This is a genomic window from Enterococcus sp. MSG3290, assembly GCF_050555565.1.
Taxonomy (GTDB): domain Bacteria; phylum Bacillota; class Bacilli; order Lactobacillales; family Enterococcaceae; genus Enterococcus_B; species Enterococcus_B faecium.
The window spans coordinates 2,432,501-2,490,171 of record NZ_CP187862.1 but is presented as its reverse complement, the minus strand read 5'-3'; the positions used below and the strand labels follow the sequence as shown (position 1 = coordinate 2,490,171).

45 protein-coding genes and 1 rRNA gene (2 of these 46 running past the window's edge) are annotated in these 57,671 nt (G+C 38.2%); 32 read left to right on the top strand and 14 right to left on the bottom strand.

Going from position 1 to position 57,671, the window contains the following annotated elements:
* Positions 1-375, top strand: the 3' portion of a protein-coding gene (locus tag IGL31_RS12040; RefSeq protein WP_002321621.1) for an FUSC family protein. Its footprint begins 738 nt before the window's first position; 375 of the gene's 1,113 nt are visible here — the last part of the coding sequence; its start codon lies beyond the left edge, outside the window; the stop codon is at positions 373-375.
* A gap of 77 nt (positions 376-452) precedes the next feature.
* Here IGL31_RS12040 and IGL31_RS12035 read toward each other — a convergent pair whose 3' ends face one another.
* On the bottom strand, positions 453-746 hold the full coding sequence (locus IGL31_RS12035; protein WP_002285944.1) for an antibiotic biosynthesis monooxygenase family protein: 294 nt from the start codon (positions 744-746) through the stop codon (positions 453-455).
* A 167-nt stretch (positions 747-913) separates the two neighbouring features.
* On the opposite strand from IGL31_RS12035, the gene IGL31_RS12030 reads away from it, so the two are divergent.
* The 5 genes from IGL31_RS12030 to celB are packed head-to-tail and all read left to right on the top strand — an operon-like array spanning position 914 to position 5,457.
* Positions 914-1,228 (top strand): PTS cellobiose transporter subunit IIB, encoded by a 315-nt coding sequence (locus tag IGL31_RS12030; RefSeq protein WP_002297720.1) that lies wholly within the window; start codon positions 914-916, stop codon positions 1,226-1,228.
* A gap of 20 nt (positions 1,229-1,248) precedes the next feature.
* On the top strand, positions 1,249-3,228 hold the full coding sequence (locus IGL31_RS12025) for a BglG family transcription antiterminator (protein ID WP_086300240.1): 1,980 nt from the start codon (positions 1,249-1,251) through the stop codon (positions 3,226-3,228).
* A gap of 12 nt (positions 3,229-3,240) precedes the next feature.
* On the top strand, positions 3,241-3,567 hold the full coding sequence (locus IGL31_RS12020; RefSeq protein ID WP_002285954.1) for a PTS cellobiose transporter subunit IIA: 327 nt from the start codon (positions 3,241-3,243) through the stop codon (positions 3,565-3,567).
* Between the two features lie 19 nt (positions 3,568-3,586).
* Positions 3,587-4,105, top strand: coding sequence for a hypothetical protein (locus tag IGL31_RS12015; RefSeq protein WP_002325611.1), 519 nt, complete (start codon positions 3,587-3,589; stop codon positions 4,103-4,105).
* Positions 4,105-5,457: a PTS cellobiose transporter subunit IIC gene (celB, locus tag IGL31_RS12010; RefSeq protein WP_002285961.1), complete on the top strand. Its 1,353-nt coding sequence runs from the start codon at positions 4,105-4,107 to the stop codon at positions 5,455-5,457. Before IGL31_RS12015 ends, celB begins: the two co-directional genes overlap by 1 nt.
* Before the next feature lie 83 nt (positions 5,458-5,540).
* Here celB and IGL31_RS12005 read toward each other — a convergent pair whose 3' ends face one another.
* Positions 5,541-7,046, bottom strand: coding sequence for a UDP-N-acetylmuramoyl-L-alanyl-D-glutamate--L-lysine ligase (locus IGL31_RS12005; protein ID WP_002294486.1), 1,506 nt, complete (start codon positions 7,044-7,046; stop codon positions 5,541-5,543).
* Between the two features lie 91 nt (positions 7,047-7,137).
* A complete protein-coding gene (locus IGL31_RS12000; protein WP_010727314.1) occupies positions 7,138-7,728 on the bottom strand; it encodes a YitT family protein in 591 nt (196 codons plus the stop codon).
* A 178-nt stretch (positions 7,729-7,906) separates the two neighbouring features.
* Between IGL31_RS12000 and IGL31_RS11995 the strand changes: the two genes are divergently transcribed.
* From IGL31_RS11995 to IGL31_RS11960, 8 genes are all read left to right on the top strand, one after another.
* Positions 7,907-9,553, top strand: a complete 1,647-nt coding sequence (locus tag IGL31_RS11995) for a putative polysaccharide biosynthesis protein (RefSeq protein WP_002332371.1) — start codon at positions 7,907-7,909, stop codon at positions 9,551-9,553.
* 48 nt (positions 9,554-9,601) lie between these two features.
* The gene (locus tag IGL31_RS11990; RefSeq protein WP_002285969.1) at positions 9,602-10,321 is read left to right on the top strand and encodes a pseudouridine synthase; all 720 of its coding nucleotides are present in this window, start codon (positions 9,602-9,604) and stop codon (positions 10,319-10,321) included.
* A 478-nt stretch (positions 10,322-10,799) separates the two neighbouring features.
* The gene (locus tag IGL31_RS11985; RefSeq protein WP_002285971.1) at positions 10,800-11,747 is read left to right on the top strand and encodes an ABC transporter permease; all 948 of its coding nucleotides are present in this window, start codon (positions 10,800-10,802) and stop codon (positions 11,745-11,747) included.
* Positions 11,748-11,758: 11 nt separating this feature from the next.
* Positions 11,759-12,679, top strand: coding sequence for a carbohydrate ABC transporter permease (locus IGL31_RS11980; RefSeq protein ID WP_002285972.1), 921 nt, complete (start codon positions 11,759-11,761; stop codon positions 12,677-12,679).
* Positions 12,680-12,719: 40 nt separating this feature from the next.
* Positions 12,720-14,177 carry an ABC transporter substrate-binding protein gene (locus tag IGL31_RS11975; protein ID WP_002285974.1) on the top strand — a complete coding sequence of 486 codons (1,458 nt, stop codon included), beginning with the start codon at positions 12,720-12,722 and terminating at the stop codon, positions 14,175-14,177.
* Between the two features lie 344 nt (positions 14,178-14,521).
* Positions 14,522-15,136 carry a DUF624 domain-containing protein gene (locus IGL31_RS11970; protein WP_002297732.1) on the top strand — a complete coding sequence of 205 codons (615 nt, stop codon included), beginning with the start codon at positions 14,522-14,524 and terminating at the stop codon, positions 15,134-15,136.
* A complete protein-coding gene (locus IGL31_RS11965; protein ID WP_086300241.1) occupies positions 15,129-16,853 on the top strand; it encodes a sensor histidine kinase in 1,725 nt (574 codons plus the stop codon). The genes IGL31_RS11970 and IGL31_RS11965 overlap by 8 nt, the downstream gene beginning before the upstream one ends.
* The gene (locus IGL31_RS11960; RefSeq protein WP_002304851.1) at positions 16,850-18,301 is read left to right on the top strand and encodes a response regulator transcription factor; all 1,452 of its coding nucleotides are present in this window, start codon (positions 16,850-16,852) and stop codon (positions 18,299-18,301) included. Before IGL31_RS11965 ends, IGL31_RS11960 begins: the two co-directional genes overlap by 4 nt.
* A 350-nt stretch (positions 18,302-18,651) precedes the next feature.
* Here IGL31_RS11960 and IGL31_RS11955 read toward each other — a convergent pair whose 3' ends face one another.
* The gene (locus IGL31_RS11955; RefSeq protein WP_086300242.1) at positions 18,652-20,805 is read right to left on the bottom strand and encodes a GH92 family glycosyl hydrolase; all 2,154 of its coding nucleotides are present in this window, start codon (positions 20,803-20,805) and stop codon (positions 18,652-18,654) included.
* Position 20,806: 1 nt separating this feature from the next.
* Positions 20,807-21,853: a GntR family transcriptional regulator gene (locus tag IGL31_RS11950; protein WP_002297736.1), complete on the bottom strand. Its 1,047-nt coding sequence runs from the start codon at positions 21,851-21,853 to the stop codon at positions 20,807-20,809.
* A gap of 149 nt (positions 21,854-22,002) precedes the next feature.
* On the opposite strand from IGL31_RS11950, the gene IGL31_RS11945 reads away from it, so the two are divergent.
* From IGL31_RS11945 to IGL31_RS11935, 3 genes are read left to right on the top strand one after another with little or no spacing between them, the layout of a single operon-like run.
* Positions 22,003-23,292 (top strand): glycoside hydrolase family 125 protein, encoded by a 1,290-nt coding sequence (locus IGL31_RS11945; RefSeq protein WP_002294491.1) that lies wholly within the window; start codon positions 22,003-22,005, stop codon positions 23,290-23,292.
* Positions 23,293-23,304: 12 nt separating this feature from the next.
* Complete coding sequence (locus IGL31_RS11940; protein WP_081156848.1) at positions 23,305-26,007, top strand: alpha-mannosidase; 2,703 nt, start codon at positions 23,305-23,307, stop codon at positions 26,005-26,007.
* The gene (locus IGL31_RS11935; protein ID WP_002285988.1) at positions 25,992-26,849 is read left to right on the top strand and encodes an ROK family protein; all 858 of its coding nucleotides are present in this window, start codon (positions 25,992-25,994) and stop codon (positions 26,847-26,849) included. The genes IGL31_RS11940 and IGL31_RS11935 overlap by 16 nt, the downstream gene beginning before the upstream one ends.
* Before the next feature lie 70 nt (positions 26,850-26,919).
* On the opposite strand, the gene IGL31_RS11930 is transcribed toward IGL31_RS11935, so the two are convergent.
* A complete protein-coding gene (locus tag IGL31_RS11930) occupies positions 26,920-27,777 on the bottom strand; it encodes an RluA family pseudouridine synthase (RefSeq protein WP_002285989.1) in 858 nt (285 codons plus the stop codon).
* A gap of 210 nt (positions 27,778-27,987) precedes the next feature.
* Between IGL31_RS11930 and IGL31_RS11925 the strand changes: the two genes are divergently transcribed.
* Together IGL31_RS11925 and IGL31_RS11920 are read left to right on the top strand one after the other, a co-directional pair.
* Complete coding sequence (locus IGL31_RS11925; protein WP_002294492.1) at positions 27,988-30,159, top strand: PBP1A family penicillin-binding protein; 2,172 nt, start codon at positions 27,988-27,990, stop codon at positions 30,157-30,159.
* A 67-nt stretch (positions 30,160-30,226) separates the two neighbouring features.
* Entirely contained in the window at positions 30,227-30,568 is a 342-nt protein-coding gene (locus tag IGL31_RS11920; protein ID WP_002285994.1) for a YlbF family regulator, read from the top strand.
* Between the two features lie 275 nt (positions 30,569-30,843).
* Here IGL31_RS11920 and IGL31_RS11915 read toward each other — a convergent pair whose 3' ends face one another.
* The 7 genes from IGL31_RS11915 to IGL31_RS11885 form a co-directional block, all read right to left on the bottom strand.
* The gene (locus IGL31_RS11915) at positions 30,844-32,598 is read right to left on the bottom strand and encodes an ABC transporter ATP-binding protein (protein ID WP_002285995.1); all 1,755 of its coding nucleotides are present in this window, start codon (positions 32,596-32,598) and stop codon (positions 30,844-30,846) included.
* A 10-nt stretch (positions 32,599-32,608) separates the two neighbouring features.
* On the bottom strand, positions 32,609-33,445 hold the full coding sequence (locus IGL31_RS11910) for a sugar phosphate isomerase/epimerase family protein (protein ID WP_086300243.1): 837 nt from the start codon (positions 33,443-33,445) through the stop codon (positions 32,609-32,611).
* Position 33,446: 1 nt separating this feature from the next.
* Positions 33,447-34,130 (bottom strand): rhamnogalacturonan acetylesterase, encoded by a 684-nt coding sequence (locus IGL31_RS11905; RefSeq protein ID WP_086300244.1) that lies wholly within the window; start codon positions 34,128-34,130, stop codon positions 33,447-33,449.
* Between the two features lie 158 nt (positions 34,131-34,288).
* Positions 34,289-35,683: a glucuronate isomerase gene (gene uxaC, locus IGL31_RS11900; protein ID WP_002286000.1), complete on the bottom strand. Its 1,395-nt coding sequence runs from the start codon at positions 35,681-35,683 to the stop codon at positions 34,289-34,291.
* A 38-nt stretch (positions 35,684-35,721) separates the two neighbouring features.
* Positions 35,722-37,221, bottom strand: coding sequence for a UxaA family hydrolase (locus IGL31_RS11895; RefSeq protein WP_002286002.1), 1,500 nt, complete (start codon positions 37,219-37,221; stop codon positions 35,722-35,724).
* Complete coding sequence (locus IGL31_RS11890; protein ID WP_002286004.1) at positions 37,214-38,635, bottom strand: tagaturonate reductase; 1,422 nt, start codon at positions 38,633-38,635, stop codon at positions 37,214-37,216. The genes IGL31_RS11895 and IGL31_RS11890 overlap by 8 nt, the downstream gene beginning before the upstream one ends.
* A 59-nt stretch (positions 38,636-38,694) precedes the next feature.
* Entirely contained in the window at positions 38,695-39,687 is a 993-nt protein-coding gene (locus IGL31_RS11885; protein ID WP_086300245.1) for a LacI family DNA-binding transcriptional regulator, read from the bottom strand.
* A 231-nt stretch (positions 39,688-39,918) separates the two neighbouring features.
* On the opposite strand from IGL31_RS11885, the gene IGL31_RS11880 reads away from it, so the two are divergent.
* The gene (locus tag IGL31_RS11880) at positions 39,919-42,117 is read left to right on the top strand and encodes a helix-turn-helix domain-containing protein (RefSeq protein WP_002286007.1); all 2,199 of its coding nucleotides are present in this window, start codon (positions 39,919-39,921) and stop codon (positions 42,115-42,117) included.
* Positions 42,118-42,698: 581 nt separating this feature from the next.
* On the opposite strand, the gene IGL31_RS11875 is transcribed toward IGL31_RS11880, so the two are convergent.
* Entirely contained in the window at positions 42,699-43,571 is an 873-nt protein-coding gene (locus IGL31_RS11875; RefSeq protein ID WP_002297754.1) for a carbohydrate ABC transporter permease, read from the bottom strand.
* 298 nt (positions 43,572-43,869) lie between these two features.
* Between IGL31_RS11875 and IGL31_RS11870 the strand changes: the two genes are divergently transcribed.
* The 12 genes from IGL31_RS11870 to IGL31_RS11815 form a co-directional block, all read left to right on the top strand.
* Positions 43,870-44,844, top strand: a complete 975-nt coding sequence (locus tag IGL31_RS11870; RefSeq protein WP_002286009.1) for an ABC transporter permease — start codon at positions 43,870-43,872, stop codon at positions 44,842-44,844.
* A gap of 21 nt (positions 44,845-44,865) precedes the next feature.
* Complete coding sequence (locus tag IGL31_RS11865) at positions 44,866-45,558, top strand: YesL family protein (RefSeq protein WP_002286012.1); 693 nt, start codon at positions 44,866-44,868, stop codon at positions 45,556-45,558.
* Positions 45,524-47,029, top strand: a complete 1,506-nt coding sequence (locus IGL31_RS11860; RefSeq protein ID WP_002297757.1) for an extracellular solute-binding protein — start codon at positions 45,524-45,526, stop codon at positions 47,027-47,029. Before IGL31_RS11865 ends, IGL31_RS11860 begins: the two co-directional genes overlap by 35 nt.
* Before the next feature lie 74 nt (positions 47,030-47,103).
* Positions 47,104-48,207 (top strand): glycoside hydrolase family 88/105 protein, encoded by a 1,104-nt coding sequence (locus IGL31_RS11855; RefSeq protein WP_002286016.1) that lies wholly within the window; start codon positions 47,104-47,106, stop codon positions 48,205-48,207.
* A 2-nt stretch (positions 48,208-48,209) separates the two neighbouring features.
* On the top strand, positions 48,210-49,547 hold the full coding sequence (locus IGL31_RS11850; protein ID WP_002286021.1) for a glycoside hydrolase family 28 protein: 1,338 nt from the start codon (positions 48,210-48,212) through the stop codon (positions 49,545-49,547).
* Complete coding sequence (locus IGL31_RS11845) at positions 49,534-50,412, top strand: dienelactone hydrolase family protein (RefSeq protein WP_016627941.1); 879 nt, start codon at positions 49,534-49,536, stop codon at positions 50,410-50,412. The genes IGL31_RS11850 and IGL31_RS11845 overlap by 14 nt, the downstream gene beginning before the upstream one ends.
* The gene (locus tag IGL31_RS11840) at positions 50,409-51,332 is read left to right on the top strand and encodes a pectinesterase family protein (protein ID WP_002286024.1); all 924 of its coding nucleotides are present in this window, start codon (positions 50,409-50,411) and stop codon (positions 51,330-51,332) included. The genes IGL31_RS11845 and IGL31_RS11840 overlap by 4 nt, the downstream gene beginning before the upstream one ends.
* The gene (locus IGL31_RS11835) at positions 51,329-51,739 is read left to right on the top strand and encodes a DUF4064 domain-containing protein (RefSeq protein ID WP_002307990.1); all 411 of its coding nucleotides are present in this window, start codon (positions 51,329-51,331) and stop codon (positions 51,737-51,739) included. Before IGL31_RS11840 ends, IGL31_RS11835 begins: the two co-directional genes overlap by 4 nt.
* 3 nt (positions 51,740-51,742) lie before the next feature.
* Positions 51,743-53,311, top strand: a complete 1,569-nt coding sequence (locus tag IGL31_RS11830) for a glycoside hydrolase family 43 protein (protein WP_086300246.1) — start codon at positions 51,743-51,745, stop codon at positions 53,309-53,311.
* A gap of 239 nt (positions 53,312-53,550) precedes the next feature.
* A complete protein-coding gene (locus IGL31_RS11825; protein WP_002297765.1) occupies positions 53,551-54,969 on the top strand; it encodes an MFS transporter in 1,419 nt (472 codons plus the stop codon).
* 11 nt (positions 54,970-54,980) lie between these two features.
* Entirely contained in the window at positions 54,981-56,291 is a 1,311-nt protein-coding gene (locus IGL31_RS11820; protein ID WP_002294496.1) for a glycoside hydrolase family 28 protein, read from the top strand.
* Between the two features lie 521 nt (positions 56,292-56,812).
* A 16S ribosomal RNA gene (locus IGL31_RS11815) occupies positions 56,813-57,671 on the top strand; it runs 701 nt beyond the window's last position.

Genomic DNA, 57,671 nt, shown 5'->3' with positions numbered 1-57,671 from the left:
GCAGGGTTTGCATTTTCTTCTATTGTATCTAGCTATGGATTGATGTCGATTGGTTTCAAAGAACGAGCAGTAGACCGAATCATTGGCTCATTGATTGGATGTGTTTTATTTATTGGTATCAGCCAATTTATTCCTTTTAACTGGGTCGGTATATTAGGTGGTCTAGCTTTAGGTGTTTGTTCTACCTATAGATATAAAACAGTTTTTAATTCTTTTGGTGCTTTGGCAATCACTGCCAGTTTATTCGGGGTTCCAGGAGCAGTAACGATCCGCATTTTTGAGAATATCCTTGGGGTATGTTTAGGAATCATGTATATTGGGGTGACTGAAATACTTATCCGAAAAATAAGAGAAAAACACGGTTTGAATCATTAGATGAGATCGAATAAAAAATAAGGAAAAAGTGAAGATACACATGGATGATAAATTGCTATCATTCCATGTGTATCTTTTTACGGTAAATCAGTGAAACGTTCGACTTTCATTTTTAATTTATACTTTTTACGGAGTTCGTTTATTTGAGCCATCATTTCGGATTTGTGATGCTTTTCGATTGCTTCTTCATCTTTCCAACGGTCGATCAGTAAAAGAGATTCTGGATCTTCTAGTGGAAAGTAATAGTCATATTTCTCGTTTCCTTCTTCTGCACGAATCGCTTTGACAATGTTTCTTTCGACCATTTCTTCTGCAAATTTTCTGGCTTGTCCATTTGTACTTGTATACAAAATATTCACTGTGATACTCACTAAATCCCCTCCTGAAAAAATTCTATCACTAGTATATCACGGTGCCAGAAATTATTATTCAAGATATGATACACATTTTTTCCGCAATGCTACGGAAATATATATTTTGAATAGAAAACGCTTACAAGATATGCTTGGTTTATAAAAATAAAAGGAGTGATTGATTTATGAAAAAAGCATTGATTATTTGTGCGGCAGGAATGTCATCCTCGATGATGGCCTCAAAGACAACGGATTTCTTTAAGCAAAAAGGAGAAGAGGTACTCGTAGATGCAGTTTCAGCTACAGAAGGCGATAATATGATTAAGAATAGTGATTTTGATTTATTTCTGATCAGCCCGCAAACGACGATGTTTTTGGATAAATTCAAAAAATTAGGAGAATCTGTTGGAAAGCCTGTTGTTAGTATCCCTTTCCAAGCGTATGTCCCAATCCCTACAGGCATCCAGAAGTTAGCAGAGGTGATCGAAGAGAACATATGATGGAATAGGAGTGGATGATAATGAAACAGAAGGAAAAATTGCTGTTGAGATATTTGATTGATCACAAGAAGGAGTATGTCACCAGTCAACGTTTAGCTTCTGAATTGTTATTATCTGATCGGACAATCCGTAATTACTTGCAGCGGATCAAAGAGTTAGTAGAAAAAAACGGAGGTAAGATCATTGCTAAACCAGGTTATGGCTACCAACTGCATATTTTACAAAGACTGACATTTGACTTGTTTTTGAGTCGGCAAGAAATAGTACCTGGATATGCTAGAGAACCTCAAGGATTTTATGAGTCCGAAGATCGACAAAAGTATATATTGAACCAATTGCTTTTGGAAGATGCCATTCTTTTTATGGATGATTTGGCAGAAGAGCTTTATATCAGTCGTTCCAGTTTGACAAAGGACATGCAAGAAATCAAGGAGCGATTGATTCCATATTCACTAAAAATCGTTTCTAAGCATGGTCAAGGGACATGGATCGAAGGGGAAGAAAGAAATCGACGGCATTTTATCATGGATACTTTTTTTGGAAACCATTATGGAAATTCATTGAAAGAATATTTAGGACAAAGCCGTTTTTTCCCAGACATCAGTTTTGAAGAGCTAGTCATTATCATTCTCGATGAAACAAGAGAAGCTAAGTTAAAAGTTTCGGATTTTATCATACAGAATCTGACTTTACACTTGGCTTTGGGGATCAAACGGCTCCGAGAAGGGTTTGAAATCAAGGAATTAGGCATCGAACAAGAAGTTTCTAAGCGAGTAGAGTATCAAGTGGCGCAGCGGATCGTTCAACGTATTGAGGTAATCGCAGGTGTATCGTTTCCCGAAGAAGAAATTGCTTATTTGACATTACATCTCATGGCTAAGTCGAATCACAAAGAAAATCAAAATGATCAGGAACTATCAAAGGAATTAGCGAAAGTTCTGAAAAGATTGTCTCAGGAATTTCATTTTTCATTAGTAGAGGATCTCCAGCTTTTCAATGGACTACTTGATCATTTGTCACCGATGATGATTCGATTGAGCCGAGGTATTCGCATTGAGAACCCATTGACTGAGGAGATAAAGAAAGAAAATCCCAAAGTCTTTGACGCAGTAAAAAGGCATTTCAGCAACATGCCGGCTTTGAAAAACTATACCATCAATGAAGATGAATGGGCCTATTTGGCTTTGCATCTCATGGCGACATTGGAAAAAGAAAGAGCTGCGCATAAACTACATGCATTGATTATCTGTGCAACGGGTTACGGCAGTGCCCAACTATTAAAGAATCGCGTAGTCAGTGAATTCGGTAAAAATATTACAGTGGTAAGTGTAAAAGGCTATTATGAGATCAATGAAACAACTTTAAAAGGAATCGACCTGATTATTTCTTCTATTGATCTTTCGACAATGTTTTTCAAAATTCCAGTTTTACATGTCAGTATTTTTTTGAATGAAGATGATGTTCGTAAAATACGAAAGGTAATTGGAGAATCTATACCCTATCATTCCTCAGATAGACCGATACCAGCATTTTCTCTACAGCAAAAAAAGCAGATTTACACCGAACAGTTGTCTGAAAAATTTTTCAAGACTTATACGTACGAACCGAAAAAGGAAGAAATTCTTCATGATTTGCTGCAAAAGCTGAGCATAAATGAAGAAGAAGGATATATAAGAGAAATGCGAAAGCAGATCCAGCAACGTGAAAATATGGGACAAATCATATTCAGTGATACAGTGGCAGTCCCACATCCCGCTGTTCCAGTTGGAATCGAAACAAAGGTAGCCGTTGCATTGATTCCTTCTGGGATGCAGTGGGATCAATATCAAGAAATTCATTTTGTTTTTTTAGTTTCGCCTTCTTATATCGAAAATGAAGGAATTACGGTCGTGACTAAAGCAATCGTTAGGTTAGTTGACCAGCTAAAAGTACAGCAGGAAATCTTAGCTGAACCTATTTTTGAGAATTTCAGCAGTAAATTTATCAAACTGATCGAATAAGGAGGAAAACAGATGGCTGAAAAAATAAACAGTGAAACACTACAAGTGACTTCTTTTGATATCATTTTCCATAGCGGAAATGCACGGACACTGATACATGAAGCATTTCGCTCGATGCGTAAAGAGATGTTTGAAGAAGTAGAAGAGAAGTTGCGACAAGCAAATGAAGAGATTCTTCATGCGCATCAGTCACAAACTCAACTTCTGAAAGAATATGCCAGCGGGACAAAAATAGAAATGGAAATTATCATGGTCCATGCACAAGATCATCTGATGACGACGATGACATTATTGGAAGTTGCACAGGAAATGAATTATTTGTATCAAAAAAATAAATAGAAAGGAAGGAAGGATCATTGTGCAGGATACAGTAAAAAGGAAAATCGAATTAGAAAAAAAGCAACTTAGTTTGAAAAACATGTATTTCAATCGTTATCTAATCGTACGTTACCTGACTGCCTTTTTCTTTTTCATGAACATGCAATGGATGATTCTGCTTCTATCAGCTAAAAGTTTAGGAAGTAGTTTACCGATGATTCTGATTTTAGCTATTTTGCCTGCAGTAGGAGAACAAGTAAAGCTTTATCGAAAACACCAAACGAACGTTCCATGGACAAAGTGGTATTTTTTGTTCCAGAGTGTCTTTAATTTATTATTGATTCCAGTGTTGTTTACCTCAGGATTTACATTCTTGTATCCTTTTATGGCAAATAACAATGGAGGACAGTTATTTGTTTTCATTCTTGTTGTAAGCGGTATTTTTGCCAGTGCATTTATACAGTATCGTTTAAAGAAAATTTCACTCAACCAAGACCAACAGTATATCCGTATTAAACAATATGAAAAAGCGTTATATTTAGGAAAGGAGAATAACTAATGTTTGATTTTTTGCAGAAATACCTGATGGGACCTATGGGGAAAATTGCGCAACTTAAAATCGTTCGGGCTGTCATGGCAGCGGGGATGGCTTCTATTCCTTTCACGATTGTAGGCTCGATGTTTTTGGTTTTAAATATTTTGCCATTACCGTTCCCATTTTTAGAAGGATTTTTTAATGCAACTTTTTTCAAAGTTAGTGACTTGTACATGATCGTCAATACAATGACGATGGGGATTTTATCTATTTACTTTGCCATTGTGTTTGCTTATGAATTAACGTCAATTGAACGAGATGAACAAAAATTAAATGTTAATCCGCTCACGGGGGCATTACTATCTGTTTTTGCATTCTTTATGTGTATCCCTGAATTGATCATGACTGATGGTAAAATCAGCTTGATTGCTTCTATCAATGAGACAGAAACTGTAGTAAATGGTATTAGGATGGGCTCTTTTGTCGAACGTTTAGGAACTTCAGGAATCTTTACAGCTATTATTATGTCGATTATTGCGGTCGAATTGTATTGTATGTGTGTCAAGAGAAATTGGGTCATAAAAATGCCAGATGTTGTTCCGCCAGGAGTTTCTCGTTCTTTCACTGCTCTGATCCCAACATTTGTCATTGCGTTTGTGGTGATGATCATCAATGGATTATTAGTTGCACTAGGAACGGATATCTTCAAAATGATTGCTATCCCATTTGGGTTTGTTACGCAGTTGACGAATACATGGCTTGGTGTCATGGTGATTTATTTCTTGATCCATGCATTGTGGATCGTAGGGATCCATGGAGCGAATATCATCACTTCTTTCTTGACCCCAATCGTATTAGCTAATATGGCAGCTAACGCACAAGGCGCAAATTATCCGTTGGCAGGAGAATTCAACAATTCTTATGTAACCGTTGGTGGATCAGGTGCGACTTTAGGATTGATCATCTTTATTGCATTCCTCGCGAAATCTGATCAGCTGAAAGTGTTAGGAAAAGCCTCACTTGTACCAGGATTATTCAATATCAATGAACCAATCATTTTCGGGATGCCAATCGTCTACAATCCCTATTTAGCGGTTCCGTTTTTCTTAGCTCCGATGGCTTCTGCTACACTCGCTTATTTTGCCATTCGGCTGGAAATCGTCAAACCGATGCTTGCACAGATGCCGTGGCCTTCACCAGTCGGGATCGGAGCATTTGTTGGTAGTGGTGGTGATTGGAAAGCGGCTGTGTTAGCAGTCATTTGTGCAATCATCGCATTCATTATCTGGTTCCCATTTATCAAATTCTATGATAATAAATTATTAAATGAAGAAAGAGAAAAGGCAGCAGAATTAGCTAGTGAAAAGTTAAAATGATTTCTAAGAAAAAAGGAACTGTGACAAAAAATCACAGTCCCTTTTTTTCTTAGAAATGGGAAACCACTAGTATATAAATACCATTATTCTTCAATCAACCGCTTCACGATTGCATAATCCCCTTCATAAGGTTCATCTACACCATTGATTTTTTGATAGGGATCCACGCCTTTTCCCGCAATAACGACTGAATCTTGCGGAGCGCTTTCTGCTAAAGCGCGTCGAATCGCTTCAGGACGATCCATTTCATAATGAACGATCAAATCTGGATTAGTAATTGCTTCATTGATTTCTTCCGCGATTTTTTTCGGATCTTCAAATGCTGGGTCATCTGCCGTCAAAAAGGCGATGTCAGCTGTTTCTGATAGCACTTTTCCAAAATCATGTCGACGGGAGATTGCTTTGTTTCCTGGGCTGCCTAATACAACAATTACACGGCCATCTGGATGTTCATTTTTGGCAAATTCCAGCAATGTTTTCAAGCTTAGATAATTATGTGCGTAGTCCACATAGACATGCGCTCCATTGGATTGGATCAATTGATCCATTCGGCCTGGTACACGAGCTTCTTTTAATCCGTCTTGTGCATCTTGACTGGAGGCACCTGTTAGTGCTGCGGCAATGATCGCACTGGCTGCATTTTCTTGGTTGAATCCTCCAGCCAGCAAAATATCATAAGCAGTATCGCAGATAGCTAAGCGATCTTCATGAGAAGATAAAGTAAAACCGTGAGTACCTTTATCTGAACGGATCACTTGATAATTGCTTTCTTCCGAACGACCATAAGTGATCGTTGGAATCTGGAATAGATCGGCTGTTTCCCTAAGTAAATCAAAATAGTCACTTTCATGATTTAAAACAACTGTTTTTGAATTCAAGATCAATTGTCGCTTGCAATAGAAATAGTCATCAAATGTCGGATGTTCGATCGGACTGATATGGTCAGGCGAGATATTCAAGAAGATTCCGACATCTAAAGTCAAGCCGTATACGCGTTGTGTTTTGTAAGCTTGTGAAGAAACTTCCATCACTAGATGAGTCATACCATTTTCAACTGCTTCTGACATCATACGATATAAATCTAATGACTCAGGCGTTGTCAAATGGGATTTGAAATATGTTTTGCCATCTAACGTTGTATTCATAGTAGAAAGCAATGCTGTTTTTTTATTTGTTGTGTGATCCAAGATTGCTTTTGTAAAGTACGCAGCAGTTGTTTTACCTTTTGTTCCAGTGAATCCGATCACTTTCAATTTATTTTGCGGATAGTCGTAAAAAGCCATAGCAAGAAGCGCCATTGCTTTACGGATATCCGTTACGATGATTCCTACTGCTGAATTTTCGTATGGCTGTTCTGATACATAATATTGAATACCCTGTTCGATTGCTGAATCCAAATATTCTTCTTTGAAATTCATTCCTTTACAGAAAAACAAAGTAGAAGCATCAGCTTTTCTTGAATCATAACTTAACTGAAGAAATTCAGCTTTTTCTGGTACATCAAGATGCCAGCCTCTTGTTGAAACAAATTCTTTTAATAGATTTTCTTTTAATAGTAAATGACGGATGTCTTCTAAAGAGAAGCTCATTGATTGATCCCTCGCTTCATTCAATTTCTTGGTTTATTATAGCACACTCTTTTTAATATATCGTTTGTTTCCGCTATGACAAAATCCAGCTTTATTCAAATTTTCTTGACACAGGGGACAAGCGGATGAGTATTTTCATAAACAATGAACTGACTGTAATAGATAGGAGAACGAATAGTGTCTCCAACAATCCAAAAACATAATAATTCAAAAAGACGATAAGACTATTGGTAAGTAAAAGTCCTTGCGGCATTGGAAGCCGAAAAAATTTGTGGAAAATAATCGGCGGTATCGTTATACCGCCATTTGAGGCCCCGACTGTGTACAATGTGTAAACCCCAAGACTGAACAAAAGACTTCCTGAAATCAGTGAAAAGAAATGTGAGGAGATTATTTCCACTTTTGGAACAATCTCTAAAACAACAGGAAAAAGCAGACTTCCCGCTACAGTCTTAAAAAATACTGATTTTCCTAATAGGACAGCGGCTAGAAGCAGCATCATAAGATTGATGCTCCAAACAGTAACTGAGCGTTGGATAGAAAAGGCCGTTTCAACTAAATGTCCGATGGCGCCCACTCCGGCGGAAGCTATATCGTGAGGGAGCAAGAACCAATTCAATCCAACTGTGATAAAGAAAAGACCTAAAAATATAACGGGTAGTTTTTTTATTTCTTGTGTCATTGATATCTCCTATAAATGTTAGCCATAAAAGGCTGTATATTTCTTTACTTTACCAAAAAAACGAAACCGAATTCAAAAAAACAATTGTTCTTATAAAAGTTATATAAAATCGATTGCCAGTTTCTGTTTTACCAATTAAAATGATAGTAATGTTTTGTAGAAAGTTGGAATCTGACCGATGGATAATCAAAGAAAACCAGCATTAGATCAATTAACACCGCAAGAAAAAATGGCACGAGGCTCTGCTTGGATGACCGCCAGTAATATCATTTCAAGATTGCTAGGCGCTGTCTATATCATTCCCTGGTATGCTTGGATGGGCGAAAATGCTAAGGCTGCCAATGGATTATTCAATATGGGATACAATATATATGCATTGTTTCTACTGATCTCTACAGCAGGAATACCTGCTGCGATTGCAAAACAAACTGCACGCTATAATTCATTGAATGAATATGGCACTTCACGACGATTATTTATCCGTGCATTACAGATGATGGGCGGGTTAGGCCTATTGTTTGCTTTGTTCATGTACATCGCCTCTCCTTGGCTAGCTCATGCTTCTGGTGGCGGAGAAGAACTGATTCCAACGATGCGTTCTTTGAGTATCGCTGTATTGGTTTTTCCTTGTATGAGTGTGATACGAGGGTATTTTCAAGGCAATCAAGAGATGATGCCTTATGCGCTGTCGCAGATTGTAGAACAGGTGGCACGTATTTTTTATATGCTATTGGCTACATTCATCATCATGAAAGTCATGGATGGTGACTATGTGACGGCGGTCACGCAATCAACTTTCGCGGCATTTATCGGTATGCTAGCAAGTATTCTTGTCCTTTTGTATTTTTTGAAGAAACATCAAGCGTATACATCGGCGTTTATTCACTACAGCGAAAACAAAGTAAATATTGCAACGAAGGAATTGTTGTTAGATACCGTTAAAGAAGCGATTCCGTTTATTATTGTGGGTTCAGGGGTAACGATCTTCAAATTAGTCGATCAGTTCACATTTATGAAGATCATGTCTGCATCCACCGAGTATTCCAATGCACAGTTACTGGATCTTTTTTCGATTTTTAGTGCCAATCCAGATAAGTTGACGATGGTAGTTATCGCATTGGCAACATCGATCGCGTCTACTGGGTTACCGTTGATTACAGAAGCTGTTACGTTGAAAGATCGAGTAGGTCTGGCAAAATTGACAAGCGGAAATTTACAGTTGTTTTCATTTTTTATGTTTCCGGCGACATTTGGTGTTATGTTACTTGCCTATCCGCTAAATACATTATTTTATACACCGGATTCTCTAGGAAGTAATGTACTGATCCAAGCAAGTTTTGTAGGACTCTTCCTAGGACTATATATGCTAGTTTCCAACATGCTGCAAGGAATGTTTGAAAACAAGGCGGCAATTAATTATTTGGTTATTGGGTTTCTAGTGAAACTCCTTCTTCAATACCCAGCCATTCGTTTATTTGAAGTATACGGCCCTTTATTGGCGACAATGATCGGATTTGCTGTGTCTTGTACCTTGATCTTAAAGAGAATCCATGAAGTAGCCCGCTTTAAACCAAGTTTTGTCTGGCGCAGGACATTGCTGATCTTTATTCTTACCTTGATTATGCTTTTGGCTTCGTGGATCACAAAGATGATTTTTGGTGCTTTTTTAAACGAAGATAGCAAATTCCAGTCTCTATTGTTGATTCTTGTAGTAGCAGGTATAGGGGCTTTAGTGTATGGTTATTTAGCTTTGAAAATCCGCTTGGCAGAAAGACTACTAGGACCAGGAATAGCGCGTTTACGACATAAATTAAAAATAAAATAAGTGAATCAGAAGAGCTAGATTGATGCTCTTTTGAAATGGGGGAAACGCATGCGTTTAGATAAGTTTTTAGCAGATATGGGACTTGGCAGCCGCAAAGAAGTCAAAGGATTGATCAAAAAAGGAACGATCGAAGTCAATGGACAAGTGGTGAAAAGCGATAAAGCGCAAGTAAATGAATTCGAAGATGCGGTTACTTATTTAGGAGAAATCATTACGTATCAAAAAGATTTTTACTACATTTTGCATAAACCTGCAGGAGTCATTTCTGCTACTCAGGATAATCATGATCAAACCGTAATCGATTTATTGGAAGACCAGGATTATCGGGAAGATCTTTTTCCAGTCGGCCGATTAGATAAAGACACAGAGGGCCTCTTGATTTTAACGAATGACGGGGTGTTTGCCCATCAGTTACTATCACCTAAAAAACATGTGGAGAAAGAATATCTAGCTGAGGTTAGCGGTATAATGACAGAAGAAGATATCCGTTTATTTGCAGAAGGACTGATTATTGATGGCGATGAGCAGACATTGCCGGCAAAACTCCAAATTGATCAAGTAGATCAAGAGACAGAAACTTCAATTATCCGTCTGATTTTGCATGAAGGAAAGTTTCACCAAGTTAAGCGAATGGTCAAAGCAGTAGGAAAAGAAGTCTTATATTTAAAAAGAATCCGTATGGGAAAATTTTGGCTGCCTAAAGATTTGAATAAAGGGCAATATCGACCCATGACCAAAGAAGAGCTAGAACAAGTGAGAGAAAAATAATTGAATGGATAGCTAAAAGAATAAGCAGAGTAGTTGTAGCGCCATCTGAAAAGCAGACTTGTCCGTCTGACTTTCGGATGGCTTTTTTGTGAAATTTCGGCTTATTTCCGTAGAAGCTACTTCTGGAACACCGTTTGTTCGGAATAAGGGACTGTGACAAGACTTTTGTTACAGTCCCCATTGTTCCTTGTGACTCAGAGTTAGATAGTAAGGACACGATCTCCCTAATACTCAGGCCAAAACGCTGAATTCACAACCTCTGATAAACGGTGTTCAATCAGCTGACCCTCGGTATTAGCTCAAAAAACGGCAAAATATGAGGAACTATTTTCCCGTTTTTTTCTCTAATACTCAGGCCAAAACGCTGAATTCACAACCTCTCCTATACTTTGTTTCATTTTCCCTATACTTTGTTTATTTATTCTCATTATTGAAAGCGCTATAATTGCGTTGCGAATGAATCGAAAGGGGTTTTTAGATGAAAAAACGAAAGGGGTTCAATCATTTTTTTATGAATCTATGGCGTTATAAAGCACTTGTCCTGATGGCTGTACCGGGTATGCTTTGGATGATTTTTTTCTTTTACATACCTGTAATGGCGAATGTCGTAGCATTCAAAAATTTTCATATTTCAGCAGATGGGTTCTTGGCTAGCTTGAGGGAAAGTCCTTGGGTGGGTTGGGAAAATTTCAAATTTTTATTTTCTTCGGATCAAGCATTTCTCATCACTAAAAATACAATTTTATATAATGTAGCATTTATCCTTTTGAATCTGCTGATCTCAGTCGTATTTGCAATCATTATGAGCGAGTTGAGAAATAAACGACTCGTTAAAGTTTATCAAACGATGTCCTTACTACCTTATTTTCTATCTTGGGTCATTATCAGTTACTTTGTTTACGCTTTTTTAAGTCCTGACAAAGGAATATTCAATCAGTGGATCACTGGACATGGAGGAGAAGCTGTCAATTGGTATAATGAACCGAAATATTGGCCGTTTATCTTGGTGTTCATTGGTACATGGAAAGGGATTGGTTATAACAGCATTATTTACTTTGCATCTGTTATGGGAATCGATCCGACTTATTATGAAGCTGCTATGGTTGATGGAGCTAGCAAATGGCAGCAGATCAAACATGTGACGATACCACAACTTATTCCACTAATGACGATTTTAACGATTTTAGCCGTAGGAAACATTTTCCGAGCTGATTTTGGCCTGTTTTATAACATTCCTAGGAATTCCGGTGCATTATATGATGTGACTCAAGTTTTGGATACGTATATCTACAATGGCCTGACATCCACAGGAGATTTTGGTATGACGGCTGCTGCAGGACTTTACCAATCAGTTGTCGGCTTTGTCTTGTTGATGATCACAAATACGATCGCCCGACGTTTTGATAGCGATTCTGCATTATTCTAAGGAGGAAAAAAATGAAAAAAAAGAAAGTGGAGAGAGTCCAAGTCCGCTCTTTCAATAAGACGGCTAATTTTTTCTCTAATATAATGATTGCACTCTTTGCTATTTCCTGTATTTTGCCATTTATATTTGTTATCGCCATCTCTTTTACCGATGAGTCCATATTGTCGACTCACGGGTACAGTTTTTGGCCAGAAAAGTTCAGTATATTTGGTTATACGTACTTGTTCGACCAGATGCAGGATAAAATTTTCCAAGCGCTTTTCGTCACTGTACTTGTTACTGTTTTAGGTACACTGATCAATAGCACGGCTACTTCTTTATATGCTTATGCGATTTCACGGTCAAACTTTCCATTCCGTCGTTTTTTTACCGTTTTTTGTTTGATTACGATGTTGTTCTCACCAGGGATGGTGGCCAATTATCTTGTTATGACAAATCTTCTTCAGTTAAAAGATACGATTTGGGCATTGATCTTGCCAATGGCTGTCAGTCCCTTCAATATTATTGTGATGCGCACATTCTTTAAACGTTCGGTCTCTGATTCGATTATTGAATCGGCACGGATCGATGGAGCTAGCGAACTGCGAATATTTGTTCAGATCGTTTTACCGTTAGCTGTTCCAGGTATTGCGACAATCAGTTTATTTGCCGCATTGGGTTACTGGAATGACTGGTTCAATGCTTTACTATACATCCAAGATGATAAGCTAGTTCCACTACAGTATCTTTTGATGAAAATCCAAAGTAATATTCAATATCTGACACAAAATTCAGGAGCAGGAAGCCAATTGACAGGCGGATTAGCCTCAGTTCCAGGAGAATCTGCCAGAATGGCGATCGTAGTCATCTCGACGTTGCCTATTGCGATCAGCTATCCATTTTTCCAGAAGCATTTTGTCAAAGGTCTAACAATCGGCGGAGTAAAAGAATAAAGAAACAAAAATATAAATCATAAAATTAGGAGGAAGAAAAATGAAGTTATGGAAGAAACTAGCCTTTACAGGTGTTTCAGCGTTGTTGTTGGGAACATTAGCAGCATGCGGAGGTTCTGGTTCTAAAGACCAGGCAGAAGCTAGCAATTCGGACACTTTGCAGATGTATCAAATCGGAGATAAACCAGATAATTTCGATCAATTGATGGAAGTAGCAAACAAACGAATCGAAAAAGAGATCGGTGTAAAAGTCAATATCAATTACATTGGCTGGGGCGATTACGAAAAGAAAATGAACGTCATCATTTCTTCCGGGGAAAATTATGATATCGCCTTTGCGAACAACTATGTTTCCAATGCCCAAAAAGGAGCCTTTGCTGATTTGACTGAATTAGCGCCTAAGTACGCTGAAAAAGCTTATAATGATTTAGATGAAGCATATATTAAAGGAAATCTGGTCAATGGAAAATTATATGCTTTCCCAGTCAATGGAAATGTCTTTGCTCAACAAGTACTTACTTTTAACAAAGCTTTACTAGATAAATACGATCTTTCAATTGATGGAATCCAATCTTACGCTGATGCAGAAAAAGTCTTGAAGGAATTCCATGAAAAAGAACCAAACACGGCAGCTTTTGCCATTGGACAAGGCTTCAAAGTCCAAGGGAACTTTGATTATCCTTTAGGGAATACGTTACCATTTGCTATTGATCTGGATGGAGATGATTCGAAAATCATCAACCAATACGATAATGAAACGTATATCGGACTGTTACGTACAATGCATAGCTGGTACAAACAAGGACTCATTCCAAGTGACGCTGCAACGAGCAATAAGGATTATCCACTAGAAGGAAATACTTGGCTAATGCGTGGAGAAACACAAGGACCGTATGATTATGGCGATACAATTTTGACAAATGCAGCAAAACAAGAACTTGTCTCAAAAGCAATTACTGTTCCACTAAAATCTACAGCTCAAGCACAAATGGCAAATTTTGTCGTATCAAATACTTCAAAAAATAAAGAAAAATCAGTAGAACTTCTAGGGCTGCTTAACAGTGATCCAGAATTATTGAATGGGCTTGTTTGGGGGATCGAGGGAGAAGCATGGGAAAAAGTCGATGGTTCAGATGATAAAATCAAATTGCTAGATGGTTATCAGCCAAATACACATATGTCTGCTTGGAATACAGGAAACAACAAGATTCTATATACACAAGAGTCTATTACGGATGACATGATTGCCAAACGTGATCAATCGATTGCTGATGCAGAAACTTCACCGATTTTAGGATTCAGCTTCAACACTGACAGTGTCAAAACAGAATTAAGTAATATTTCTAATGTCATGAATCAATATTTAGATGGATTGAATACAGGGACTGTTGATCCAGATGAAACATTACCGAAATTGAAAGACGCTTTGGACAAGGCTGGCTATGATAAGGTATTGAAAGAAATGCAAAAACAATATGATGAGTTCCGACAAGAATAATAATGAATAAAGACAAAGAGGTTGTGACAAAAGACGTGTCACAACCTCTTGTTCCGAATAAACGGTGTTCAAAAGCCAGTTTCTCGGTATTAAGCTAAATATATGTAAAAATGTGGAAAGCCATATTCACAAAATTTTTCTTACTACTCGAAACTAAGCGGCTATTTCACAAACTCTTGGTAAACGGTGTTCAATCAGCTGACCCTCGGTATTCGCTCACAAAACGACAAAATATGAGGAACTATTTTTCCGTTTGTTTCTCTAATAATCAGGTCAAGGTGCTGATTGCCCAACCTTTTTTTGTATAATGAGAAAGTATAAACTTAATGTTTGGAGGAGAAGATATGTTAGGGAAGGTTTTGGAAGAGTTATTTATCCGGATCTGGGTCGTTATAAAACTAACCTTGTATTTCTGGATATATACATTTGCCGGCGGGATCATCTTTGGATTAGGTGCGGCATGGAAAACAGTCAATGAACTATTTTATTTGTACGGATTCGAGTATAAAGAAATCACAATAAAAAGAGGCTGGAATATATATAAAAGAAATTTTTTAAGAGGCAATCTGCTATTTAGTTTATTTTTATCTGGTACTGCTTTATTGAGTTACAATTTATATTTATCTGTTCAAATCAAAGGGCTCATTTTTTTAGCTATTGATTTTATTTTACTTTTTGCCTTGCTCTGCCTATTTGCTACTTATCAATACAGTATGATTTTAGATAGTGAATATACGATCTCTGTTCCTAATCTGCTAAAGCTAAGTTTTATTTCGGTTTTTTCCAGCTTTTCGTCTTTTCTAAAAATAATTATTGGTAGCGGTATAATTTTAGGCGTGACTTGGCAATTCAAAGGATTGATCCTGTTTGGTGTCATTGGTCTTTTGACGGTTTGGAATGGTACGATGACAACACATTGGCGTGAAGAATTAGATAAACAGTTGGAAAGTTATGAATAAGTTTCGGATTCTATTTTCAAAAGGAACCTTACTAAATCGTCTGTTGCGGAAATACGCGGTTATCATGATCGGTGTAACGATGACTGCTACCGTTATTTTTAGTATCCATACTTGGGAACAAAATCAAAAACAGGCAGAAAACATGACAAGTGATGCTGTTCAAAGCACAAGCAGAATGCTGAATGATAAAACAACCTTGAGTAGGATCATCAAAAACCAGCTTGTAGGGAATTCCGAAAAGATCGAAAATGTGACGACCTACTTAACAAAACCCATAGATCAGTATCTGATGTATGTATACGAACAGCAAAACAGTACCGATGAATTAGTTTCTTTCCCAAATCAAATCAAAGATCTCTACGCAAATTATGAAGAACTAAGTGCGATATATATCGTGTTGAATCAACTACCGGAGTATTATGAATCTTCTAGAGAAAACAAAGGTGGGGAAATAAAAAAGGGGACACCAAAATTACTAGACGCCTTTTATATCAAGTTGCCTATCACACAAGGAGGAGCTGAGTCAGGAAGTATTTTTATTGGTTTTCAAAAGAAAGAACTAGATATGATTTTAGAAAATCTAACGTCATTCAATGGACTCTCTTTATACATGATTTCTGGAACGACAAATCGACTATACACATTCCATGATAATAAAATAGCTAAAGAAACGTTTGAAAGACAAGAAATGATCATCACAGAGAGTCTGAAGAAAAATTCACAATTGCCGATTGACGATCTGGAAAAAAACAATTTTGTTCAACACCAAGAACTGTCTGATGATTATCGTATATTAGCTGTACTAGATAAAAAAAGTGTAAAAATCGAAACGGGAAAAAATCTTGCCCCGCTGATCATTGGTATCATTATTTTAGACAATATATTGCTTATCTTTCTTTATAAAACATTCAAACGATATTCACAGCAAGTATCTATCGTCATGCAGGCCATGGATCAAACAGCAGCAGGGAATTTAGAGACGCGGATCGACATAACAAACACGGAATATGAACTGAAGGAACTTTCAATCGGTATCAACGAAATGTTGGATAGCATCAATCAGTTTGTAGAAGACATCTACAAATTAGAAATCAAACAGCAAGACGCACATATGCGGGCGCTTCAAGCACAGATCAATCCACATTTTTTATATAATACATTAGAATATATCCGAATGTATGCAATCAGCGAAGGAAGTGAAGAATTAGCAGATGTTGTGTATGCGTTTTCCGCTTTGCTTCGAAACAATACGAATCAAGAGAAAACGATCACTTTAAAAGAAGAACTGGACTTTTGCGAAAAATATGTCTATTTGTATCAAATGCGTTATCCTAATCGAGTAGCCTATCATTTTATGATCGATCCTGATTTGGAAAAGATCGAAGTACCTAAATTTGTGATCCAGCCATTAGTTGAAAATTATTTTAAACACGGTATTGATTTTACTCGATTCGATAATGCGCTAAGTGTCAAAGTCTTGCAGGAAGGCAAACGGGTAAGGATCATCATCAAAGATAATGGAAAAGGGATGACTGAAAAACGGCTAAAACAGGTGGAAGAAAAACTGTCTCATCCTAAAGTGGAACTTCACGGATCTATCGGTCTGCAAAACGTGAATGAACGTTTACGTGCCAGCTTCGGCAGCAGTTATTATATGTCGCTTGAGAATAATGAGACAGGTGGACTGACCGTTTCTATTACATTCAAGGAGGGATGAGCGTGTATCAAGTGTTATTGGTAGATGATGAATACATGATTTTGAATGGGTTAAAAAAGATAATTGATTGGCAAAGTTTAGGCTTTCAAATAGTAGCAACAGCAGAGAATGCCAAAGAAGGACTAGCTGTACTTGAACAGCGACAGATTGATTTAGTAGTAACGGATGTGACAATGCCAGAAATAAATGGACTGGAATTTATTGAAGCGGCTCAAAAAGAACGTCATAATTTTGAATTTATGATTTTATCAGGATACCAAGAGTTCGATTATTTGAAAGGAGGTATGCAATTAGGCGCCGTGAATTATTTGATGAAACCCGTGAATAAGTTCGAATTGGTTGAAAGCCTCAAGAAAATCAAAACACGGTTAGATCAGCAAAATGAACAAAAAAATCAACAAGAAATCTATCAAGAACTGTTATTCAGTCAATGGTTGAATGAAGAATTGGATGAAATAAGTGAAGAAGAAATAATAGGACAAATAAGTGAGAAGCAGCATAGGATAGTATTGATTCAACTGGCAAGAACTCATGATACTCTTATCAATAGATGGTTGCAAGAACGGCAACAAATCTTTTACTATCAACGAAATTACGGAGACCGTGTATTGATCACGTTGTTGTTGGAGGCAGATGAAGTTGATGGCTTCTGTTGTTTTGTTCAAGAAAACTTTCCTGATCAGGAATGGCTGATCAGTATCGGGGAAGAGACAGATTCTTTGGACAAAATCCCTGAAACATTCCAACAAGCGAAAGACAATCTACAGTTGCATCAATTTTATGGAGATAAAGACGAGCATGTTTTTTACGCAGTACAAGCAGAAACAAAAGATCAAACCATCGATTTTTCAAGTTTCAGACGCGTGCTGCAAAATAAACAATTGGAAGTCGCTCAAAAAATGATCACTGATTTTTTTGAACAGTTTCAGTTAGCAGCCATGATGCCGGAAGATATACGATATTCCAGTTTTTTACTGTTTATGGAGATTCAACGGGAATTGATTGATCTGGAAGATGAGGAATATTTACAAGGAATCGAAAAAATCCATCAGGCAAAAACGGTGCAAGAACTTCAGCAGCTACTTCTGTCATTCATCAAAAAGCATCAGAGACAGAAAAAGTACAGTGACAATGTGGAAAAAGTAATCGTAATCCTGCACCAGCATTATCAAGAACCACTTACACTCAAAGAAGTGTCAGAAAACCTGCATTTAAATGTCATGTATCTAGGACAGCTGTTCAAAAAAGAAACGAAAAAAAGTTTTTCAGCTTATTTGAACCATTTACGTATGGAAAAAGCGAAACAACTGCTTTTGCACAGTAATCAAAACATCAATGAGATAGCAAGTGAGATTGGCTACAACAACACCACGTATTTCTCTAAATTATTCAAGAAAATCGTCGGCAGATCCCCTAAAGAGTACCGAGAAAACAGTGGAGAATCATAAAAGAAAAAGCCAATGTAATGAAATAACTTATAAAAAATTGTCTAGAAATCTAATTTTGGGCTGTTCTTATTACTTGAGGCAAGGCAGCATTTTCACGACCTCTCCACTAAACGGTGTTCAATCAGCTGCCCCTCGGTATTAGCTCAAAAAATGGCAAAATATGAGGAACTATTTTGCCATTTGTCTCTCTAATACTCAGGTCAGAACGCTGATTTCACAACCTCTCAATAAACGGAGTTCAAAAGCTTGCATCTGCGGTAATAAGACCAACCAAACGAAAAATATGAGGAGCTATTTTTGCTTGGCTGTTCTTATTACTTGATGCAGGACAGTTTTTTCACATCCTCTTGTTAATTATAGTTTGATAAGGAAAAAGGCAAATCTTTTGCTTGATATTTCTTAGGGTGAGGGACGATCCCTAATTGGTAAGAGATCGTGCCGCCTTTCAGCAAATCTTGATGGGTAAAATATAATTTCGTATATTCTTTGTCCATCCGTTTGATTTTATGGATAAATTGTTGCTGCGGCCGATTAGGCGTTGCTTCAATCGTCAATTCCTTTCCATTTGACAAAAGCAAAACAGCCTTGTCAATTAATGGCATACCGATAACATATTCACCGGTTCCAGGCGTGACAGGATAAAATCCCAGACTATTGAAGATATACCAAGCGGCCATACTTCCATTGTCCTCATCTCCAGGGTAACCCATTGGAGAATCGTCGAAGGTCTGAGTCATCAACTGTTTAAGCAGTGGCTGTGCCATTTCAGGTTGTCCTATATAACTGAACAAGTAAGGATAGTGAAAACTTGGCTGGTTTGAAATAGCTAATTGTCCAAATTCTATCGCGGCCATCTCACTCATTTCGTGGATCTCAAAACCATATCCTCCTGGGTCAAACGTTGGGGGCTGATTGCACAGCTCAATGAGTTTTTCTTTATATCTCTCACTGCCACCATATTTTCCGATCAGTCCTGAAAAATCGTGATAAACAGCAAAGCTGCTTTGCCAAGCACTTCCTTCTGCATAATCTTGTCCCCAACGATTAGCTGAAAATGGTTCTCTGAACTTGCCATCTTTATCTTTTGAACGCATAAATCCTGACTCATAGTCAAAGATATTTTGATAGTTCAATGATTGCTGCTGATATTTCTTCGCCATTTCCTCCTCTTCTAGTACCTTGGCAACTTGGCTAATACAAAAATCGCTATAAGCATAGTCTAATGTGTGATTGACTGATTCGTGGTAGTGATTAGGAACATAGCCATATGTCAAGTAATCTTCTGTTCCTTGTCGTCCATAATTTGGATGTTTGCTTTGAACCGTAGCACCTTTTTCCATTGCCGTTAGAAATTCAGGCATCAAGTCTCGTCGGATATCTTTTACAGCAGCATCTGCAATGACCGCATCGATCAATGTCCCAGGCATAAGTCCACGTTCATCAGGAGACAGCCATTTTGGCAAATAGCCACTTTCTCTATAGCTGTTCAAAAAACCTTCCAGCATTTCTTCGTATTTTTCTACAGCAATCAAAGAATAAAGAGGATAAACCGTTTTATACGTATCCCAAAACCCATTATTTGTATAGAGAACACCAGGTTTTATAGATCGACTAGTCGTATCATAGTGGATTTTTTGCCCACTAGGATCAATTTCATAAAATGTTTGTGGAAATAAAAACACCCGATATAAATTATGATAAAACGTCCGCAATTGTTGTTGATCATGGTGTGTGAGCTGTATACGATCAAAATAGGACTGCCATTGTTCTTGACTGTGAGCAAGGTAAGTCTCTTTGCTTTGGTTTTGTTCTAGTTCCAGGTTATAAGCTGCTTGTTCCGAGCTGATAAAAGATGTCCCAAATCGGATAGTTTGTTTTTTTGTCTGTTCAAAATACAACGGGATCGAGTCGCTATTTTTGTTGGAAACAGCTAACTCATCAATTGTTAAAGGATATTCAAATCTCAATATAAAATAAAAAGAAAAATCAGGATCTTCTGAACCAGCAAAATGTGTGATTTTTCCTTCCACTGTGTAAGGATCTATAACAAAGAGCTGATGGCGTCCCGGAAAGGATAAAAGTAAACCGCTGTCATTTTTGCTGTAATCAATAGATAAGATTCCGCCATACATGCTAGGTATCAATGTAGAACAGATGCCATAACGTAATTGACAGATCGACAGATGAGTCGGGCAAAATATACTTTCTTCTGGGCGGTAAGAACTTTGAGCATGGAAAAGGGTGTTCTCCTGTAGTTTTCCATTGATCGGCGTAAACAGCATATGACTGAAATCACCCATCCAAGGACTTGGTTGATGGGTAAGACGGTAGCCTTGAAAAACGCGGTCATCAGGATGAAACCACCAGCTGCCGTTTTGATACGTAGTTTGCGGTGCAAAATAATTCATCCCAAAAGGAACGCCAGTATAAGGCTGGCAGTTCCCATTAGAGAAATTTGGCTGATTCGCTGTTGCATGTCTAGTATCTATTTGACCGATATTCATTTTATTTCTCCTTTGTTGATTGTCTTTTGATGAATGAAACTGGAAATTTACTATCGGATGGTCGATCTTTTGTCTCTAACCAAGTGACCAAAGCATCTCCCGCAAGCTTACCTAACTGTTCAAAATCTTGTGCGATGGTTGTCAGTGGCGGGTCAACAAGAGCTGCTGCTTGGATATCATCAAATCCGATAATTGAAAAATCTTCAGGGATATGATAACCATGCTGTCTCAAGAGATTCATGGTCTGGATAGCGACAACATCGTTTTCACAAACAAAAGCAGTTACTTCATACTTAGTGATATAAGAAAGCAATTCATCTAATGTCGCGCTTTTGTCATCCAGTGAAGTGTGGAAAGTCAAACCAGCTTTGTCCAATGCTTCAAGGTAACCAAGGTAACGCTGTCGAACGGATTGTGGATGAGTCTGCGTACCAAACAAATAAGCGATTTTTGAATGTCCCTGTTCGATCAAATAAGAGGCAGCAAGCGCACCGCCTTGGAAATTATCGGAAAGAACGGTAGGAAAAGGTAACTCATAGATTTTTTTATCTAATATGACGACAGGGAATTCTTTCAATGAAAGCTCAAAAAGTAAGTCAAGATGTTGTTCTGTATCAAGAGCATAATAAATCAATCCGTCAAATTCATTGATTAGCTCTTTTGCTGTTTTATTTTGTAGAAAGTCAAGCGTCGTCATCATGACATCAATCTGTTTATCTTGCATCACAGGGTTCAATCCCTTGCTAAAATCACCAACAGACAAATCAGCGACATATGGAAGAAGAAACAGAATCCGTCGTGTTTTTGTAGGAGAAGCAAGCATCTGTTCCGGAGAAGCGGATTTAACGAAACTGCCTTTCCCGCGAACGCGATAAATAAGTCCTAATTGCTCTAATTCAGTCAATGCACGTTTGGAAGTGATTCTGCTTACTTTATAGGTACGTGAAAGTTCTTTTTCAGTTGGTAGTTGGCTGTCTACAGGTAATTCACCAGTTAAAATAGCCGTTTGCAAATCATTAAATATTGTCTGGTACAATGGTTGATTCATATAAACACCTCTTAATGATATATCATATTTAAATAATACCATAATGGATGAAAAAGTAAATAAAAAGATATTTTTTGAAAGCGTAGACATAATTGGCTGTATGAAGTATAATCTTTAAAGATATATCAAATAGAAAGAAGGTTTTATTAGTGGTTTATAAAGATATACCAAAATCGGTGCAGAAATTTATGGAAGATATCACACAAAAATGTGGGGATATCCATGCGGACTGGGCAAAGAATTTTACAGCAGCATTTGCCAATACTCTGTTGACAACAGTCAAAAAGCAAAATGACGGAACCACCTTTTTATTGACGGGAGACATTCCAGCGATGTGGTTAAGAGACTCTACTGCACAAGTTCGTCCTTATTTAGTGATTGCAAAAGAAGATGAGGAATTAGCTGACATGATCAGCGGGTTAGTCAAAAAGCAATTTTTTTATATCAATATCGATCCATATGCGAATGCCTTCAACGAGGAAGCTAACGGTGCTGGCCACCAAACAGATCATACAAAAATGAACGATTGGATCTGGGAAAGAAAATATGAAATTGATTCTTTATGCTACCCAATACAGTTGGCCTATCTTCTTTACAAAAATACAGGAAAAACTGATCAATTCAATCAATCTTTTATTGAAGGTATCAAAAAAATCTTGGACGTGTTCAAAACAGAGCAAGACCATGAACACTCTCCTTATACATTTGTACGAGACACGACAAGAAAAGAAGATACGCTGATCAATGACGGGCGAGGTGCAAAAACAGCTTTTACAGGAATGACATGGTCTGGTTTCCGTCCTAGTGATGATGCTTGCCGTTATGGATATCTGGTACCATCCAATATGTTTGCGGTGGTCGTGTTAGGTTATGTGGAAGAAATTTTTCAAACGATACTCGATGATAAAGAAATTGTACAGCAAACACAGAAATTGAAGAAAGAGATCCAAGAGGGGATTCAGAATCACGGACGAACGGTTAATCAAAAAGGGCAAACGATTTATGCATATGAAGTAGATGGAATGGGAAACGCCACAGTCATGGATGACAGTAATGTGCCCAATCTGATCGCCGCACCTTACTTGGGATATTGTTCTGAACAAGAGGAAGATTATCTGCAAACAAGAAGAACATTGTTGAGTAAAGAAAATCCATATTTCTATGAAGGAAAGTACGCAAAAGGAATTGGATCCTCCCATACGCCAGAAAAATACGTTTGGCCGATTGCATTAGCTATGGAAGGAATGACAACGTCAGACAAATCTGAAAAAGAGCGGATATTGAATTTACTTGTAGCAACTGACGCAGGAACACACCTTATGCACGAAGGATTCGATGTGAACAATCCTGAAAATTATACGAGAGAATGGTTTTCTTGGGCAAATATGATGTTTTGCGAATTAGTCATGGATTACTTTGATATTAGAGTAGAAAAGTAGGAGGTATCGTAAATGAAAAAGAAAGTATATATCATTTCTCATAGCCACTGGGATCGTGAATGGTACATGGCTTACGAACAGCATCACATGCGGCTGATTGAATTGATAGACGATCTACTAGAGCTATTTGAAGTTGATCCGTCCTTCAACAGTTTTCATTTGGATGGGCAAACGATTATTTTAGATGACTATCTTCAAGTAAGGCCAGAAAAAAGACAGGCAATCCAACAAGCAATCAATGAAGGAAAATTGAGAATTGGACCATTTTATATCTTGCAAGATGATTTTCTTATCAGCTCGGAATCGAACGTGAGAAATATGCTGATTGGCATGGAAGAAAGCCGTAAATGGGGAACCCCTGTCATGTTAGGCTATTTTCCCGATACATTTGGAAATATGGGACAGACGCCTCAATTAATGAAACAAGCTGGTATTTCAGCAGCAGCGTTTGGCCGTGGTGTAAAACCAATTGGCTTTGATAATCAAGTTTTGGAAGCAGAAAACTATTCTTCCCAATACTCAGAGATGTGGTGGAAAGGACCTGATCAAACAGCAATCTTTGGTCTGCTATTTGCCAATTGGTATAGCAACGGGAATGAGATTCCAGTAGAAAAAGAAGCAGCTCTTGCCTTTTGGAAGCAAAAATTAGCGGATGCAGAACAATATGCCTCTACGAACCACTTATTGATGATGAATGGTGTTGATCATCAACCGGTACAAAAAGATATATCAAAAGCAATCCATCTCGCAAATGAACTGTTTCCAGATTACGAGTTTATTCATTCTAATTTTACTGACTATCTGGAAGCAGTTCAAAAAGATGTGCCAGAAGACTTAGGCTCAGTAGAAGGAGAATTGACAAGTCAAGAAACGGATGGCTGGTATACTTTAGCCAATACAGCATCTGCTCGGGTTTACTTAAAACAATGGAATACCAAGGTCCAGCGACAGCTAGAAAATATTACAGAACCACTTGCGACGATGGCTTATGAAGTTAGTGGAAACTATCCCCATGATCAATTAGATTATGCTTGGAAGACATTAATGCAAAATCATCCTCACGACAGTATTTGCGGTTGTTCAGTCGATTCTGTCCATCGGGAAATGATACCTCGTTTTGAAAAAGCAGATGAAGTTGGAAAGTATCTTGCACAAGATTCCTTAGAACAGCTGACCGCAGCAATCGATACGACCGGATTCCCAAAAGACAGCTTTCCATTTGTCATTGTAAATACTGCAGGAATGGATAAAACTGGTGAAGCAGAAATAACCATCGAATTAGAAAGAAAAAGATTCGCTGAAGGAATACCTGAACAACTATATCAAGAGTTAGAAAATTTGCCTAAACGTAAGTATCATGTAGAAACAAAAAGTGGGGCCACTATACCAGCTATTTTATCTGAAGAAACTGTCCAATTTGGTTATGATTTGCCGAAAGACCGTTTCCGTGTGCCATATATGGCAAGAATGATCAAAGTGACTTTACCATTAGAAAACATGCCAGCATTTTCTTGGGAAACATTCGCGCTTGTAGAAGGGGAAGCGAAAGAAGAAGAAAAGGAAACAATGATTCATCAGAGTGGACGAATCATCGAAAACGGCCCTCTACATTTGACGATTGAAAAAAATGGTACCATTACAATGGAAGATCGCAAAAACAAACGAAAGTTGAATAATCTGCATATTTTTGAAGATATCGGCGATATAGGAAATGAGTATATCTTTAAACAACCTTTCTGTGATCAGCCAATCCTATCCAGTAACAAAGAAAACTCTGAAGTAAAAGTATTAGTAGATACACCGGAAATAGCAAAAATAAGTATTCTACAGGAAATGGAAATCCCTGTTTCTGCAGACGAGCGTTTAGAAAAAGAACAGCAGATGGTTGTGGAATTTCGTTATCGAAAAGCAGAACGATCCAAAGAAAAACGAATCCTTCAAATAAAAACAATCATGACAATTAGAAAAGATAGTAAAAAAATCGACTTTGAAACGACTCTCGACAATCAGATGAAAGATCATCGCTTACGTGTCTTGTTTCCTACAAAGTTACATGTGGAACATCACGAAGCAGATAGTATTTTTGAAGTGGTGAAGCGCCCAAACCATGTGTCTAAAAGTTGGGAAAACCCCACGAATCCGCAACATCAGCAAGCATTTGTCAATATTCATGATGAAGAGTACGGTGTAACAGTCGGAAACTTTGGTTTGAATGAATATGAAGTAACAGAAGACGGACAAATCGCAGTGACGCTACTTCGCAGTGTGGGAGAACTAGGCGATTGGGGATATTTTCCAACACCAGAAGCACAGTGTTTAGGTGAGCATCGGTTCAATTACAGCATTGAACTACATGGACCAGAAGAAAAATTCTCTACTTATTTGCATGCATACGCAGCACAGATTCCTTTTTCCACTCAACAAATCAAACATCATGAAGGAACATTGATTTCAAAACAACAATATTTAACGATAAAAAGTGAAACGTTTGCAATTACAGCTTTGAAACGCAGCAAGTTTAGTGATAAAGTAGTAGTAAGAGGTTTCAATATGTCTAGTCATTTAGAAAAATTGGAAATAACTAAAGACAATGGAAAAACTGTCATATTGAATCTGCTTGAAGAACCAACGAAGCAAGCGGTTGTCCCAATAATCCAACCTTATGAGATTCGGACAATCGGATTCGAGGAGGAAAACGAATGTATGGCGGAATAGAAGCAGGCGGAACAAAATTTGTGTGTGCGGTTTCAGATGGTGGAGAAATTTTAGAAAAATTAAGTATCCCTACCACAACACCAGAAGAAACATTGGATCAGGTATTTGAATTTTTTGATCGTTATGAATTGAAGGGAATCGGGATTGGCTCATTCGGCCCGATTGGTATCGACAAAACAAAAGATAATTACGGGTACGTTTTGGCAACTCCCAAAAAAGGGTGGGCACAATTCGATTTTCTTGGCACAATCAAGGAACGCTACAATATTCCTGCTGCTTGGACAACGGATGTCAATGCTGCTGCATATGGGGAATTGAAGCAAGGAGCAGCACAAGGAAAAAATAGTTGTATTTACCTTACCGTGGGAACAGGAATCGGTGCAGGTGTCGTGATCAATGAAGAAATTTTTTCAGGGATCGCACATCCTGAAATGGGACATATTTGGGTGAAACGCCATCCAGATGACCATTATGAAGGTACTTGTCCTTATCATAAAGATTGTTTAGAAGGATTAGCAGCAGGACCGTCTATTGAGGCACGCACAGGGATCAAAGGGCAAGATCTGCCGCAAGATCATCCTGTTTGGGCTATTCAGGCTTATTATATTGCTCAAGCACTGATCAACTATACGTTGACGTTAGCACCTGAAAAGATTATTTTAGGCGGTGGGGTAATGAATCAGGATCATCTCCTTCAAAAAATCCGTCAGCAATTTGTTGAATTGATGGGTGGTTATATGGAAACACCTCAAGTAAGTGAATATATCGTTCGTTGGGGACTGCCGAATGAAAGTGGGATTATCGGTAGTTTGCTGTTAGCAGAACACGAACATCAAAAGTAAGCAGACAAATTACACAAAAAGAACAGAGTCTTATCATTATCTGCTGATAAGACTCTGTTCTTTTTTATTTCTATTCCCATAATCCAGGTAAAGCTTTACCGACTATTTTTTCTTGAGTAAATGGATGGATCATGTGCAGTTCTAATGCATGGAGCATCAGTCGTTCAGCAGTTCTATTTTGGTAGAGAGGGTCTCCAACGATCGGATGTCCCTTATGAGCTAAATGAACTCTGATCTGGTGTGTACGTCCGGTTTCCAAAACACAATAGACTTGTGTTTGTTCAGAAAGTACTTTGTTGACAGTGACATGTGTCAAGGCGCTCTGACCATTTTTATCATCTACGACCCTTTTTCTCCGATCATGGCGATCTCGTCCAATTTTATTGGTGATGGTCATATCTTTGGCAATTTCTCCCCATACGATGGCTTGATATCTCCGATAGATCATTTTTTGTTCCAACATTCTTCCAAGTATCGGCAAGACAAATGGATTTTTTGCAAATAAAACGGCACCGCTTGTTTCTTTGTCCAAGCGATGGACAACGTAAGGTCGTTGCTGTTTAGTGTCGAGATAAGCAGCTAAATGATTGAGTAAGGTACTGTTTTCTGTCGGTTCATTTGGATGAGTCTTCATTCCTGCAGGCTTATCCACTATAATCAAATGCTCATCTTCATATAAAACACGGATGTGCTTCGCATCTCCTAATTGAACTTCTTGATAATTATAATCTGTTTCTTCGAATAACAATGTGATCTGGTCATTGCCCTTTACTTCATGATGGAACAAAGCAGGTTGTTGATTGATCCAAACGTTTTTACGTATACGCAAAAAGTGTCGAACCTTTCTAGGAACTAACCATTCCTTTTCAAGCAAGTCGCGAATTGTTGTTTCAGGATGGTTCATAGGTAAAGTGATCGTGATTTTCACAAGTGTACTCCTTTCAGTGCAATTGCAGACTAATTGTACCATTTTTAAAACATATTTAAGAAAAAACTTACATTTTTCTGTTCATTCTTATGTTACTCTACTTGCACTAACGTAAAAAAACATATTGAACTACAACTTAAGCAGGAAGAAAACACTCTTTCACTATGGTAAAATAAGACGATTGAATCAAATAGACAGGAGAAGAAACAAATGGATTTTCAAAGCATTTTAGAAAAGATAAAAGCTGCTTTGATCAGTTTTTGGCGTTGGATCAGACCATATCTCGGACAATTCCATCGATGGCGAAAGCGCATCTGGAAAAAATATCATGTGAACAAATTGATTTTGCTGATTGGTTTGATCTGTGTCTTAGTGACAAGTATCTACCTCTTTATTTTAGCAAAACAAGCAAATGTCGAAACGTTAAAATCAGGATTAAGCCAATCGACAGTCATTTATGATAAGAAAAACGAAGAAGCTGGCACACTGTACGCCCAAAAAGGAACATATGTAGAATTAAACGCGATTTCTCCCTATATCCAAGATGCAGTAATCTCGACAGAAGATAGGAATTTTTACGAGCATCACGGGTTTGATATCAAAGGGATTGCCCGTGCAGCAGTCCGAATGGTCTTGTCTGGCGGAACATCAGGGGGCGGAGGAAGTACGATCACTCAGCAGCTTGCCAAAAATGCGTATCTGACATTAGACCAAACGTTTGATCGAAAAGCGAAGGAATTATTTTTGGCAATCGAGATCGAAAAGAAGTACAGCAAAGAAGAAATCTTGACCATGTATCTTAACAATGCCTATTTTGGCAACGGGGTATGGGGTGTCCAAGACGCTTCCAGAAAGTATTTTGGAGTAGATGCAACGAATGTTACGCTGTCTGAGGCTGCTACTTTGGCAGGAATGCTGAAAGGTCCTGGTATTTATAATCCGATCGATCACCCAAAAAATGCGAATGATCGGAAAAACACAGTACTAAGTGTAATGGAAGAAAACGGAAAAATCACAAAAGAACAAGAACAAGCAGAAAGCCAGACAGATATCAGCGCGTATCTTAATGACACATACGATAATTCAGATTCTGGTTATCGTTATCCTTATTATTTTGATGCAGTGATCGATGAAGCAGTTAACGAGTATGGTCTTGATGAAGAAGATGTCATGAATAAAGGCTATAAAATCTATACAGCTTTAGATCAGGATTATCAAAAGCAATTAGAAGCTACTTATCAAAACAGTGCATTATTCCCAGCAAATGCTTCAGATGGTGCCATGGTCCAATCTGCTTCAGTAGCTTTAGATCCGAATACAGGTGGTGTACAAGCACTAGTAGGACGAAGAGGAGATCATGTCTTTAGAGGATTCAGCTTTGCTACACAGATGCGTCGTTCACCAGGATCAACGATCAAACCATTAAGCGTATATACACCAGCACTGGAAGCTGGATACAAGCCTTCCAGTATCTTGAAAGACGAACCGCAAAGTTATTACGATGCGCATAATTTTGACGGGACATACCAAGGAGAAGTACCGATGTATCAAGCTGTTGCACAAAGTTTGAATTTGCCTGCTGTATGGCTTTTGCATGAGATCGGTTTACAAAAAGGATATGATAAAGCAGAAGAATTCGGCCTGCCTTTAGCAAAATCTGATAAGTATTATGGCTTAGCCCTTGGTGGACTGGAAAAAGGAGTATCTCCATTGATCATGGCGGGTGCTTACAGTGCATTTGCCAATGATGGTCAGATGTATACGCCGCATCTTATCACGAAAATCGTTGATTCGACTGGAGCGGTGATCGTCGATAACACAAACAAAAAACCAAAACAGGTCATATCAAAGGAAACAGCCGATGAAATGACCAGCATGCTTCTTGGTACATTTTCAAATGGAACAGCGGCTGCTGCGAATCCTGCAGGTTATACGATAGCAGGGAAAACAGGAACCACAGAAACTAATTTCGATGCCACAAAAGCAAATGACCAATGGATGATCGGTTACACGCCAGACGTAGTGATTTCGACATGGATGGGTTACGAAGAATCCAGCAAGCTGCACTATTTGGAAGGGACAAGTGGAAATGTTGTCGGGAAAGTCTTCAAATCAGCGGCAGAAGGCATCCTTCCGTATACTTCAAAAACAGGATTTAGTGTAGCAGATGCCTATGCCACAGGAGGACAAGTGGTAGCTGCAGATCAAGTTGGAAACACAGGAAATTCTAATGGAGAGTCTGGAAATTGGCAAGATAACTTGAATCAATATGGTGAACAAGCAAAAGAAGGGCTGAAAAACTTCGGCGATATGGTGAAAGAAGGCGTTCAGGGAATTGGTGAAGCGGCTAAAGACCTCTGGCGGAAATATCAAGGAGAGTAGACCCTTTGAAAACGAATAACCCCATGTTACAATAGAGAGTAACTACTAAAAGAAAAGAGGGCATAACATGTCAAACATCTACGATAGCGCGAATCAAATCGAACGTGAGATCCGTGAATTACCAGAATTCAAAGCGTTGAAAGAAGCGTACGAGAAAGTACAAGCAAACGAAGAAGCACACAAACTGTTCAAAGACTTCCAAGCGATGCAAATCGAATTACAAGAAAAACAAATGAGTGGACAAGAGTTCAGCGACGAAGATGCAATGAAAGCACAAGAAATGGCTGTGAAAATCCAATCAGAAGAAGTAATCAATGACTTGATGCAAAAAGAGCAAGGCTTCAGTACAATCATCAATGACTTGAACCGTATCATCATGACACCAGTTCGCGACCTTTACAGCGAATAAAACTATTTTATGAAACAACAGAGGGTGTGAAAGAGACGTTCGGCCTTGAGCGATGACAAAATTGCTTCTTATTGCCGATAGGCTATCTCTTGAACACCGTTTACCAAGAGGTCGTGAGCCTACCGTTTAACTCTGAGTTACAAGGAACAATTTCAAAAAACAGCTTCTCATGTTTGATGACTATTGTGACTTGTGACCGAGGAGTTGGCAGGAGAACACCGTTTATTCAGAAATAGGAGCTACGACAAAAGTCTTGTCATAGCTCCTATTTTTTGTCATTCATTTTTCAAGCGGTAGAAATAGCCTTTTTGAGCTAACAGTTTTTCGTAAGTACCTATTTCAACGATTTTTCCTTCATCGATCACAACGATTTTATCTGCCTCTTTGATCGTTGAAAGCCGATGAGCCACAATAAAAGTAGTGGGTGTTTCTGTCAGGTAATTCAGGGCTTGCTGGATTTTTTTCTCTGACTGGTTATCTAAAGCTGAGGTTGCTTCATCTAGCAAAATGATTTTTGGCTGACGTATCAACGCTCGTGCAATGGAGATACGTTGCTTTTGGCCACCAGACAGCTTGTTGCCATGTTCGCCTACTAAGGTATCCAGACCATCAGGAAGCTGGTCAATCAGTGAAGAAAGTTGCGCAGCTTCGATGACTTCATCTAAACGTTCTTTTGATACGTTTTTCAAGCCATAAGTGATGTTCTCTTTGATCGAAGCGGAGAACAACAAAGTGGTTTGAGGAACAACGGCTAAATAATTTCGCACACTTCGCATATCCAGTTCATCCAAAGGCTGATCATCTAGAAAAATTTTTCCTGAAGTCGGCTGGATAAATCCAATCAATAAGTTAAGGAGTGTAGATTTTCCAGAGCCAGATGGCCCAACAAAAGCAATTGTTTCTCCAGCTTTCACCTCTAGAGAAAAATGATCGATAATCGGTTTGAGTGAGTCCGGATAAAGAAAAGAAACATCCTCAAAACGAAAATTTCCATCCAAATGTTGGATTTTTTTCTTACCGTGATAAGTTTCTACATCGCCAGCAATCAACAGTTCGCCAATAGAAGTGATAGATTCCATGCCTTTTGAAATCGTAGGAATCAGCGTGATCATTCCAGAAACGGAATTGACGATCGTCGTGAAATACGTCTGATACATCACGACATCGCCGGGTTGGATGCGCCCTTGTAAAGCTAATATCCCAGTGAAAATCAAACAAATCAGCTGAAATATCTGAAAACTAGCCCAGCTGACTGATCCGAAAACAGATTGCAGGATATCTAAGTGGAATCCTTTTTCATAGATTTGAGTAAAATGCTTATTTAAGCGAGTTGTTTCGTGTTTTTCTAACCCATGAGCTCGAGCAATCGGTGCTAATTCGATCACTTCGATCACTTTTGCAGAAGTCTCTTCCATTTCTTGCCTGAAGTCTGAGTTGGACTGTCTGATCCTTTTACGGAAAAAGAGAGTAACGAATGCGGCGAGAGGAACAGTCAATAAGAAAAACATGAAAACAACAGGACTTTTATAAAGCGTGATACCTAAAGCTACGAATAAATTGACAGCGATATTTAATCCGCTGACAAATACTTGAGAGGACAACGTTTGGATAGCTTCTACATCACGGATGATCTTTGACTGGATTCGTCCAGATTGCAATTCTTTTTGATAAGGAATAGATAGTTCTTGGATTTTCTTGATAAGGGTCGCTCTTAGTCCAGCTTCTACTTGACGGATCGAAGTGCTATGGTATTTTACATGAAAATAATTCGTCAATATATTTTGACCAATCAGACAAGCCATCAAAAAAGCGTTGAAATAAATGGCCTGCAACTGAGAAGAATCTTTCGATGAAGCTGCATTGATTACATTGGCAATAGCGATCGGCATTAACCAAGATGGAAGATGTTTGATAATAAAAAAGAGTCCTGACATGGCAAAACGCCAATAATTTCCCTGATAAAGATGCAGCAATGTCTGAAAAGCATTTGCATGATATTTTTGATAACTTTTCTGTATTCGTTCCTCCATAATCTTCTCCTTAACAATCTTGGTAAATAAACTGCAAGTGTTCTATTGCTTCAGGAACATAAATCTCAGGAGTAGCTTCAAGAGTGGCGTACATTAGAGGACGCTCATATTTGATATAATGCAGTACCGGGCGGAAATCTAAACAGCCCTTGCCAACAGGTACCATGCGGATCTTTCCATTTTCCATGATATAGTCTTTGAGATGAAGCGCTGTAATATAACCATGTAAATTGTCCAAGGCACCTCGGATCACTTTTTCCTGATCAGCATGATTTTCTTTATGCATCAAATTCGCACAATCTAAAATGATTTTTAAATTTGGTGAAGCTACTTCATCGATTAAACGTTTAGCTAACTGATAGTTATAGATTGGATGATTGATCCCTGCTTCAACAGCAACAGTTATGCCAAAATTTTCTGCATGAGCGACTAATTCAATGATAGAATTTCTGGCGATCTGATAAGCTTCTTCAGTAAAATTTTCTTTTGTGTAACCGACAGAGACACTACCGGTTTCCGTAGCAATCATCTTGGCTTGATAGGCAGAGCACAGAGCAATTTGCTGTTTGAAAGTTGCCAATGCTTGTGCACGAACTTCTTGATTTTTGCTGGATAGGTTGATATAGCATCCTAAAATGGAAAGTTCGATATTGTTTTTTTGGAAGTATTCACCAAAATAGGCAGCACTCCCAAGTGTCATGTCAGTTAATTTAAGTTGTTCAGGAAATGCTTTTTGTGGTGCAAATTGGATATGGGACAAGTGAAGCTGTGATACTTTTTGAACGATTTCTTCACGATTTCGAACATCTAAATCGTGGGCACGGATGCCTAAATTTAATGGAAACATCTCAAACTCCTTTTTGTAAATAATTAGCAAGAGGCAGACGGGATTCTTTTATCAATTCAACAATTATTCGGGCAACTTTATCAGCGCCTTCTGGACTAAAGTGGGTATTGTCCTTTAGTCCTTCTGGGTAATTTTTACAAGTATCAGGCATAAGATGCAGGTAGAATTTTTTTGTCTCTTCTTTTGAGAAGGTCTGGAACAATTCTTGTGATCTTGAGAACACATCTAAAAGAGGAATATGGTGTTTCTCAGCAAATGCACGCATCGCTTTTGGATAGTCTCCAAGTATATCTGGATTCAATGTTCCGCTTTCTAAGTAATCTCGTCGCGTCACAGATGTCAGTAAGACCATTTGGACGTTCGCTTTTTTTGCGCATTCAAAAAATATCTGCAGATTTTTTAAATAGCTACCGAAGGGAAGCGTACCTCTTTCTTCTTGGATTTTCTGGTCGTTATGTCCAAATTGTACAAATAAGAAATCATTCGGCTGAAACTGTGAAGCTAGACGGGCTAACCTTCCTTCCTGGATAAATGATTTGGTGCTGCGTCCATTCTTTGCTTGGTTATTGATCTGGATCTCGGGTGAAAAATAAGCAGAGATTTTTTCTCCCCAACCTGTCTCGGGACGCTTGTCTTCATCTTTTTCTGCCGCAGTAGAATCACCGGCAATATGGATAGTAGGCATGTTATCTCTTCTTTCATAAAGGTTTATAGGCAATGAAGCAGAACAGCAAGAGAAGAAGACGGAGCAAATTTGGTCCGTCTTCTTCTCTAAAACGTGGATAAACGGATTCCGTTATTTCGCTATCCTGTTTTTGATTCGTTACTGTTACTATTAATCAATTAGGCAAAAAAGCCAAAGTAATTTTTAGCATTTGTATAACTAATCGCTTGAACTAGACTTCCTAAAAGTTGTTCATCTTCAGGTGCTTCTCCTCGCATGACCATTTCGCCTAAAAATTCACAAAGAACACGACGGAAATATTCATGTCTAGTGTAGGACAGGAAACTTCTTGAATCTGTCAGCATGCCGACAAAATTCCCCAAAGCACTACCATCAGCAAATTGTGTCAATTGATCGCGCATACCAGCTCGAGTATCGTTGTACCACCATCCAGAACCTAACTGCAGTTTTCCATTCTGTTCTTTTTGGAAACAGCCCATCAAAGCTAAAATCGCAGGATAGTCATTCGGATTCAATGAATAAAGGATCGTCTTTGGCAACTGATCCGTTTCTTCTGCACGATTCAATAATTTTTGCAGAGGAATAGTCAAAGAAAGATCATTCATTCCATCATAGCCGGTATCGGGCCCTAATTTTTCCAACATTTGTGTATTACAGTTACGATAAGCATGGATGTGCAGCTGCATCGTCCAATTATGAGAATGATAGAAGTGGGTCAAATGTATCAGTGTTTCTGTACGATAAGCATCGATTTCATCTGAAGATAATAGTTTGTTAGCTCGTGCTTTTTGAAAAATCTCTTCTAATACTGTTTCATCCGCTTCTTTATAGCGTAAGATGTCTAAAGCGTGGTCGGAAACACGACATCCATGTTGATGGAAGTATTCTATCCGCTGCCCTAAGACTTCTATCAGTTCTTGATAGGTGGTGATCGTTTGGTCAGCTGCTTCTTCCAGTAGTGTGACCCATGCATTAAATCCTTCTTTTTCAATATTGAGTGCTTTATCTGGACGGAATGAAGGTAGAACCTTCAAATCTGGTTCTTCATGAGCAAGCAACTGATGATAGTGCAAGTCGTCTGCGGGATCATCTGTTGTACAAATCACTTCTACATTCGATTTTTTTGCGATTTCCCGACGGCGAAAATCAGGAGCTGCCAAAATTTCATTTGCTTGTGTCCAAATTTTCTCTGCATTTTCTTCATTTATCAACAAGTCAATACCGAAGAAACGCTTCAATTCAAGATGTGACCAACTGTAAAGCGGATTTCCGATAATTTTTGGTACGGTTTGACACCAAGCTAAAAATTTTTCAAAATCAGAAGCATTTCCTGTGATTTTTTCTTCAGGCACGCCGCAAGCTCGCATCAAGCGCCATTTGTAATGATCGCCTCCTAACCAAGCTTCTGTCAGATTGCTGAAATTGTTGTTTTCGTAAATTTCTTTTGGATCTAAGTGACAGTGATAATCAATAATGGGCATGTTTTTTGCGTAGGAATGGTAAAGCTTTTTCGCCCAATCGTCTTTTAATAAAAAATCATCAGATAAAAACATAAATCTTCCTTCTTTCTTTTTATACTGTTTTATGAAAATCAAAGTGTTACTCCGTTTTTAAAAATGGCAATTTCTCGAACGTCATTTTGTTCATTTTTCGTTTCTTCTCCACTAGCTACAGCGATGATTTTTTGAACAAACGATTCTAAGATTACTTCCATTGGTTGTTCTAATAAGACGCCTGCATTAAAATCCATCCAATGACCTTTGCGTTCAAAAAGAGTTGTATTCGTAGATACCTTGACCGTTGGGACATATGAGCCAAACGGAGTCCCTCTTCCTGTGGTAAACAAGACCAACTGGCAATCGGATGAAGCAAGAGCAGAGGCAGCTACAAGATCATTCCCGGGAGCTTGCAATAAACTAAGCCCTGGTTTTCTGATTTTCTCGCCATATTGTAGCACATCAACGACAGGAGAGCTTCCTGATTTTTGCGTGCAGCCTAAAGACTTATCTTCTAATGTAGTGATCCCACCTGCTTTATTACCAGGAGATGGGTTTTCGTAAACTGGTTCCCCGTAAGACAAGAAATACTGTTTGAAGTCATTGATCAAGTCAACGATTGAGTCAAAAACTTCTTCATTTTCCGCTCGTGCCATCAATACTTGTTCTGCGCCAAACATTTCTGGCACTTCTGTTAAGATCGTGCTGCCTCCTTGAGCAATCAAGTAGTCAGAAAATGCACCAAGTAAAGGATTAGCAGTTATTCCCGATAGACCATCAGAACCGCCGCATTTCAAACCGACATTCAACTTAGAGAGCGGGACTGATATGCGCTGGTCATTTTCCGCCGCTGTTAAAAGCTCTTCTAATAGAGCCACACCTTGTTCGATCTCATCGTAAACATCTTGAGCCACTAGAAATTTCACTCGTTCTTCATCATATTCACCTAAAATTTTTTTGAATTCAGGAACTGTATTGTTCTCACAACCTAATCCAAATACTAAAACTCCTCCGGCATTGGGATGGTTTACTGCGTCCGCTAAAATTTCTCGAGTATTTTGATGATCTTTTCCAAGCTGCGAACAGCCATAAGGATGCTTTAAAATCGTAATATGGTCAAACTGTCCCAGATCTGGATGTTTTTCCTTGAACTGTTTGACGATCAGTTCAGCAATGCCATTCACACACCCAACGGTAGGTACTAAAAACAAATCATTACGAATCCCTACTTTTCCATTTTTTCGCAAGTAACCTTGAAATGTTCGGTTCTCAAAAAGGTAATGACTTGGATGGACATCTTTTTCATATCGATAATCCAATTCACCAGAAAGATTGGTTTTTACATTATGAGTGTGCAGCCATTGACCGGCAGTTACGTCTGTCGTCACATGACCGATTGGATAGCCATATTTGATCACGTTGTCTCCAGCTTTCAAATCACCCAATGCAATCTTATGACCTTGCGGGATATCTTCAAGAGTGGTGATCGTTTGCTGATCAATCGTCAGTTGTGTTTGTTTTGGAATAGGGGTTAATGCGACGACCACACTGTCTCGTCGATTTAATTTCATTGTTGGTTGCAGGGTTTCAAGCATGGACCATCGTTCCTTTCATTTCTTGTAATACTGACCGGACACCTTTTTGATCGATCTTTGCAGCTATTTCTTGAACTGTATCTGTCACATTCGGTATTTGAGACAAATCTTCTCCCCAAAGCGCAGCGTTTTGCAATAATCGAGGAATAGCTGTTCCATTATCAGACCAAGCATCAGTAAATTCGCTTATCGTCTTTTCATCATCATGTGGCTTTACTTGATCGCCTCGATACATAAGAAGTAGCGCAGCTAGTGAAACAGTGATTAACGGTGGTACCTGATTTTGTTCTTCGATATACTTCTTGAACACTGGAAGCAGACGGGTGCTGAACTTTGAAACACTATTTAATGAAATCGCTTCTAATTTGTGATGGGCAAAAGGATTCAAGAAACGTTCTTTGATTTGGTCAGCATAAATGGCTAATTCATCTTTAGGTAAAGAAAGCATAGGAATCAATTCTAGATTGAATAACTGATCAACATATGCGGAGAATAAAGGATCTTTCATTACTTCTTCTACAGTTTCCAATTCCGCCAACAAAGCAAGAGGGACCATCGCTGTATGCGGTCCATTAAGCAAATGCACCTTACGTTCACGATAAGGAGTCATATCATCTGTGATGATGACATTCAAGCCAGCCTGTTTGAATGGTAGTTGATTCTCCAATTCTTTAGGCCCTTCGATCACCCAAAGCATGAATGGTTCTGCTTTGACCATCAATTGATCTTCATAGTTATGCCGTTGATTGAAAACACCTGCATCTTCGCGAGGATAACCTGGGACGATGCGATCAACTAAACTACAACAGAAAACATTTTCTTTTTCTAACCACTCAACAAAAGCAGGTTCTAAATCCCATTTTTCTGCGTAGCGTAAAATGATTTCTTTTAGACGTTCGCCGTTTCTGTCAATCAGTTCGCAAGGAATGATGGTAAAGCCAGCTTTGTTTAATTTGAAACGTCGGTATAAAAAGGCTGTCAGTTTGCCCGGGAAGCTCTGTGGGGGAGTATCTGTTAAATTATCAGTCTCCACGAATTGGATTCCTGCCTCTGTTGTATTGGAGACGATATAGGCCAAGTCGTCATTTTCTGCTAGAGATAGATAAGCATCCCATTCATCATAAGGATTGATCATTTGTTCTACTACGGTGATAATCTCGGAAGTATCAACGATTTCGCCATTGCTGAGTCCTTGTAAAATGACCGTATATAAATTATCTTGCTGGTTCATCATATTTCCAAGACCTTGTTCTAAAGGTTGAATGATTGCAACATTACCTTTAAACAATTGTTGGTTATTCAGCTGCTGAATCTGCCAATCAATAAATCCACGCATAAAATTGCCTTCACCAAACTGAAGAACTTTTACAGGTGCTTCGTTTTTTTTCACTAATTCTTTTGTCAGTTTTTTCATATAAACTTCCTTTCTGTGTTATGCACACGTTAACATTTTTATATAAAATTACTTGTAGTTTACAAGTAATTGATCGACTCACGAAGGATCAACAAGGTGGAGAGCTCAATTTTAGATTGTTCGATCGTCCTGCCTTCGATCAAATCTAGTAAAAGCTTTGTTCCTTCTTGACACATTTCTTTCAAAGGCTTACGTACGGTGGTAAGCGGCGGATTGAGATAGGAGACGACTGGAGAATCATCGAACCCGATCAGAGAAATGTTCTGGGGAACACGGAGGCCAGCTAAATGTACAGCTCTCAATGCACCAATCGCTATGTCGTCGTTGCCGCAAAAAACCAGAGTAGGCAGGTCAGAAAGTGATAATAGGTATTCCATGTTTTGGAGGCCGCTTTCTAAGCTGTAATCTCCTGTTAAAAAATAGGCTGGATTGACAGGGATGCTCGCTTTTTTTAGACTTTTCAATACCCCTTTTTCCCGTTCTTTTGTCGAACGAAAATTTTTCTTTCCGCCAATATAAGCGATCTTCGTATGTCTGCATCCAATACCGTAATCTACTGCCTGCATAACACCGGCCGCATCATCGGCAGTGACGTTGATAACCGCTGAATCATTGATGTGACGATTGACAACAACGAAAGGAAATTCTTTTTCTTTGAGATAGTCGATGAAAGGCTGATCATCATCACTTTGACTCATAACGATCAGTCCATCGTAGCGTTGCAGGTTGATTTCTGTTAAATCAACAACATCGATACTTTCAACAGATAAACTGTAATTTGTGTCTAATACTGAATGGATGCCTGCAATGGAATCTGCTAGGAAATTTGATGAAGTTCCTTTATGCAAACTTGAGAAAAATAGTCCGATTAGATATTTTTTTTGATTCACTAAACCTTTTGCACTATAGTTTGGCGAATAATTCATTTCCTTAGCTAGTTGTCGTATTTTTTGTTTTGTTTCATTTTTTATTAAACTGCTGTTATTCAAAGCACGAGAAACTGTCGTATGAGAAACGCCAGCTGCTTTAGCGATATCTTTGATCGTTACCATTCCATCATTTTCCTTACTTTTTCACTTTTTGTTAACGCATTCATCATATTACGATAACTACGATAAGTCAATAGATCTTTGATATGAAAAGATTGCACACGTTAAAAATTACTTGGATTTTTATTTTTAATTATGCTATTCTTGAAAGCGGGGAATGCTCATTTAATTAGATGAGTATCAATTTTACAGAAAAATGAAAGCCTTTTATTTTAAAAGTAGGAGAGGAAGAAAATGAAGAAAAGTACAGTATTTTATAAAATATTTTTACCGATGTTTTTATTAGGAGCCGTACTTGTCATAGGATTTAGTTTATTCATTTACCAGAATACCTATGAATCGATCGAATCGAGTTATTTAACAGACAAAAAGAATTTGCTCAGGCAAGTTAAAACTAACGTTGAATGGAAAATTAGAACGATTGAATATTCGTTTTCTACGTATGGTTCGACCAAAAATTTCTCGGACATATTCAAGCATCCGCTGACATATACAGATTACTCCACTTATTCTGAAATCAGGAAAGAACTAAATTTTATAGAAACGATTGTTATGGATGATAATAATTATGATTTAGTCAGTTTGGCTGGTAAATGGGGAGTAATCAATGGATCGTTGAGTCAACTGACCGAAGAGGAAGTTGAAAAGTATCAACAGAAGTACATAAATAACAAAAATAATTTATTTTGGCAAAAGAAAAACAAAGGAATCGAAATGGTGATTTCTTTGCCAATGTTTGAAAAAGAAAAATATGCATTGGGAATTGCTACGATAGAGAAACATACAATAGAACAAGTTGTTGGTGAAAGTGGAGAAGACATACTTTCTATTGAAAACGAAGTTGGCAACCTTTTTACTACTCAGACAGTAAAAAATAAAGAGCAACCAACTGTATTAACGGACGTGGATCTAGATTACAATCAGCTGAAAGTGATAAGAGAAAAAGATAAAACGTATATAGTACTGAAATCAGATTATAATAATTGGATTTACAGATTAGAAGTTGACTCTAGTGCAATTGGCGCAATGATCCGCAATCTGAGAATCGGGCTAGTTGCAGTGTCTTTAACACTGGTAGGACTCATTGGTCTTCTTTCCTACTTATTTTCGGACAGATTTGCCCGTCCGATTTCTCAAATACAGGAACGTCTGAATCTTAAATCAAAAGGATTCAGTGGGAAAGAACTAGATTTGGTCGCTCAATCAGTCAGTCGGATCATAGGAGAAAAAGAAGCGTTAAGTGCACACTTAGTTACCCAAAAGCCACAGCTGGAAACGCTATTTGTACTTAGTTTATTTAGAAATCGAGTAGAAAGGCGAGAACTAGATCAGCGGTTGCAGCAATTTGGTTATAGTTCTCAAAATGACTGCTATTATACAGCTTTGGTTCAAATCGATCTGTTAGAAGATAGTCACGGTGGGGAGCGTGATTTGCTACTTTTAGCGATCAACAACATGATCACGGAAATTGTGCCAAAGGAAAATCGAATGCTGCCGATCGTTTTGAATGAAGAAATGCAAGCCACTATTTATCGAATGGATAAAGATGATGCAGAAGCAAGCAAAAAAGTCATGGAGTATTGCCGACTCATTCAAAAACGTGTAAAAGAATACTTGAATTTAACTATCAGTATAGGCATCAGTAACCGGTTCGAAACGCTGAATGAAAGCAAGCAATCGGTTGATCGGGCAAAAGAAGCCCTGTATTATCGTGTAAATACTGGTCCAAGTTCAATTATTTTTTATCAGGAAATCGTTCCTGCTGCTCATGAAAAAACACTTATTAGATATCCGATAGAAGAACAAAATCGATTGTTTGAAGCCATTCGTTCTGGAAATCAGGAAGTGAAGAATTTAGTACATGAATTGATTGATGCATTGTTTGCACAAAATAAAAATCCTTTGAGTCGGGAAGTAGTTTCGGTCCGCTTGATCAATGAACTCGTTCAATTAGGACAGTTATTGGGAGTAGATTCAAAAAACTTTGATAACATGAAACAAATTTATGTAAAAGCACTGAACAATTATCATCCCAAAGAACTAGAAAAACTTGTTTTAGAACAATTAGTTCTGCCAATCACAGAATGCTCTCAAGCAATCACTGATCATGAATTTAAAAATTTGTCGGAGAATATTATGCATATCGTCTACACAGAATATGATCGTGATCTGTCTTTAGATGTGATCGCTGATAGGTTGCATTATAACCCTAACTATTTAAGTAATGTATTTAAAAAGGAAACAGGAGAAAAATTTGGTGATTTTGTTCAAAATCATCGTTTAGAGGTAGCAAAAAAATGGTTGAAAGAGACTAACCTCTCCGTAAAAGAGATTGCAGAAAGATTGCAATATCGAAATCCGCAAAATTTTATTCGTTTCTTTAAAAAGAAGGAATCGATTACGCCGGGAGAATATCGAAAAAAATATTTGTGAATCAAGAGGCTGTTTTTCTTGTGATCTGATTCAAGCAATAAAAGAGGACAGCAAAAAACAGCACTTCATGTTTTGCTGCTGGCTGATTTTATTGCCGCAGAATCAACAAGATAAACGCCGTTTAATCAAGAGACTGTTTTTCTTGTGGACTGATTCAAGCAATAAAAGAAGTTATAATAACCCTAGTATTTGTATTTATGGGTAGTTAAATTTCAAGGCTAAGCACGCAAAAAGAACTGTGACAAAAGTCTTGTCACAGTTCTTTTTTACGAATAAATGGCGTTCAAGAGACAGTCTATCGACAATAAGGCATAATTTTGTGAAATATGGGAAGCTATTTTTCAAAATCGCTTCTTATTGCTCCTGTGGGTTACTCGTCGCAATGTTTGTGAGAGTTTTTATCATCGCTCAAGGCTGAACGTCTCTTTCACAACCTCTGATACACGGTGTTCCAGGAGTAGATTCTTCGAAAAATAAGCCGAAATTTCACAAAAATTTAAGAAGCAATTTTCGTAAATGCCTTCTTATTTCTTGAAGCTGACCACTTCTGACACAACTACCATTTTGCGTTCAGTACATAATCACCCTTTGACAGAACCTACGAGTGCTCCTTTGACAAAATATTTCTGAACAAAAGGATAAGCAATCAGCATAGGCACTGTTGCAATAACGATAACAGCCATTTTAACTGTTTGTGCTGGTGGAATCACATCAACGGCACTACTTTCTGCTTGCATCCCACTTGATACAATGACGATTTGGCGTAAAAGAATCTGTATCGGCCATTTAGATGAATCGTTGATATACAAAATAGCAGTCATATAAGTGTTCCAGTAAGTAACAGCATAAAAAAGCGAGATAGTAGCAATAGACGGTAACGCTAATGGCAGCATAATTTTGAAAAATACACCAAAATCTGTGCAACCATCCATTTTTGCTGATTCTTCCAAACTATCCGGCAAGGCTTGGAAAAAGTTTCTCATAATGATCATATTCATTGCATTAACAGCCACAGGCAGGATCATGGCCCAGTAAGAATTGACCAGCCCTAGAGAACGAACAACTAAGAACGTTGGAATCATCCCCCCGCTGAACAACATAGAAAATACAACAAGAAAGTTGACGAAACCTCGACCAAACAAATACTTTCTGGAAAGACCGTAGGCCATCAGTGAAGTTGCACACATACTGACGATCGTTCCGACACCTGTAACACCAATCGAAACAGCAAGTGCTCTAAAAATGGTCGGCGTAGAAAGAATGTAGCGATACGCGTCTAAAGAAAAGGTAGTAGGAAAAAGGATAAACTTTTTCGCGACGACTTCTTGTGTAGAAGCAAAAGATGTAGCGATGATATTTAAAAAAGGAACGATACAGATCAAAGCTAGCAAAATTAGAAACGTATTGTTGAAAAGTGTAAAACTTCTTTCTCCTATAGAGACTTTCTTTTTCATATAGATAGGCTCCTCCTCAAAATAAATTAAATGTTTCTGTTTCTATATGTTCAATTTATCATCGGTGAAAGATTACGTATATAATCATTTCCTATGCTAAGTGTCAGATAGAAAAAAATAGAAGGTTTGCTATGCGTAGTTTATTTGTGAAAAAATACACTTTTCGTTTTGTATAGCACAAAAATCATTGCTATGTAAGCGTTTTTACATACGATAAAAATGATTATATACGTAATTCAGATAGTTATCTATCATGAAGTCATAAGCAGCAAACATTCACAAAACTAAGGAGGGGCTTATGGAAAGTGTAAAGAAACAAGAACCATTTCAACTGACGCTATCGAAAAAAGAAGAAAAGCTCAGAAGACGAAAAAAAATAATTGCAGGAATCAAAACGAATAAATTTTTATATGTGATGATTCTGCCGGGAGTCCTTTATTTCTTGATTTTTAGGTATCTTCCTATGGGGGGACTCGTTATTGCTTTTCAAGATTATCAACCATTTTTAGGAATAATGGGAAGTCCTTGGGTCGGTTTCAAACATTTCATTCGTTTGTTTACAGAACCGACATTCTTTACATTATTAAGAAATACGTTGATCTTGTTCGGATTAAATATCTTCGTGTTTTTTCCGATGCCAATCATTTTGTCTTTACTATTAAATGAAGTAACGAACAAACGATTGAAAAACGGGATTCAAACGATCATTTACATCCCTCACTTCATGTCTTGGGTAATCATTGTTTCGATTACTTATGTATTTTTGAATGTTGACGGAGGGGTATTGAATGAATTCCTTGCAACAATGGGATTTGAAAAAATCAGTTTTCTAACATCCCCTGAATGGACACGCACAGTATATATCGGACAAGTGATCTGGAAAGAGTTGGGCTGGTCTACGATCATCTATCTTTCAGCGATAACTGCAGTCGATACACAGTTGTATGAAGCTGCAGAAATGGATGGAGCAGGACGCTTACGCAAAACATGGCATGTTACATTGCCGGCAATTCGTCCAGTAATCATTACCTTGCTGATTCTAAAAATCGGTCAGACATTAGACTTAGGGTTCGAGCATATGTACTTGTTATTGAATTCATTGAATCGAAGCGTTGCAGAAATTTTCGACACCTATATTTATACAGCTGGATTGAAGAATGGACAGTTAAGTTTCAGTACAGCAATGGGATTGTTTAAAGGGGTCGTAGGATTGTTTATGGTAATTTTAGCTAATAAGATTGCCAAAAAGCTAGGAGAAGACGGCGTTTACTAAGATAGAAAGAGAGGGAAAGATATGCTGCAGTCATTAGATAAAATAAACGGAAGGCTAAATCGTATTTTACAGTTGGTTTATTTGAATTTTCTGTGGGGCGGTTTAGTCATCGCAGGTTTGGGAGTTTTTACTTTCGGTCCTGCATCGTATGCGATGGTTGCAGTGATTAGAAAATGGCTGCGCTCAAAAGAAACGTTTCCTTTGACGAAAACGTACTTCACATATTTTAAAGAAAACTATCGTGAAACCTTGCTGATGAGCTGGATATATGGCGCCATCGGGATTGTTTTACTTGTGGATCTTTCTTTCATACACAATTGGTATCTTAGGATCGCTTTGTATATTGCTGCGTTCATATATGTGCTCTCAGCACTCTATATTTTCCCAATCATGGCTCATTATGATTGGAAAGGATATTTTTTCAAAATGAAAATGGCATTTTTATTCGGATTCTCACATCTTCATTACTCATTAGTGTTGATATTAAGTATGGTAGGGATTTATCTGATGATCATCCAAACAATGCCAGGTGTTTTAACCTTTATCGGTGGTAGTCTCTTCTTTTCCGCAGTCACGTGGACAGCAAATTCTATATTTTGCCATTTGGAATGGAAGAACTCATATACAGAAAAAACAGAAGAAAACAAAAATATTATTAAAACAGTGAAGGAGAAAATTTATGAAAAAAGCAACGCTCGTAAAATTAGGTCTTAGTTTTGCAGGAATTCTAGCACTTGCCGCATGCGGCAGCAGTTCAAGTAACAGTTCTTCAGAGACAGAAGATGGAAAAGCTAAAATCACTTGGTTAAATATTTTGCATCATGCTTCACCGCCTACAGACACGATTGTGAACTTGATCGAAGAAAAAACCGATACGGAACTGACATTCAACTGGATTCCTGATGCTTCAAAAGAAGAAAGATTAACAACTGCATTGGCTTCTGATGAACTAGGAGATATCGTTACACTTCAAATTGCGATGTTGAAAAACTCTTCTGTCCGCAATGCGTTAAAATCAGGCGTATTCTGGGATGTATCAGAATATTTAAAAGACTATAAAAATTTAAGTCAAATTTCTGAAGATAGAATCGAAGCTGCGAGTATCGACGGTGCCTTGTACGGCGTACCGATACAAAAAGACTACGCTCGTGCTGGCTTAGTCATTCGAAAAGACTGGTTGGATAATCTAGGACTAGATGTTCCAACTACCATGGATGAGCTTTATGAAGTAGCTAAACAATTTACAGAAAACGATCCTGATGGAAATGGTGTGGACGACACAGTTGGTTTTGGCGATCGTGCGCCTAGTGATATTCGTTATACCAGCTTTAAACTTTTCACTTCTTATTTTGGAGCACCAAATGGCTGGGCTGTAGACGATAATGGCAAATTCACTCCAGAATTTGATACAGAAGAGTATATGAAAGCTTTGAATTTTTCAAGAGATCTATTTGAGAATGGCTATTTGGCACAAGACTTTGCAGTTACCCAAAAGACTGATCAGCAAGAACAATTTGCACAAGGAAGAACTGGAATCTACACTGGAATGGTGGATATCAAGAATCTGAAGACGATGGGTCAAGGTATTCAAGATGATATGGAATTAGTGCCTGTAAACAAGATCTCAGATGGTGAAGGCGGCGGTTATCATGTTTGGTCAGAAGGAAATGGTATTGGCGGCTTGCTAGCATTTCCCAAATCTCAAGTAAAAGACGAAGCACAATTGAAGAAATTACTTCAATTTGTTGATGATCTTTTAGAAGAAGATGTGTATAAATTGATGACTGGCGGTATCGAAGGAACGCATTATGAATTGAATGATGATGGTTCTATCGAATTTATCGATATGGATCTTTGGCAGCAAGAGGTGCAACCGTTATCAAGCTCTCGTCCTAGTGAAGTGACGTTCTCTTTCAAAGATACAGACCCTGAAAAAGAATTCTCTAATCAATTGATCAAAGAAAACGAAGAATTCGCTGTAATGGATCCTTCTGTGCCATTGGATTCACCGACGAACAATGAAGTAGGATCAGAAATCGAAAAAATCATTATTGATGCAACTGTCCAATATATCATGGGACAGATTGACGAAGATGGATTCAAAAAAGCTGTAGAAGACTGGAAAGCACAAGGAGGCGATCGAATCACACAAGAGTACGAAGAAGCATACAAAGCGGCACAATAATATGGACGATTGGGACAAATATCTTCTTGGTATTTGTCCCAAATCCTATTTTAATTTTTAAAGGAGAGCAAATAATGGAAAACTGGTCAAAGAAATTAGCAAAAAGTATCATGGAAAGAACACCTCGCTTATATGAAGAAAAGTGGTATAAAGGAAAATGGTCTTATGACTATGGCGTCGTACTTAAAGGGTTCCAACTACTTTGGGAACGAACCCAAGAAAAAATTTATTTTGATTTCATAAAAGACAATATCGACTATTTCGTGCAAGAAGATGGAACGATCCGTGGCTACAGCGTTGAAGAATACAATATCGACCATGTAAATACAGGAAAGCTTTTCTTTTTATTGTACAAAGAAACAGGCGAAGAAAAATATAAAAAAGCAGCAGAACTCCTTTCCCAGCAGTTGGCAAACCATCCACGCACATCCGAAGGAGCTTTTTGGCATAAAGAAATTTATCCTTATCAAATTTGGTTGGATGGCTTATATATGGGTTCTCCTTTTTATGCTGAATTTATCCAGAATTTTAGTGAAGAAAAAGATTACCAAGATGTTTTGAGACAGTTTGAAATCAGTTATAAACATCTATTCGATCCAAAAACAAATTTGCTGATTCATGCATGGGATGAAAAGAAGGTCCAACCATGGGCTGATCCAAAAACAGGTCTATCCCATCATTTTTGGAGCCGATCGATTGGCTGGTATTTGATGGCTGCAGCAGATACCTATGAATTACTTCATGAAGAAACAGATTGTTCTTTGCTGAAAGAAATTCTAGAAAAGACACTGGCTGCATTACTTCCATATCAAGAAGAAAACAGCGGGACATGGTATCAAGTAACAACAGAAACAAAACGGAAAGGAAATTATCTGGAAGCTTCCGGCAGTAGTATGTTTGTTTACGCAATGGCTAAAGGAATACGTTTGGGCCTGCTGAACAAAGAAGAATGGCTTCCACAAGTGAAGAAATCACATCAAGGATTACTTGATGAATTTGTTCTGGAAACAAAAGAAGGCTGGCTGAACTTGAATAAAAACTGTCAAGTAGCAGGGTTAGGCGGAGCAGATCAGCGAGATGGTTCATATGCTTACTACATCAGTGAACCAATTATTTGTAATGATCAAAAAGGCGTTGGTGCATTCTTGCAAGCATTGATTGAAGTGGAGGCATTATAAATATGTATGATATTTTGACATTTGGCGCATCAATTGATGAATTGAATACTGAAGCAATACAACAAGCCATTGATGCTGCAGCAAGTGACGGAGGCGGGACCGTAGTTGTTCCAGCAGGTGAATTTCTAACAGGAGCTTTATTTTTAAAAAGCAATGTCGAACTTCATTTAAGCGCAGGAGCGGTTCTGAAATTCTCTGACGATCCAAAAGATTATCCTGTTGTTCATTCACGTTGGGAAGGAGTCCATCGAAAAGTTTATGCTTCCTGTATCTATGCTCAAAATGTAGAGAACATCTCTGTCACTGGTTTCGGTACATTAGATGGAAATGGAAAAAAATGGTGGCATACTTTTAGAAATGAACCAGATAATCTCGCTTATCCTCGTCCTAAATTGATGAGTTTCCATAACTGTCATCGAATTACTGTGAAAGATATTAAATTGATCCAGTCACCAAGTTGGACGATCAACCCGATTCTTTGCAGTAATGCAACGTTTGATAACTTGACGATCTTGAACCCAGCGGATTCACCAAATACAGACGGAATTGATCCAGAATCATGCAAAAATGTGCGTATTAGTAATTGCCATATTGACGTGGGAGATGACTGTATTGCAATCAAGGCAGGGACTGAAGATACGTACGAAAGGATCGCTTGCGAAAATATCACGATCACAAATTGCACGATGGTCCATGGACATGGCGGTGTCGTATTAGGAAGTGAAATGAGTGGTAGTATTCGTAATATTACCATTTCAAATTGTATCTTCCAAGAAACTGATCGAGGAATACGATTGAAATCTAGACGAGGTCGAGGCGGGATCGTTGAAGATATTCGAGTATCCAATATAGTCATGGATAATGTGATGTGTCCATTTATACTGAATCTTTATTATTTCTGTGGTCCGCGAGGGAAAGAACCGTATGTATGGGAAAAAAAGGCTTATCCGATAGATGAACGGACACCAGCATTCAGAAGGATCCATTTTTCGAATATCACGGCAAGGAATGTCCATGCTTCTGCAGGTTTTATTTATGGATTAGCGGAACAATTCATACAAGAAATCACATTTGACAATATCGATGTCTCGATGGCCCAAGATGCAGTTCCCGGTGTTCCTGCTATGATGACAGGAATAGAGGAAATGAGCAGACAAGGATTTTATATTGGCTTTGCGGGTAAGGTTTCCTTTAACCAGATGTCGATTGAAAATCACGAGGGACCAGCATTTCTATTAGAAAATACGAAAGAAATCAGTATTGAGAAATTCCAATCAAATCAATCAGAAAATATGGATGAACTGGTTGTTCGTAAAAACTTTGCTTATGCAGTTGAATGATTTTTTAGGTGCTCCATCTAGCAGACGTACCCCTAGTGGAAAACGATTATACCGAGAAAAACAAAACGGTTTTATGCTTGAATACTATCAATTGTACTTAAATGAATTGGAAACAGTACCAGCCCTCTATGCTTATCCAGAAAAAGAAGGACCGTTTCCGACGGTCCTTTACCTGCATTCTCACGGCGGAGATTTTTCAGTCGGGAAAAGTGAATTGATCCATGGTGCTCCTTACTTAGCTTCTCCATCTTTTGCAGAAGTACTGACAGGAATGGGATATGCTGTTTGGTCGATTGATGCTTGGGGATTTGAAGAACGCGGAGGTATTTCTGAAAGCGAGTTGTTCAAACAATTTTTATTAACAGGAAAAACGTTATGGGGAATGCGTATTTATGATGTGATCAGCTTGATCGATTATTTGGAGACAAGGGAAGACACAGATACTCAACGGCTCGCAACGATTGGTCTTTCTATGGGAGGCTTATTAAGCTGGTGGGTGGCAGCATTGGATTCTCGTGTCAAAGTTTGTATTGATCTAGCGGCACAGGTGGACATCGAAACACTTTTGCTACATCGCCGCCTAGATCATCATGGGTTTTATTACTATGTGCCAAATCTATTGACAGCTTATACAACGTTAGCAATCCAAGAAAAAATCGCTCCGCGCCCTCGTCTTAGCTTAGTTGGAAAAAACGATACGATGTGCTTGGACGAAGGCGTACTGAAGCTGAGAAAAGGGCTGGACAAAAAGTATCAATCAATGGGTAGTCCAGAAAACTTTTCTTCTTTTTCTTTAACAGGCGGTCATATGGAAACACAAGAAATGAGAAACATTTGGAAACAATTCATAAGGGAGCATTTATGAGGATGAAAGACAAACTGATAATTGGAAAGAATGCTATAGATACCCCGACGGATTTTGAAACTATCCAAGAAGGAATCGATTATTTGGCAGGCCTGCCGGATAGCCATCCAAAGGTCTTGATAGTAAAAGAAGGAAGATATGATGAATATATAGAAAGCAGATTATCCAATTTTAAACTTGTGGGAGCAGGAACAGTAGTTATCTCCGGTAATCGTTTTGCAAAACAGGAGTATCTTGACGGTAGCCAGTTAGGGACTTTCCGAAGTGCTACTTTTTTCTTAGAAGGATCGAATGTCGTATTAGAAAATCTTCACATCGAAAATACAGCAGGTCCAGGAGAAAAGGTAGGACAGGCTGTTGCTTTATTCAATTCAGGAGATCGCGTATCTTTAAAAAACTGTCGACTATCTGGTTATCAGGATACCTTATGCACGGGTCCGTTGCCTGATTTGCAAAAAGATGGTACTCCTTTTTGTACACCGGCTTCTGCCAATCCTGAGTATTGTCGTCAGACCTATGAATATTGCTGGATTGAAGGAACGGTGGATTTCATATTTGGTGGGGCAGATGCCGTTTTTCATCAGTGTCATATCCATAGCTTAGCCAGTAAAAATCCTGGATACATCACAGCAGCATCTACGCCGAAAAATCAAAAAACAGGGTATCGTTTTGAAAGCTGTACCTTGACTGCAGAACCTGATACTAGAAACGTCTATTTAGGAAGACCGTGGCGTCCGTATGCAAATGTCTTATTTGAAGCGTGTAAGATAGGTGGGCATGTTCACCCAACTGGTTGGGATAATTGGGATGACAAGAAAAATGAACAGACTGTCAAATTCTCTGAACGTAATAACAATTATGAAACATCGATCAAAAGACCTGAATGGATACATTTAGAAAAGCAGGGGGTTCAGAAATGAAAAGAAAATGGGAACTATTGCTAGGAATGGTCGGTGGCAGTCTATCTTTGATTTTCTTTGGCGGGTTAGCAGTTACTTTAAGTAATATGTCTGCGTCAGAGTTTAAAAAAAGTTATCAGTCGCTTGCTGTAGATCATCCAACTTTGTCTTTAGAAAATACATTTGGATTATTACAGGACATGACTGGTCTGTTTGCCGTTGTGTTGTTTATTTCACTTGCTTTTTTAGCAGTAGCATTGTTTTTGACTGCTAAAGGAAAATACTTAACAACTGCCACTGGTTTGTATTTTATAACAGGATTCATATTGTTGATTGGCACTCAGTTTATTGCGTTTCCTTTTGCATTTTTTTATTTCGCAGCTGGGGCATTCAGTTTATATCGAGTAAGAATGAGAAAAGGAGCCTGAATCATGCAGACTATCAAAGTGAAAAATCCTATTTTAAGAGGATTCAATCCAGATCCTAATATATTAAGAGTGAAAGAGCGGTATTACATTATTGTCTCCTCTTTTGAATGGCTTCCAGGAATCCGAGTATATGAGTCGAAAAATTTAGTCAACTGGTCACATACAACGGATATTTTGACCACTCAAGTATCTTTGCAAGGAAATCCTACAAATGGAAGTATATGGGCGCCACAGATCAGTTATGCTGATGGATTGTTTTATCTTGTTTACACAGATGTCAAAAGTGCAGGCCGTCCGTTTAAAGATGTCCACAATTATTTGATCACTGCATCTGAGATCACAGGTCCTTGGTCCGAACCAATTTATTTAAATAGTAACGGCTTTGATCCTTCTTTGTTCCATGATCTTGAAACGGGAAAAAAATGGCTTGTCAATGAACTATGGGATTATCGTCTGGTCACACCGAATAAATCCAGCGGTATCGTATTACAAGAATATGATGCAGAGAAGAAGAAGCTTGATGGTCCCATCTATAAAATATTTGCAGGTACAGAATTAGCGAAAACGGAGGCACCACATTTGTATTTTCGTAACGGGTATTATTATTTGATGACGGCAGAAGGCGGTACAGGAAGAGGACATTCAGTTACAGTTTGCCGAGCAAAGAATATTACTGGTCCTTACGAGCTTGATCCTGGTTTTCCTATGCTGACAGCTAGTGACAAACCTGCTTCTACATTGCAATGTACAGGACATGGGAGCTTAGTACAAACCCCGTCAGGAAGATGGTACATGACATATCTTTGTACCAGACCATTAAACGGTGCGGCTATTTTGGGAAGAGAAACCGCTATTCAAGAAGTGTATTGGACGTCCGACGATTGGTTAAGACTTAAAGATAGCCAGACAACTCCGATGGAAGAAATAATGATTGAGACAAATGAAGAGGTACAACAAGAAAAAGATCATCAGTTTATGGATACATTTGAAGGAGAGCTAAAGAAGAACTGGAATGCCAGACGCATTTTGCCAAATGCTGATTGGTGTGATACAAAATGTAGACCAGGTTTTTTACGTCTGATTTCCGGTGAATCTCTTCAATCTACCTTCGAACATCATTTGTTAGCTATTCGGCAAACGGATTTTACTTTTGATGCGGAGACAGCATTTGAATACATGCCTAATAATTTTAATCAGATGGCTGGACTGGTACTGTACTTAAATGAATCCAATTATATTTATTGTTATGTTACTTGGAATGAGGACAAGGGAAAATGCCTACGTATGATAGAATCAGAAAACGGAGTAGCACAAATAGAAGATTGGACGATTCCACTCACAGAAAAGAAGACTTTTTTGAAAGTCACTGTAAAGAAAGAGACAGCACAGTTTCATTTGAAAGACGTATCAACTGAAGAATGGAAGAAAGTAGGTCCGCAAAAAAACATGTGTATACTCTCAGGAGGGTTTACTGGAAATTTTATCGGGATAGCAGTGCATGATCTAAATAAAAAAAGAGGAAGTTATGCTGATTTTGAGTTTTTTAAGTATGATGGAAAAGATCATCTGTAATTTAATTCTTTAATAAATGAGGTTCACTAACTTATTTTCACTAGTTAGTGAATTTTTTTGTTTGTATATATTGTTATGTAAAAAAAGTTATCAATCTTATGTATCAATGTTTTTAGATTATTTTTTGTTTTTTATCTGTCAAGATAATGCAATAAAAAGCCAACATTGTGAATATAAAAACAAGGAAAAAAGAGTTATAATTTTGAAAACGTTTACTAGAAGAGGTAGGAGGAATTCAAATGCTTTCACAAAATGCTGTTACAGCAAATACAGTAAAAAAAGAAAAAAAGGAATTTGGGATTTCCGATAAGATAGGCTACATGTTCGGTGATCTAGGTAACTGTTTTATTTTAGGTTTAGTCAATAGTTTCTTGATGATTTATTATACGAATGTTCTTGGCGTTTCAGGGGCAATCGTAGGTACGTTATTCTTGATTTCGAGAATTTTGGATGCGTTTGCTGATGTGATGGTTGGAAGATTATGTGATGTCTCAGAGTTAACAGAAGCTGGCCGATTTATTCCTTGGATCAGAAAAATGAAGTATCCATTTTGCTTAGTGACTGTCATTTTGTTTTTGCCATTCGTCCAACATCTTCCAATGACGGTGAAGATTGCTTATATTTTTGTTTCATACATTGTTTATGGGATTTTTCTCTCAACAATCAATATCCCGTATGGAGCAATGGCAGCAGCAATTAGCTCAAATCCTAATGACCGCACCTCGTTGTCCACTTTCCGAAGCATTGGTTCTGCGATTGGCGGATCAACTACAGGATTCTTCATTCCGATTTTAATGTATACCCATAACAAGAGTGGACAACAAGTCGTTTCAGGGAATCATTTCTTTTGGATTTCAATCGGATGTGCTGCAATTGCATTTGTCGCATATATGTTAACTTGTAAATTGACTACTGAAAGAGTAAGAGTTGTCAAAAACGAAAAAGTATCTGCTTCTCAGTTGGTAAAAGGTTTGTTAGCTAATCGAGCACTGATTATTTTAGTCATTGTTGACATTTTCATTGTGATCAATCAGATTTTAGCTGGGACGAATATGACTTATTTATTCAATGATTACTTCCATAATAAACAAGCAATGTCTGTTGCTCTTTTATTTACTTACGGAACAGTAGTAGTTTTAGCACCATTTGCTACAAAGCTGACAAAATTATTTGGTAAAAAGGAAGCAAGCGTATTTGCGTTACTTGCTTCTTCATGTATGTACTTGCTGATGTATTTCCTTCATATAACAAATGCATGGGTATATCTGATTCTTTTATTTATCGCTACTTTAGGATCTGGTTTATTCAATTTGATGGTCTGGGCATTCATTACTGACGTGATTGATTATCATCAATATAAGACAGGCTTAAGAGAAGATGGAACAGTATATGGAGTAAATTCTTTTGCGAGAAAAGTAGGACAAGCATGTGCAGGAGCGGTAGGCGGATTTATGCTGGCACTCATTGGTTACCAATCGTCTACAACAGGTGGAGCCATCCAATCAGTTTTAGTACAAGAAAGGATTTATACGATGGCAAACTTGTTACCAGCATTCTGCTTATTTGTATCCGCAATCATTTTGCTAGTAGGTTACCCACTGAATCGTTCAAAAACTGTATTTATTGGTGAAGAATTGAAAAAAATCAATGAAAGATAGGGAGAAACGTATTGCGGACAAAAAAAGGGATTATCAATGCTTTGAACTTTAAAACAAACGACACTCAACAAGATGATACAATAATACTGCAAAAAGCAATCGATCAAGGTGCGAAAGAACACTTACCTGTATTTATTCCAAAAGGCATTTATTTAGTCGGAGCCCTTTTTTTAAAAGATAAGAGTCATCTTATCTTTGAAGAAGGTGCAGTCCTCAAGGGGAGAACAGATATCGAAGCATTTCCAGAAATCGATACACGAGTAGCCGGCGTAGAAATGAAATGGCCAGCAGCGATTTTGAATGTTCTCTCGGCGAAAGATATTCTTATAGAAGGAAAAGGAATAATCGACGGTCAAGGAGACCATTGGTGGGAGCTGTATTGGGGAAAAGATCAAAAAAGCGGGACAAGAGCTGAATACGATCAAAAGGGACTTCGTTGGATTGCGGATTATGCTATTAAACGTCCACGCGCTTGTTTACTGTATCATGCAGAACATGTTGTTGTTCGTGATTTGATTTTTCAGAAATCAGGTTTTTGGAACTTGCAAATCACTTATTCTAACGATGTATTAGTAGAAAAAGTAATCATCCGCAACAATGATGGACCAAGTACAGATGGGATTGATATTGATTCTTCAACAAATGTGCGTGTCTATGAATGTGATTTGGCCTGTGGTGATGATTGTATTGCTATTAAGTCTGGCAGAGATGGCAATGGTGCAAGAGTCAATCGAAAATCATCAAGAATCGAGGTTGCTAGATGTAAAATCCGTTCAGGATACGGTGTAACTATTGGTAGCGAAGTTAGTGCTGGAGTTAGTGACGTATATATTCACGATATCGATTTTTTTCAGTCAGACTGTGGTATTCGAATGAAATCTTCAAAAGAAAGAGGGGGAGTGATCGAAAATATCAGGGTAGAAAATCTGAATATGATTGATGTACAATTTCCTTTTTCTTGGATAATGGACTGGCATAATGAATACAATAGAAAAAATAGCAATGACCTTGCTCAAATGCCAGAAAGTTGGCAAGCAGTGGCTGAAGAAATACCTGAATCAAAGCAAATGACGAAAGTCAAAGACATACACATCAAAAACGTACAGGCATGCCTTTCTCCAGGTTACTCACTTCCTTCCCGAGCTTTTGATTTAGTAGCATTTCCTGAAAAGCCTATAGAAGATGTCTGCTTTTCTCATTGCCAAATAACTGCAAAAGAATTCGGGCGAATCGAAGCAGTACAAAACTTATGTTTCAAAAGCTGTGATTTATCTATAGAAACTGGCAATACAGCTGCAAACAATACTTTTGACAATCGTTGAAATTATAATAAGGTCAAGCTTAAATAATATTTTAGCTTGACCTTTATTTTTTTTAATGATATATTAAACAACGTTGTCGCGCTTCATTGAAAAATTTTATGAAAATTCCAAAAAAGAGTTGACACATGTTTTTAGACGTGATAAGATAACTAAGTCGTTAAAAAGAACCACTTGCGAAGCTTGATTCTATCGAAAAAAACTTCAAAAAAGTTCTTGACAAATAACAAACGATAAGTTATGATAAATGAGTTGTTGAAAGATTTCGAAAAACGAAATCGAAAAAACTTTTAAAAAAGAGTTGACAATTACTTGTCTCTCTGATATGATATAAAAGTTGCTACGGCAGCCAAAAATGAATCGGGAAATACTCTCGATGAAGTAGACCTTTGAAAACTGAACAAAGTAAGACAAACCAAATGTGTAGGGCGTCTTGATTCAATTCAAGACAACAAACATTTTTAACAAGCAAGCAATATGCTAGCAAACAAATTGAGCTTAACAATCGCAAGATTGTTCGAACTTTTTATGAGAGTTTGATCCTGGCTCAGGACGAACGCTGGCGGCGTGCCTAATACATGCAAGTCGAACGCTTCTTTTTCCACCGGAGCTTGCTCCACCGGAAAAAGAGGAGTGGCGAACGGGTGAGTAACACGTGGGTAACCTGCCCATCAGAAGGGGATAACACTTGGAAACAGGTGCTAATACCGTATAACAATCAAAACCGCATGGTTTTGATTTGAAAGGCGCTTTCGGGTGTCGCTGATGGATGGACCCGCGGTGCATTAGCTAGTTGGTGAGGTAACGGCTCACCAAGGCCACGATGCATAGCCGACCTGAGAGGGTGATCGGCCACATTGGGACTGAGACACGGCCCAAACTCCTACGGGAGGCAGCAGTAGGGAATCTTCGGCAATGGACGAAAGTCTGACCGAGCAACGCCGCGTGAGTGAAGAAGGTTTTCGGATCGTAAAACTCTGTTGTTAGAGAAGAACAAGGATGAGAGTAACTGTTCATCCCTTGACGGTATCTAACCAGAAAGCCACGGCTAACTACGTGCCAGCAGCCGCGGTAATACGTAGGTGGCAAGCGTTGTCCGGATTTATTGGGCGTAAAGCGAGCGCAGGCGGTTTCTTAAGTCTGATGTGAAAGCCCCCGGCTCAACCGGGGAGGGTCATTGGAAACTGGGAGACTTGAGTGCAGAAGAGGAGAGTGGAATTCCATGTGTAGCGGTGAAATGCGTAGATATATGGAGGAACACCAGTGGCGAAGGCGGCTCTCTGGTCTGTAACTGACGCTGAGGCTCGAAAGCGTGGGGAGCAAACAGGATTAGATACCCTGGTAGTCCACGCCGTAAACGATGAGTGCTAAGTGTTGGAGGGT

What these genes read in the sequence shown, in the direction of transcription:
- IGL31_RS11925 (WP_002294492.1), top strand. Translation starts at nt 27,988, where the DNA reads ATGGATTTTCAAAGCATTTTAGAAAAGATAAAAGCTGCTTTGATCAGT.
- IGL31_RS11860 (WP_002297757.1), top strand. Translation starts at nt 45,524, where the DNA reads ATGAAAAAAGCAACGCTCGTAAAATTAGGTCTTAGTTTTGCAGGAATT.
- IGL31_RS11915 (WP_002285995.1), bottom strand. Translation starts at nt 32,598, where the DNA reads ATGGAGGAACGAATACAGAAAAGTTATCAAAAATATCATGCAAATGCT.
- IGL31_RS11850 (WP_002286021.1), top strand. Translation starts at nt 48,210, where the DNA reads ATGTATGATATTTTGACATTTGGCGCATCAATTGATGAATTGAATACT.
- IGL31_RS11985 (WP_002285971.1), top strand. Translation starts at nt 10,800, where the DNA reads ATGAAAAAACGAAAGGGGTTCAATCATTTTTTTATGAATCTATGGCGT.
- IGL31_RS11825 (WP_002297765.1), top strand. Translation starts at nt 53,551, where the DNA reads ATGCTTTCACAAAATGCTGTTACAGCAAATACAGTAAAAAAAGAAAAA.
- IGL31_RS11950 (WP_002297736.1), bottom strand. Translation starts at nt 21,853, where the DNA reads ATGAATCAACCATTGTACCAGACAATATTTAATGATTTGCAAACGGCT.
- IGL31_RS12020 (WP_002285954.1), top strand. Translation starts at nt 3,241, where the DNA reads ATGGCTGAAAAAATAAACAGTGAAACACTACAAGTGACTTCTTTTGAT.
- IGL31_RS12000 (WP_010727314.1), bottom strand. Translation starts at nt 7,728, where the DNA reads ATGACACAAGAAATAAAAAAACTACCCGTTATATTTTTAGGTCTTTTC.
- celB (WP_002285961.1), top strand. Translation starts at nt 4,105, where the DNA reads ATGTTTGATTTTTTGCAGAAATACCTGATGGGACCTATGGGGAAAATT.
- IGL31_RS11990 (WP_002285969.1), top strand. Translation starts at nt 9,602, where the DNA reads ATGCGTTTAGATAAGTTTTTAGCAGATATGGGACTTGGCAGCCGCAAA.
- IGL31_RS11885 (WP_086300245.1), bottom strand. Translation starts at nt 39,687, where the DNA reads ATGGTAACGATCAAAGATATCGCTAAAGCAGCTGGCGTTTCTCATACG.
- IGL31_RS11865 (WP_002286012.1), top strand. Translation starts at nt 44,866, where the DNA reads ATGCTGCAGTCATTAGATAAAATAAACGGAAGGCTAAATCGTATTTTA.
- IGL31_RS11920 (WP_002285994.1), top strand. Translation starts at nt 30,227, where the DNA reads ATGTCAAACATCTACGATAGCGCGAATCAAATCGAACGTGAGATCCGT.
- IGL31_RS11935 (WP_002285988.1), top strand. Translation starts at nt 25,992, where the DNA reads ATGTATGGCGGAATAGAAGCAGGCGGAACAAAATTTGTGTGTGCGGTT.
- IGL31_RS11870 (WP_002286009.1), top strand. Translation starts at nt 43,870, where the DNA reads ATGGAAAGTGTAAAGAAACAAGAACCATTTCAACTGACGCTATCGAAA.
- IGL31_RS11955 (WP_086300242.1), bottom strand. Translation starts at nt 20,805, where the DNA reads ATGAATATCGGTCAAATAGATACTAGACATGCAACAGCGAATCAGCCA.
- IGL31_RS12025 (WP_086300240.1), top strand. Translation starts at nt 1,249, where the DNA reads ATGAAACAGAAGGAAAAATTGCTGTTGAGATATTTGATTGATCACAAG.
- IGL31_RS11940 (WP_081156848.1), top strand. Translation starts at nt 23,305, where the DNA reads ATGAAAAAGAAAGTATATATCATTTCTCATAGCCACTGGGATCGTGAA.
- IGL31_RS11910 (WP_086300243.1), bottom strand. Translation starts at nt 33,445, where the DNA reads ATGTTTCCATTAAATTTAGGCATCCGTGCCCACGATTTAGATGTTCGA.
- IGL31_RS11880 (WP_002286007.1), top strand. Translation starts at nt 39,919, where the DNA reads ATGAAGAAAAGTACAGTATTTTATAAAATATTTTTACCGATGTTTTTA.
- IGL31_RS12030 (WP_002297720.1), top strand. Translation starts at nt 914, where the DNA reads ATGAAAAAAGCATTGATTATTTGTGCGGCAGGAATGTCATCCTCGATG.
- IGL31_RS11975 (WP_002285974.1), top strand. Translation starts at nt 12,720, where the DNA reads ATGAAGTTATGGAAGAAACTAGCCTTTACAGGTGTTTCAGCGTTGTTG.
- IGL31_RS11855 (WP_002286016.1), top strand. Translation starts at nt 47,104, where the DNA reads ATGGAAAACTGGTCAAAGAAATTAGCAAAAAGTATCATGGAAAGAACA.
- IGL31_RS11890 (WP_002286004.1), bottom strand. Translation starts at nt 38,635, where the DNA reads ATGAAAAAACTGACAAAAGAATTAGTGAAAAAAAACGAAGCACCTGTA.
- IGL31_RS11980 (WP_002285972.1), top strand. Translation starts at nt 11,759, where the DNA reads ATGAAAAAAAAGAAAGTGGAGAGAGTCCAAGTCCGCTCTTTCAATAAG.
- IGL31_RS11835 (WP_002307990.1), top strand. Translation starts at nt 51,329, where the DNA reads ATGAAAAGAAAATGGGAACTATTGCTAGGAATGGTCGGTGGCAGTCTA.
- IGL31_RS11960 (WP_002304851.1), top strand. Translation starts at nt 16,850, where the DNA reads ATGAGCGTGTATCAAGTGTTATTGGTAGATGATGAATACATGATTTTG.
- IGL31_RS12005 (WP_002294486.1), bottom strand. Translation starts at nt 7,046, where the DNA reads ATGAGCTTCTCTTTAGAAGACATCCGTCATTTACTATTAAAAGAAAAT.
- IGL31_RS11970 (WP_002297732.1), top strand. Translation starts at nt 14,522, where the DNA reads ATGTTAGGGAAGGTTTTGGAAGAGTTATTTATCCGGATCTGGGTCGTT.
- IGL31_RS11965 (WP_086300241.1), top strand. Translation starts at nt 15,129, where the DNA reads ATGAATAAGTTTCGGATTCTATTTTCAAAAGGAACCTTACTAAATCGT.
- IGL31_RS11995 (WP_002332371.1), top strand. Translation starts at nt 7,907, where the DNA reads ATGGATAATCAAAGAAAACCAGCATTAGATCAATTAACACCGCAAGAA.
- IGL31_RS11905 (WP_086300244.1), bottom strand. Translation starts at nt 34,130, where the DNA reads ATGCCTACTATCCATATTGCCGGTGATTCTACTGCGGCAGAAAAAGAT.
- IGL31_RS11895 (WP_002286002.1), bottom strand. Translation starts at nt 37,221, where the DNA reads ATGCTTGAAACCCTGCAACCAACAATGAAATTAAATCGACGAGACAGT.
- IGL31_RS11845 (WP_016627941.1), top strand. Translation starts at nt 49,534, where the DNA reads ATGCAGTTGAATGATTTTTTAGGTGCTCCATCTAGCAGACGTACCCCT.
- uxaC (WP_002286000.1), bottom strand. Translation starts at nt 35,683, where the DNA reads ATGTTTTTATCTGATGATTTTTTATTAAAAGACGATTGGGCGAAAAAG.
- IGL31_RS11840 (WP_002286024.1), top strand. Translation starts at nt 50,409, where the DNA reads ATGAGGATGAAAGACAAACTGATAATTGGAAAGAATGCTATAGATACC.
- IGL31_RS11830 (WP_086300246.1), top strand. Translation starts at nt 51,743, where the DNA reads ATGCAGACTATCAAAGTGAAAAATCCTATTTTAAGAGGATTCAATCCA.
- IGL31_RS11875 (WP_002297754.1), bottom strand. Translation starts at nt 43,571, where the DNA reads ATGAAAAAGAAAGTCTCTATAGGAGAAAGAAGTTTTACACTTTTCAAC.